Source organism: Streptomyces pratensis (assembly GCF_037137275.1).
GTDB classification, from domain to species: Bacteria; Actinomycetota; Actinomycetes; order Streptomycetales; family Streptomycetaceae; genus Streptomyces; species Streptomyces pratensis_B.
On record NZ_JBBBEN010000088.1, the window covers coordinates 98,970 to 155,465 of the forward strand.

Sequence of the window (56,496 nt, forward strand, 5' to 3'; positions counted from 1 at the left end):
CAGGTTCGAACTGGCGACCTCAACCTTGGCAAGGTTGCGCTCTACCAACTGAGCTACGTCCGCTTGTCATTCCCGGTCCGCTTGCGCGTCCCGGCGACGTGTTGAACTCTAGCGGATTCCTGGGCCAGCACAAAAACGCGTTTGTGCAGCGTGCTGCGGTGACCTCGCCCCGGCGCAGGTCACGGGGGCCGCCCTAGACTCAGCAGCGTGTCCGACCTCGCCCCCCTGGCCCGCTTCGGCGGCCTCGTCGCCTCCGGTCTGCTGGACGTCACCCACGATCCGGCAGCCCTCGACTCGTCCGGCTTCTGGGCCGTATGCGCCGATTTCGAAGGCGGCATCGTCTGCGCCCGCTTCTCCACCGTACGCGGGGAGCCGGTGCCCCCGCCCGTCCCCGGAGCCTGGCGGGGGCCCGCCCCCGGGGACTGGACGTCCTCACTGGACCGTGACGCCTACACGGCCGGTGTCCGGCGTATCCGTGAACACATCGCGGCGGGCGAGGTCTACCAGGCGAATCTCTGCCGGGTGCTGTCCGCGCCGCTGCCCGGCGGCGGGGCCGGCGCGGACGTCGACGCACTGACCGCCCTGCTGGCGCGCGACAACCCGGCTCCGTACGCAGGAACGATTCGGCTGCCCGGCCACGGTGTGGAGGTCGCCACCGCGTCCCCCGAGCTGTTCCTGCGGCGCGACGGGCGGACCGTCGAGTCCGGGCCGATCAAGGGGACCGGGCGGACCGAGGGCGATCTGCTGGAGAAGGACCACGCGGAGAACGTCATGATCGTGGACCTCGTCCGCAACGACCTGGGCCGCGTCTGCGCCACCGGAAGCGTCGGCGTCCCCGGCCTGTGCGTGGTGGAGAAGCACCCGGGGCTCGTCCACCTCGTCTCCACCGTCCGGGGCCGGATCGCCGAGGGCGCGGGCTGGCCGGAGCTGCTCGCGGCGGCGTTCCCGCCCGGCTCGGTCACCGGGGCCCCGAAATCCAGTGCGCTGCGGATCATCGACGAGCTGGAGCGGGCCCCCCGCGGGCCGTACTGCGGTGCGGTCGGCTGGGTCGACGCCGACCGGGGCGCCGCCTCGCTCGCCGTCGGCATACGGACGTTCTGGATCGACCGGACGGGCCCGGGACCGCTGCTGCGGTTCGGTACCGGCGCGGGGATCACCTGGGGGTCCGACCCGGAGCGCGAATGGGACGAGACCGAACTGAAGGCGTCCCGGCTGCTCGCGGTAGCGTCCGGTGCGTACGAGGAGACGGAAAGGACCGCGCTATGAGGATCTGGGTCAACGGCCGGCTGCGGGACGCCGACGACGCCCGGCTGTCGGTGCTCGACCACGGGCTGACCGTGGGCGACGGAGTCTTCGAGACGGTCCGCACCAGCCAGGGACGGCCCTTCGCCCTCACCCGGCACCTGGAGCGGCTCACCCGGTCCGCCCGCGGCCTGGGCCTGCCCGAGCCCGACCACGACGAGGTGCGGCGCGCCGTCGCCGAGGTCGTCGCGGCCAACCCCGTGCCCCTGGGCCGGCTGCGGATCACCTGTACCGGGGGGCTGTCCCCGCTCGGCTCCGACCGGGGCACCGGCGGCCCGAGCCTCGTCGTCGCCCTCGACGGGGTGAGCCGCCGCCCGGACGCCACCGCGGTGATCACCGTCCCCTGGACGCGCAACGAACGCGGCGCTCTCGTCGGCCTGAAGACCACCTCGTACGCCGAGAACGTCGTGGCCCTCGCGAGGGCCCGCGAGCGGGGCGCGTCCGAGGCGCTGTTCCCCAACACGGTCGGCCGCCTCTGCGAAGGCACCGGCTCCAACGTCTTCGTCGTCCTGGGCGGCCGCGTCCACACCCCGCCGGTGTCCTCCGGGTGCCTCGCCGGCATCACGCGGGCCCTGGCCGTGGAGTGGACCGGGGCGGAGGAGACCGATCTGCCCATGGAGGTGCTCGCCGAGGCCGACGAGGTGTTCCTGACCTCCACGCTCCGGGACGTCCAGGCGGTGCTCCGGATCGACGACCGCGAGCTGGCCCCGGAGCCCGGCCCGGTGACGTCCAAGGCCATGAGGGTCTTCGCCGAACGCTCCGAGGACGACCTGGACCCGTGACGGCCGCGCCCGTCGCGGGCCGAGGCCCGGCCCGCCTCGCCGTAAAACGCGTGACGGGCCGCCGCGCGGGGGATACAAAGCCTTGATGACCACCACACTCCGGCCGTCCGGGCCGCTCCGGCAAGGTTCCGACGGCGCGCGCGCAGGCCGCTACGAGGTGTGCGACAACGGGCGGCCGGTCGGCGCCGTCGAGATCCGTACCGACGCGGCGTTCGGCGCCACCGCCGGCGTGCTGGACTCACTGAGCGTCGACGCGGCGCACCGCAGGCGCGGCCGGGGCGCCGTCGCCGCGCTCGCCGCCGAGGAGGTGCTGCGGAGCTGGGGGTGCACCCGGGTGCGGGCGGACGTTCCCGCCGACGACGATCCCGCCCGGCGGCTGGCCGCGGCGCTCGGTTACGCCGAACGCAGCCGCACCATGGTCAAGCGGCTCGGCCCCCACGACGCCCGGCTGCCCGCAGGCCTCACCTCGCGGGCGATGGACGAGGAGGAGTTCGCCGTCTGGGAGCGCGGGGCGGTGCGGTCGTACGCACAGGACTGGATCGACCGCGGAGTGCCGCCCGAGCAGGCCCGGCACAAGTCCGAGACCGACCACGCCGCCCTCCTCCCGGACGGGCCGGCGACCGGGGGGACGAGCTTCCGGCTCCTGGAGCACGAGGGAGACGTCGTCGGCCATGTGTGGGTGGCCCAGCGGGAGCTGCCGCCTGGGGGCCCGGCGGGCTTCGTCTTCGACGTCGAGGTGAGCGAGCCGCACCGCGGCCGGGGTCACGGCCGGGCGCTGATGCTCCTGGCCGAGAACGTCACCCGGGGCTGGGGCGCGGACCGGATCGGCCTGCACGTCTTCGCCTCCAACACGCCGGCCCTGCGCCTGTACGAATCCCTCGGTTACGCGACGACGCGCTACCACCTGGCCAAGGCGCTGTAGGGGCCGTGGCCGGGGTCCCGGAGGGGGCCGTCAGCCTTGCCCGGCCAGGGTCCGGTCGAGGATCTCCTCGATTCGCTCGCGCAGCCCGTCCTGGCTCCGGCCTCCGTCCAGCCGCTCCTCGCCGATCACATACGTGGGCGTGCCGGTCACGCCGATCGCGCGCCCCTCGGCCTGGTCGGCGTCGACGATCAGCAGGTGCCGACCGTCGATGAGGGCGGTGTCGAACTCCTCGGCGTCCAGTCCCCGTGCGCGCGCCACCTCCAGGAGCAGCGGCTCGCCGGTCCGGGCGAGGTCGGCGGTCCTGGCCAGCACCGCCTCGGCGTACGGCCAGCCCTCGCCCTGGGCCGCGGCCTCCTCGGCGGCCTGGGCCGCGGCGTAGGCGTGCTTGTGCTTGTCCAGGGGGAAGTGCCGGAGCCGTACCTCGACACGGTCGCCGTACCGGGCGCGCAGGGCGCGCACATCGCTGAGGGCCCGGTGGCAGTCGGGGCATTCGAGATCGCACCAGAGGTCGAGGACGACCGGTGCCGCGGGGGTGGAATCGCTCATGGGCGCAGTCTTCCAGGCCGGGCGGGCACGTCCCAATCGGGACCTGGGGAGGAGCCGGGCCCTGAAATCTCCCTGAAGTGCACCGCGGGCCGTGGCCCCGGCGGCGGTCGCCGGTGCAGGATGGAAGGGACGTGTCCCCTGCGCCTGGAGGCCCTGATGCTTGCCGAGACCATCTGTTCCGCGGTGTCGGCGGCCGGGCTGGGCATCGCCGCGGTGACCGCGTACCGCAAGCGGTTCCTCACCGCGACGCGGATCGCCGCCTACTCCCTCGTCCCGGTGGGGCTCGTGCTGACGGGGGTCGTCGAGTGGGTGTCGGGGATCGCCTTCAAGCCGAGTGTCTGGATCGGCTTCGGGGTGCTCGGCCTCGCCTGGCTGCTGTTCATGACCACCCGCGCCATCGAGCGCCGCCGCGGCGGTACCCGTGCGGACCGCAAGGCGGCCAGGGCCGCCGGGCGGAACGAGGCCGTCGCTCCGGGCGCCTCCGCCCCGTCGCTCGGCGCCGGGGCGGGTCCCGCCGCCGCGTCGCCGAAGCCGGGCAAGAAGCAGGAGGCCGCCGGGCCCGGGGAGGACTTCAGCGACATCGAGGCGATTCTCAAGAAGCACGGCATCTGAGAGGAGCGGCGACAGGCCCAGGCGGGTGGTGGCGTACTGCTGCGTACCGCCCTGGTGTCGCACGCCTGATGCCAGTCCGTACACCGGAGCGATTACCGGTGGCCACGGGACGGTGAACTCCGGGCGCAATCATCGGCGTTGAACGCCACACCGGTCGCACGTGCGTCATGATCGCCCCGAGATGGTGGACACTTCCCGGGGCGAGGCCCCCGCCCCCCCTGCCGAAGAGCCCCGCGGCTGCCTCTTCGCGCTGTCCCAGCCGCCCCTGATGATCTTCCTGACGGTGGTCGGGGGCCTGCTGCTGATGGCCGCCCTGCACGATCTCTTCCTGCTGTGAAAGCGGACCGCCGCGGCGGGCGGGCCGTCAGCCCGCGGCTTGTCTCCGTCGGGCCCGGTACGCCGCTACGTGGAGCCGATTGCCGCAGGTGCGGCTGGAGCAGTAGCGGCGGGAGCGGTTGCGCGACAGATCGACGAAGGCGTGTCCGCAGTCCGGCGCCTCGCAGCGGCGCAGCCGTTCCCGCTCGCCCGCCACGAGGATGAAGGCCAGCGCCATTCCGCAGTCGGCCGCGAGGTGGTCCGCGAGGGAGGCGTCCGGCGCGAAGTAGTGCACATGCCAGTCGTAGCCGTCGTGATCGGTGAGCTGCGGAGTGGTTCCGGCCGCCGCGACCAGCCGGTTGACCAGGTCCGCCGCCGCGCGCGGGTCGCGTGCCGCGAAGACCTCGGCGAAGCTGCGCCGCACCGCGCGCACGGCGTCGAGGTCCCTCCCGTCGAGCCTGCCCACGCCGCTGATGCGGTGCCGCTCGGCGAAGGCGTGAAGCGCCGCGACGTCGGGCAGCCCGTCCGCGGCCGCGGCGCCGTCCTGCGGCGGCTCGCTCTCCGGGGCGGTGTTCACCAGATCGACCACCGTGTCGAGGGCGATCCGGGTGTCGTGAGGGATCAGCACGCTTCGCTCCCTGGCCTTCGGCGGGCGGACGCCTGCCGATGGCGGCTGACTCTACTGGCCCGCTGCGGCCCGCGTCCGGACCGGTGCGGGCACGGGCCACGGCGGAGCCCCGCCCTTCCGGTGCGGAGGGCGGCCGGGCGCGCCGACGCCGTCACCGCGGTGGCTTCCGCGGTGACGGCGTCGGTTCCAGCCGTATGTGGTTGTCCGCGCGACGCCGTCTCCCCGAGTCGGACGGCGTCGAGCAGCTCTCGGCCTGGCTCAGTTCTCGGCCAGGATGTGGGAGAGCTCCGTGTCGAGATCGAAGTGACGATGCTCGGTGCCGGGCGGAACCGCGGCGTCGGTCCTCTTGAGGAACGACTCCAGGGCTCGTGCCGGGGCTTCGAGCAGCGCTTCGCCCTCTGGGGAGCTCAGTGCGATGCATACGACGCCTTGGCCGTGACTACGTGATGGCCAGACGCGGACGTCTCCGGTGCCGGTGGGCCGGTGCAGCCCCTCGGCAAGGAGGTCGCGGGCGAATACCCATTCGACCGTCTCCTCCGCTCCGGTGTGGAAGGTGGCGTGCACGGCATAGGGATCGGCCGTGGCATACCGCAGGCCCGCGGGTACAGGCAGTGAGGACTCGCTCGACACAACGAGGCGCAGGTGCAGCTCGCAGCTGACCGTGGTGTTCATAAGCGCCAGGGCCTTTCGCTCAGTGTGCGCTCGGGGATTCGCACGTCGGCGAAATCGACATGCCACCTACAGTGCCGTTGTAAACCCCTCTGACCCTTTTGTGGTGCTTCGGGTCCCTCGCTCAGCGGCGTGTAACTTTGGGTTATGCGCCCATTCCAGTGACGAAAGCGGGTCGGGTAGGTTGGACGTCATGAGTGCGGAGAGTGACGAGCGGGGCAGAGTCGCCGAGCAGGCGGCTCCGGCGCCCGCTGCGGGGGAATCGGGCCCGGCGGAGCGTGAGCTGGGTTCGCGGGCGCCGGGCTTCATCAAGGCATCGAAGCCGCTTCATCTGAGCTGGCAGGTCGGCGTCTTCGTCGTCGGCCTCGGCGTGGTGGTGGCGGGCGTGCTCATGCTGGTGCTGCCCGGCCCCGGCTGGCTGGTGATCTTCGGTGGCATGGCGATCTGGGCGACCGAGTTCGTCTGGGCCCAGCTGGTGCTGCGCTGGACCAAGAGGAAGGTCACAGAGGCCGCGCAGCGGGCCATGGACCCCAAGGTCAGGCGGCGCAACATCATCCTCACCACGGTGGGGCTCGTGATCATGGCGGTGCTCGTCGCGCTCTACGTGTGGGAGTTCGGGCTCGCCATGCCGTGGAAGATCAGCGAGTGACCTGAGACCGGTCCGAGAGCACCGCTGACATGGGGTAATGTTTGCGGTGCGCCCGGGCGATTAGCTCAGTGGGAGAGCGCTTCGTTCACACCGAAGAGGTCACTGGTTCGAACCCAGTATCGCCCACCCGGACAGAGGGCCCGGGAGACGGAATCCGTCTCCCGGGCCCTCCGCGTTGCCCGCGCCCGGTCCGGGCCCCGTGGGGCGGGCCCCGGACCGACGGCGGGTCAGCGCATCCGCCCCAGCGTCTTCCTCAGCCGGCGGGCGTCACGCAGCCGCTGCTCGTACGTCGCTCCCACCCCGAGCAGCAGCAGCCCGGCCAGAGCCGGCGCCAGCCAGCGGGGGAGTGCCCCGGCGACTTGCACCACATAGGGCGCCAGCTCGTGCAGAGCGTCCAGCGCCAGCACCGTGCCGCCGATCAGCAGGGGCGCCTGGAGACGGTGGCGCGCCCCCAGCAGCGTGACGACCAGCGCCGCCACGCCCAGCAGCAGCGGCCGCTGCCCGTGCGGCTCGGTCCAGGCCGCGGCCAGGCTCGGCAGCAGCGTCGCCGCGAGGCCGGGCCCGTACGCAGTCCACGAGGACGCCTCCGGGTCCTCGCGCCGCCGCAGAGCCCCCACGGCCAGGGCACACACGGTCACCGGCAGGGTGTACGCCTCAGGCGCCGACACCTCCGAGGCGGCCAGCCGCACCCACGCGGCCAGGACGAACAGCGCCCCCGCCGCGTACCCGGCCACCGGCCGCCGCTCCGGCCGCACCGCCGCACCCGCCGCCAGCACCCCGGACAGCCCGAGCGACAGGGCCAGGAACGGCGCGTCGGACGCCGCGAACGCCACCGCGACCACCGCGCCCAGCGCCCCGGCCAGCTCCACCGGCAAGGCCGCCGGGTGGCGCCGCAGCCGGGCCCCCAGCGCCACCGTCAGCGCGGGGACCACGAGCATCAGCGGAGCCGTCCCGTAGGGGGCGAGCCCCAGCAGCCGCCCCGCGCACGCCGTCAGCACGGTGCCCCAGACCACCGCGGCTGCCCCGAACGCCGCCTGAGTCCTCCCGGGGCGCTCCCGGACCGCCGCCCCGGCGAAGAGGGCCGCCAGCGCCCCGGACACCGCGCACGAGGCCGCCCCGGACGGCAGCGACAGCAGCCCCACGCTCACCGACCCGGCCACCGAGCCCACCAGAGCGGTCACCCGAACCGCCGGCGAACCCTCGCGGCCGGCCCGCCCGCCCCGGAGCGCACACGCCAGCAGCCCCGCCACCAGGACCGTCTCACCGGCCACCGCGACCGCGTAGGGCGCATCGAGCACGGCCGCGGCCAGCACCAACGCGCCCCAGCCGAGCCCCAGGGCCGCCGCCCCCGCAGCGCCCCGCAACGCAGCCTCCGACGGCCTGCGCGCAGCGCCCGCCCGCGGCCCGCCGCCCGGCCCCCACACGCCGCGCGCCGCCCCCGCGGCACTGGTGCCGGCCGTCCCCCCTGCCGCCGGTGCGAGCAGTGGCGCGGCGACCCGCACCACCGCCGGCCACCAGCGGTGCACCGCTGCCAGCGCCCCGGCCACCAGAGCGAGCACCACCGGCGCGGCGGCCACCCGCGACCACGGCACCGACGCCCCGAGCGCGGCCCGGAAACTCTCCGGCGTCCCCGCCCACAGCTCGGACAGCAGCGACACCGGACCCAGCAGCACCGCCGCGACCGGCGGCGCCGCCCAGACCAGGGCTCCGGCGACCACCGCCCCGGACGCGGCCAGCAGCCCGCGCCCGACGTTCCGCGGCAGCCGCACCCGTACCGCGGTCGTCAGCGCGAGACCGCACAGCAGGTACGCGAGCACGCCCCACCCGTCGTGCGCCGCCGCATCCGGCACCCGGCCCACCGCGGCCACCGCCAGCAGACCGGCGACCACGCCGCCCGTCTGTGCGAAGCCGTCCGGCGCGCGCCACGCTCCGGCCAGCGCCGCCGCCGACGCCGTCAGCAGCAGCGCCCCCGGGGCCAGCGCGTCCAGCGGCCCAGAGGCGGTCATCGACCCCGCCAGCCCCACCAGCAGCGCCCCGGACCCGGCCGCCGCGCCCCCCGCGCACGCCGTGATCCGCACCGCGAGGCCCTTGCCGTACAGAGCGACCGTTCCGTCCAGCACCGCCGTCGCCAGCAGCGCCCACCCGACCATCAGCGCCGACGCTCCCGCGGCCCACGCCCAGAGCAGCAGCGGCCACTGGGCGAGGGCCACGGCGGCGGGCAGCGGCATGCGGAGCGGGCGGAGGGCCAGCCCGTAGGCGCTCCACAGCGCCGTGAGCACCGCCGCCGACGCGGCCGTGTAGGCGAGCCGTCCGGAGTCGGGCGCCACCACCCCGTGCAGGACGTAGACGTTCAGCAGCGTCAGCGGCAGCGCCAGTGCCGCCAAGGCCTCCGCGGTGGCCCGGAGCCTGCGCGGCAGCAGGACCGCCGGAGCGGCGAGCGCGCCCAGGGTCACCGTGCCGAGCACGGCCGCCCGTCCGCCGGTCCCCATCGAGCCCCAGCTCAGCGTGAAACCGATGGCCGCGACCGTCAGCAGCAGGCCGCCCAGCGCCAGCAGGACGTTCTGCGCACTGCGCGGGGTGGAGGCCGACGGTGACGGGGCGAAGCCCCAGGGCTGGACCGGATCGACAGGCCGGCCCGCGGAAGAAGTCCCCCAGGCGGCCGGATTCCAGCCCGGCGCCGGCGGGGCGGGGGGCCGCAGCGCGGCGACCAGCCAGGCGCGCCGGGTCAGCAGCCGGGCCCTGCGGGCGTCCAGCTCGGCCAGTTCTCGGTCGAGGAGGGCCAGTTCCTCGGCGGGCGGCGGCATGTGTTCCATGCAGGGGAGTGTGGCCGCCGCCACTGGCTCGTACATGCGCTCGGATACTCAGTTCCCGGTGCCGCAGCCCTGAGTAGGGCGCCGCCGCGCGCCGTCCGGCCGTAAGGAGTTTGAACGAAGCCCGTCGGCCCCTGTATGGTTCAACCCGTTCCCGGGCGATTAGCTCAGTGGGAGAGCGCTTCGTTCACACCGAAGAGGTCACTGGTTCGAACCCAGTATCGCCCACCGGGGAAAGCCGGTCCGCAGCATCGTGCGGGCCGGCTTTCGCATGGTCGGCCACCGGTGGGCTCAGGCCGCCGCGGACAGCGCCGGGCGCAGCGGCCAGGCCGAGCCCACCGCTCTCGCCGCCCCCTTGCCGGCGGACGGCGCCTCCGGGCCGGGCGTCCGGGCCGCGTGCCAGGCCGCCTGGAGGGTGTGCAGCTCGGCCGGGGACAGCCGCTCCAGCCGGGCCGAGAAGCGTCGGCCCACCGCGCGCACCAGTTCCAGCGAGGCGCTCGCGCCGTTCGCCGCCTCGTGGGCCCCCTCGAACGCCACCTCGTACCGCTCGCACAGGTCCGTGAGGGTGCGGCGGCCCTCGCGGTGGCGGTCCAGGTGTCCGTCCAGCACCCATGGGTCCAGTACCCGCAGCGGCGCTCCGTCCAGATAGCCGGCCAGCGAGGACGCCCGGTGCCGCCGCAGCTCGCGGTCGAGCAGCGTCAGGGCGAACGGTGCGTCCATCACGACCAGTGGGCGCCCCGTCGTGCAGTGCTCCACCAGCGCGCGGGCGATCTCGTCCATCACCGGCGCGGGCCAGCGGCCGTTGCGCTGGAGATGGTCCTCGGTCAGCCCGTGGAGCCGACTCGCCTCCTCGGGGACCGGCACCCCCGGGCTGACCAGCCAACGGGTGACGCGGACGCGCCCGTCCGCGGTGTCCTGCGCGACCAGAGCGGCCGCGACGATCCGGTCCTGCTCGACGTCCATACCCGTCGTCTCCGTGCAGAAAGCGGCCAGCGGCCCCTCGAACCAGTGCATCATCTCCGAACTCCTCGCACCCGCACGGCAGGGAGAGGATTCCCCTGCCCGATATCGGTGATACCCGGGCTGTTTGCCTGATAAGCCGCTTGCGGGCGGTGTGATGCGGTGACAACGCGGCGAGTACGCGGGGGAGTTGCCACCGACGCCTGTCGTCGCCTCTGACGAAGCGCCCCGGCCGCCCCGCGCTCCGCCGGGCCCGCCGCTCCCGCGAGGGGCGGGCCCGGCGGGCACGGTCCGGCCGGAGTCCCGCGGGCCGCTTGCGCGCGACCCTGCGAGGGCGGACGGGACCGGCCGAGGAAGAATGTCCCCCGGGGCCGTGGCATTCCTCGGGGGCGTGCGCGGGGTAGGCGGCCAGGAAGGCGTTCGCATCGGGGGCGCGCGGCTCGGTACGATTCATGTGGCCTTGCCGTACGAAGGCAGGCGACCCCCTCAGTCAGGAGAGACCGGTGTCAGACGTCCGTGTGATCATCCAACGCGATTCCGAGCGGGAAGAGCACGTGGTGACGACGGGCACGACGGCCGGCGAGCTCTTCCCCGGTCAGCGCACCGTCGTCGCCGCGCGTATCGGCGGAGAGCTGAAGGACCTCAGTCACGAGCTCCGGGACGGCGACAGCGTCGAGCCTGTGGAGATCTCCTCCGAGGACGGCCTGAACATCCTGCGCCACTCCACCGCGCACGTGATGGCCCAGGCCGTGCAGCAGCTCTTCCCCGAGGCCAAGCTCGGCATCGGCCCGCCGGTCAAGGACGGCTTCTACTACGACTTCGACGTCGAGAGGCCGTTCACCCCCGAAGACCTCAAGGCCATCGAGAAGAAGATGCAGGAGATCCAGAAGCGGGGCCAGAGGTTCTCCCGCCGCGTGGTCTCCGACGAGGCCGCCCGCGAGGAGCTGGCCGACGAGCCGTACAAACTGGAGCTCATCGGCATCAAGGGCGCGGCGTCCTCGGACGACGGCGCGGACGTCGAGGTGGGCGGCGGCGAGCTGACCGTCTACGACAACCTCGACGCCAAGACCGGCGACCTGTGCTGGAAGGACCTCTGCCGGGGCCCGCACCTGCCGACCACCCGGTTCATCCCGGCGTTCAAGCTGATGCGCAACGCCGCCGCGTACTGGCGCGGCAGCGAGAAGAACCCGATGCTCCAGCGCATCTACGGCACCGCCTGGCCGACGAAGGACGAGCTGAAGGCGCACCTGGAGTTCCTGGAGGAGGCCGCCAAGCGCGACCACCGCAAGCTCGGCAACGAGCTGGACCTCTTCTCCTTCCCCGACGAGATCGGCCCCGGCCTCGCGGTCTTCCACCCCAAGGGCGGCGTCATCCGCCGGGCCATGGAGGACTACTCGCGCCGCCGTCACGAGGAGGAGGGGTACGAGTTCGTCTACAGCCCGCACGCCACCAAGGGCAAGCTCTTCGAGAAGTCCGGCCACCTGGACTGGTACGCCGACGGCATGTACCCGCCCATGCAGCTCGACGACGGGGTGGACTACTACCTCAAGCCGATGAACTGCCCCATGCACAACCTGATCTTCGACGCGCGTGGCCGCTCCTACCGTGAACTGCCGCTGCGCCTCTTCGAGTTCGGGACGGTGTACCGCTACGAGAAGTCGGGCGTCGTGCACGGCCTGACCCGTTCACGCGGCTTCACGCAGGACGACGCGCACATCTACTGCACCAAGGAGCAGATGGCCGAGGAGCTGGACCGCACGCTCACCTTCGTGCTGAACCTGCTCCGCGACTACGGTCTCACCGACTTCTACCTGGAGCTGTCCACCAAGGACCCGGAGAAGTTCGTCGGCTCCGACGAGGTCTGGGACGAGGCCACCGAGACGCTGCGCCAGGTCGCGGAGAAGCAGGGTCTCCCCCTGGTCCCCGACCCGGGCGGCGCCGCGTTCTACGGCCCGAAGATCTCCGTGCAGTGCAAGGACGCCATCGGCCGCACCTGGCAGATGTCGACCGTGCAGCTCGACTTCAACCTCCCGGAGCGCTTCGATCTGGAGTACACCGGTCCGGACGGCTCCAAGCAGCGCCCGGTCATGATCCACCGCGCCCTGTTCGGCTCCATCGAGCGCTTCTTCGCCGTGCTCCTGGAGCACTACGCGGGCGCGTTCCCGGTCTGGCTGGCCCCGGTGCAGGCGGTCGGCATCCCGATCGGCGACGCCCACATCCCCTACCTCCAGGAGTTCGCCGCCAAGGCGCGCAAGCAGGGGCTGCGGGTGGACGTGGACGCTTCGTCGGACCGGATGCAGAAGAAGATCCGCAACCAGCAGAAGGCCAAGGTGCCGTTCATGATCATCGCTGGTGACGAGGACATGGCCAACGGTGCCGTCTCCTTCCGCTACCGCGACGGTTCGCAGGAGAACGGCATTCCGGTCGACGAGGCGCTCGCCAAGATCGCCAAGGCCGTCGAGGACCGCGTCCAGGTCTGATCCGGCAGTCAGAAGCGGCCCCCGCGGTGCTGTCCGCGCCCCGGGGGCCGCTTCTCGTCCTCCCGGGCGAACACCTGGATCAGCCAGGACGAGAAGGACCCGGTCACCGCGCCCAGCAGCGCCAGACCGCACGCCATCAGCCCCGCCGCGACCGTACGCCCCCAGAACGTCACCGGCGCGGCGTCCCCGTAGCCGACCGTCGTCAGCGTGGCGCACGCCCACCACACCGCGTCCCCGAACGTGCGGATCGAAGCGCCCGGGGCCGTGTGCTCCAGGTGGTAGACCGCGAGCGCGGCGGAGAAGCCGAGCAGCCCGGCCGCCAGCCCCGCATACGTCATCACCCGGGCGTACAGGTCACGGCGCGGCCGGCCGTAGCGCTGCTGCACGGCCGAGTAGACCTTGACCACGCGCAGCGGGCGCAGCAGCGGCAGCAGCAGAACCAGCGTGTCGAGCCAGTGGACGTGCACGAACCTGGCCCCGAGGCCGCTGAGCCGCACCCGCACCGCGTAGTCCGCGAGGAACACCGGCCAGGACGACCAGACCAGGAGCAGGGCGATGTCATGCCACGGCTGGGCGCTGTGCGGGGCCAGGACCCGCACCGCGTACCCCGTGAGGAAGAGCAGGGAGACGGCGAAGAGCGGAAGCTCCGTGCGCTGCTCCCAGCGGGTCAGCCGGACCGGCGGCTCGGGGGCGGGTCTCACGCTCATCGCCTCAGCATCGCGGGCGGCCGGGCGGGGCGGCCCCGACGACACGCTCCTTCGGGGTGACGCAATATGCTGACCGGTATGACGAGTGAGCCGGAGCAGCAGATCGGCGTGGGGACGCCCGACGCATTCCAGCGCCTGTGGACGCCCCATCGGATGGCGTACATCCAGGGCGAGAACAAGCCGAGCGGCCCGGGCGCGGAGGACGGCTGCCCCTTCTGCGTCATCCCGGCCAAATCCGACGAGGACGGACTCGTCGTGGCCCGCGGCGAGCACGTCTACGCGGTGCTGAACCTGTATCCGTACACCGGCGGCCACCTCATGGTGGTGCCCTACCGGCATGTGGCCGACTACACCGGGCTGGACGGTCCGGAGACGGTCGAGCTGGCGGAGTTCACCAAGCGGGCCATGGTCGCGCTGCGCACGGCCTCCGGGGCGCACGGGTTCAACATCGGGATGAACCAGGGCTCCGTGGCCGGGGCCGGAATCGCCGCACATCTGCACCAGCACCTGGTGCCGCGCTGGGGCGGCGACACCAACTTCATGCCGGTCGTCGGCCACACGAAGGTGCTGCCCCAGCTGCTGGGCGACACCCGGGCGCTGCTGGCGGAGGCCTGGCCGACGGGCGAACTCCCGGCCCACTGAGCCGACGGCCGTGCCGCACGCCCGCCGCCCCGGGCGAAGAGGGGCCGGCCGGTCCATTGCTCCGGCCGGCCCCTGTCGCGGCTAGGCCTCGTACACGTCGGCCTTGCGCGGGGCCGGGTCCTGGACGAGACCGCTCAGCACCATCGACCGGTTGTCGAACCGCTCGGTGTCCACGCCGTTCTCCGCCAGAACGCGCATCGCCGCCGTGTGGACGGCGCGCAGCACCGGGGTGGCGGCACGCATCGCGTCGTCCGCCATGAAGCGGTGGTTCCACGGTTTGGCCGCCCATGCGTGCCGCAGGCCGAACGGTTCGGGCAGCACGATCTTCCCGCCCAGGTAGTCCAGCAGCGGCGGATACCAGGTGAGCGGAGCCCGCAGGGCGAGCCGGACGACCTCCTTGGCCTCCACCAGCGGCAGCTGGACGTCCCGGGTCTCCCAGAACCGGACGGTCTTGTTGACCGTCTTCGTCCTGGCCTCCGGCTTGGAGAGGAACAGGCCGTGCACCGGCCCCAGCGCGTGGCCGGTGACCTCAATGCGCAGGGTCTCGTGGAGCACGGTGACGGTGATCATCATCGTGATCACCAGCTGGCCGTCCCACAGGGCGAACTGGACGCCGAGGTAGTGCCGGTCGCCGCTGCCGAACTGCTGGTGGTTGCAGATCCGCTGTATCTCGTGCGGCTTCACCTGGAAGGTGGCGACGTCCTCGCCCTGCGGGCGGGAGACGGAGTCGGCGTTCTCCCCGATGGGCGAGACGATCCAGTGCTTCACGGACGGCTTGGGAAAGCCGCCGGTGTTCAGCGGGCCGCGCTCCAGCATCTTCAGCTGGTCGTGGATGATCCGGATCAGGTCCCAGCTGCGGAACTGGTGGATCTCCTTCGTCGGGTCCTTGGGGACCAGCTCCTCGGCCAGCTGCCAGCTGCCCCAGCGGGTGCCCATGCCCAGGATGCCCTTGGGGCCGGCGTAGAACACGGCGTTGGACTGCTGCTCTGCGGAGAGTTTCTCCAGCCCCTGGCGCAGGGCCTCCCGCGCGGTCTCGTTCGGGTTCTTGGGGACCGCCTCGGGGATCTTCGCTATCACCCCCGTACCGGACAGCAGCCCCTCCCACCGCGCCCGCAGGTCCTTGGCCGAGGCCTCGGCGATCCGCTTGGCGATCAGCCAGCCGATCAGCGGGGCGATGAGCGCGCCCCGGACGTAGAGGCCCAGGAACCCGGTGAACGGGAGCTGGACCATCAGGACCAGCGCGCCGATCCCGAAGGCGGCCAACAACACGGCGCCGATCGCCCGGAAGGCCTTGTCCTTGGACTTGTCGAGCGCGTCCCGGACCCGGAAGGCGATCACCCAGGCCAGCAGACCGGGCAGGAAGAGGAGGCCGAACACCGCGGTCACCAGGGTGAGACGGGTGTCGCGGTCCTTGCGCAGGTTGTTCGCGGACAGGCAGTGCTCCACCACCGTCTGCGGGTCCATGCCGAAGGACTGGATGAGCGCCTTGCGCGCGCCGCCGAGCATCCGTTCCTGGACGGCACGGGCGAACGCCTCCCCCAGGTTCGGCTTGAAGTAGTCCGACTTGAAGAGCTTGGAGGACCCCGGTTTCACCACGGACTTGTGCCACTCGCCGTTGGCGTCGAGGATCTTCTCCACCGGGCTGTCCCGATACGCCGCCGAGGCCAGGGCGTTGGTCGCCACGGTCTGGCCGCCCGCCCCCTGGATCGGGACCTGGGCCCCGGGTGAGAAGTCGAATCCGTCGTTGGCCACTGTCTGTCGCCCCCACTCGCCGCACGGTCTGCTCCTGCGGTGTGCCCAACTACCGTACGCGGCATACCTTCTGAGCTGCGACCACAGCGTATCGTCCGGACCGGGGCACCGCCCGTCACCGGCGTGGACGGGGGCGGGGTGTGCGACAGTGCGCCGGTCACGCGCCGGGTCAGCCCTCCTCCCGCTCCGCGGGGAACCGGTCGCCCCGCCGGCGGACGCCTCGCGCGGCGCGGGTCGGTGGGGCTCCGCGTCCGCCTGTACGCCGTAGCGCTGAGGCGATCCGCTCCCGCGCGACCTCTTCGTGGACCGTGAACAAGCACCACAGGGCCTCCGGGCGGATCTCCGAAGTCTGTTCGAGCCCGTAGCGGCGCGCCGACCGCGCCCCGGCGGCTCCGGAGTACTGAGGCGACCGCGCACGGCGCGTGCGGGGCCTCAGCGCCCCGGCCGACCGGTGCGGGCGGAGCCTTTGGGCCCGCCCGGCCGCCCGGGGGCGCCGTGCGGGCGGGTGCCCGTCCGGTGAAGGGCGCCGTTGGTGACTACGATGGGCCAGCCGGTGGCCGAAGGGGCCGCTCGGCCAACCGAACCCTCGGGAAGGCCATGCTGAACAAGTACGCGCGTGCATTCTTCACGCGTGTCCTCACGCCGTTCGCCGCTCTGCTGCTCCGCCTCGGGGTCAGTCCCGACGCGGTCACTCTCGTCGGCACAGCGGGAGTGATGGCAGGTGCGCTGGTCTTTTTCCCGACGGGGGAGTTCTTCTGGGGCACGATCGTCATCACGCTCTTCGTCTTCTCCGACCTCGTCGACGGCAACATGGCCCGGCAGGCCGGCGTCTCCAGCCGGTGGGGCGCGTTCCTCGACTCGACGCTGGACCGGGTCGCCGACGGAGCGATCTTCGCCGGGTTCGCCCTGTGGTACGCGGGCGGCGGTGACGACAACGTCCTGTGCGCGGTCGCGATCTTCTGCCTGGCCAGCGGCCAGGTGGTCTCGTACACCAAGGCGCGCGGCGAGTCGATCGGTCTGCCGGTCGCCGTCAACGGCCTGGTGGAGCGCGCAGAGCGCCTGGTCATCTCGCTGGTCGCGGCCGGTCTCGCCGGGCTGCACGCCTTCGGCGTCCCCGGGGTCGACGTCCTGCTGCCGATCGCCCTGTGGGTTGTCGCCGCGGGCAGCCTCGTGACGCTGGTGCAGCGCGTGGTGACCGTGCGTCGGGAATCCGCGGAGGCGGACGCCGCCGCTCCCGCGGGCCCGGCCGGACAGGGGAGCGAGGCCGACCGGTGAGCCGAGCTTCCGACCTGAGGGACCGGCTCGCCGACGGGCTGTACGGCGCGGGCTGGGGCGCCGTGAAGAAGCTCCCGGAGCCCGCAGCCGAGAAGCTGTTCCGCACCATCGCCGACCAGACGTGGAAGCGGCGTGGCCCGAGCGTGCTGCGGCTGGAGTCGAATCTGGCACGGGTCGTCCCCGACGCCGGCCCGGAGCGGCTGGCCGAGCTGTCCCGCGCCGCGATGCGCTCGTACATGCGCTACTGGATGGAGTCGTTCCGGCTGCCGACCTGGAGCCCGCAGCGGATCAAGGACAGTATCGAGATCGTCGGCACCGACCGACTGGACGAGGGGCTGGCCGCCGGGCGCGGAGTCGTCGTGGCGCTGCCGCACCTGGCCAACTGGGATCTCGCCGGCGCCTGGGCCACCACCGACCTGAAGCTCCCCCTCACCACCGTCGCGGAACGGCTGAACCCGGCATCGCTCTACGACCGGTTCGTGGCCTACCGCGAGAGCCTGGGCATGGAGGTGCTGCCGCACAGCGGCGGGGCGGCCTTCGGGACGCTGGCCCGGCGGCTGCGCGCGGGCGGCCTGGTCTGCCTGGTCGCCGACCGGGACCTCTCCGCCTCCGGGGTGGAGGTGTCGTTCTTCGGCGCCGCCGCCCGGATGCCCACCGGCCCGGCCCTGCTCGCCCAGCACACGGGCGCGATGCTGCTGCCCGTGACCCTCTCGTACGACAGCACGCCGGTGATGAAGGGGGTCATCCACCCCGCGGTCGAGGTGCCGGGGGAGGGCTCCCGCGCCGAGAAGACGGCCGTCATGACCCAGGCGCTGGCCGACGCCTTCGCCACGGGCATCGCCGAGCACCCGGAGGACTGGCACATGCTCCAGCGGCTCTGGCTGGACGATCCGGACCCCCGGGGGGAGCCCGCGTGAAGATCGGCATCGTCTGCCCGTACTCCTGGGACGTGCCCGGCGGCGTGCAGTTCCACATCCGGGACCTGGCCGAGCATCTGATCGGACTCGGCCACGAGGTCTCCGTCCTGGCCCCCGCCGACGACGACACACCGCTGCCCCGGTACGTGGTCTCGGCGGGCCGGGCCGTCCCCGTCCCGTACAACGGCTCGGTGGCCCGGCTGAACTTCGGCTTCCTCTCGGCGGCCCGGGTGCGGCGCTGGCTGCACGACGGCACGTTCGACGTCATCCACATCCACGAGCCGACCTCCCCTTCGCTGGGCCTGCTGGCCTGCTGGGCGGCGCAGGGGCCGATCGTGGCCACCTTCCACACCTCCAACCCGCGCTCCCGGGCGATGATCGCCGCGTACCCGATCCTCCAGCCCGCGCTGGAGAAGATCAGCGCACGGATCGCGGTCAGCGAATACGCCCGGCGCACGCTGGTCGAGCACCTCGGCGGGGACGCCGTCGTCATCCCGAACGGCGTCGACGTCGGCTTCTTCGCACGGGCCGAGCCGAAGGCCGGGTGGCAGGGGCAGACCCTCGGCTTCATCGGCCGCATCGACGAACCCCGCAAGGGGCTTCCCGTCCTGATGAAGGCGCTGCCCGCGATCTTCGCCGCCCGCCCTGAGGCCCGGCTGCTGGTCGCGGGACGAGGGGACGAGGAGGAGGCGGTGGCCTCGCTGCCCAAGGAGCTGCGCGGACGCGTCGAGTTCCTCGGCATGGTCAGCGACGAGGACAAGGCCCGCCTGCTGCGCAGCGTCGACGTGTACGTGGCCCCCAACACCGGCGGCGAGAGCTTCGGCATCATCCTGGTCGAGGCGCTGTCGGCCGGCGCCCCGGTGCTGGCGAGCGACCTGGACGCCTTCGCCCAGGTGCTCGACCAGGGGGCCGCCGGCGACCTCTTCGCCAACGAGGACGCGGACGCGCTGGCCGCCGCCGCGATCCGCCTGCTGGGCGACCCGGAGCGCCGGGCCGGCCTGCGCGAGCGCGGCGCGGCCCACGTACGGCGCTTCGACTGGGCCACGGTGGGGGCCGACGTCCTCGCGGTGTACGAGACGGTCACGGACGGGGCCGCGTCGGTCGCGGAGGACGAACGCTCGGGGCTGCGTGCCCGGTTCGGCCTGGCCCGGGGCTGAGGCGGACGGGGCTCACCCGTTCGGGGGCCGAGCGGGCCCGGCCCGCCCGTGCACGGGAGCGGGGCCCTGGGCGCGGTCGCCGAGGAATGCCGCGCCGGGACTTAGGCCCCGCACCCCCCGGGCGTGCCGGGCTCGCCGCCCGGCCGCGGGCCGGCGCCGCGCCGGGCGACGGTAGCGTGGGGGCCCGTGACCGTAACTCTCATCGTCTGGATCGTCCTCGCCCTCATCGCGATCGGGGTGTACCTCAGCTGGACCGCCGGCCGGCTCGACCGTCTGCACGCCCGGATCGACGCCGCCCGCGCCGCCCTCGACGCCCAACTACTGCGTCGGGCCTCGGTCACCCAGGAGCTGGCCACCTCCGGCGTCCTGGACCCGGCCGCCTCGATCGTCCTGTACGAGGCCGCGCACGCCGCCCGGCAGGCGCGGGAGGACCACCGGGAGGTCGCCGAGAGCGAGCTGAGCGCCGCCCTGCGCGCCGTCTTCGGGGAGCCGGCCCAGGTCGACGCGGTGAAGGAGATCCCCGGCGGCGAGGAGACGGCCGCGGAACTGGCCGCCGCCGTACGCCGGGTGCCCATGGCCCGGCGCTTCCACAACGACTCCGTACGTGCCGCACGCGCGCTGCGGCGGCACCGCACGGTCCGGCTGTTCCGGCTGGCCGGACACGCGCCCTTCCCGCTCGCCTTCGAGATGGACGACACCCCGCCGGTGGCCCTCGCCGACCGCCCCGGCACCTGAGGGCCCCGGCGCGCGGGGGCCGAACGCGGGGGCCGGACCGGAGCGTGCGCCGCCGTGGGCAGCGGCCCGGACCGGCCGTATGACGCCAAAACGATCCACGGCCTGTCCATTGGCCCTTGCTGTGGACTGCTCCGGCAGCGTTTCCTCGGCGGTGCAGCATCCAGCGTCTTTCACCGAGTGAGGTCCCGTGTCCACGCTTCCCAGCACCCCGCAGTCCACCGAGTCCCCGGTCACCGGCACCGCCCGCGTCAAGCGGGGCATGGCCGAGCAGCTCAAGGGCGGCGTGATCATGGACGTCGTCGACGCCGAGCAGGCGAAGATCGCAGAGGACGCCGGCGCCGTGGCCGTCATGGCCCTGGAGCGGGTCCCGGCCGACATCCGCAAGGACGGCGGCGTGGCCCGGATGTCCGACCCCAACATGATCGAGGAGATCATCGGGGCCGTCTCCATCCCCGTGATGGCCAAGTCCCGCATCGGCCACTTCGTCGAGGCCCAGGTGCTCCAGTCGCTCGGCGTCGACTACATCGACGAGTCCGAGGTCCTCACCCCGGCCGACGAGGTCAACCACAGCGACAAGTTCGCGTTCACCACCCCCTTCGTCTGCGGCGCCACCAACCTCGGCGAGGCCCTGCGCCGCATCGCGGAGGGCGCGGCCATGATCCGGTCGAAGGGCGAGGCCGGCACCGGCAACGTGGTCGAGGCCGTCCGCCACCTGCGGCAGATCAAGAACGAGATCGCCCGCCTGCGCGGCTTCGACAACAATGAGCTGTACGCCGCGGCCAAGGACCTGCGCGCCCCCTACGAGCTGGTCAAGGAGGTCTCGGAGCTCGGAAGGCTGCCCGTGGTGCTCTTCTCCGCCGGCGGCGTGGCCACCCCGGCCGACGCGGCGCTGATGCGACAGCTCGGCGCGGAGGGCGTCTTCGTGGGCTCCGGCATCTTCAAGTCCGGCGACCCGGCCAAGCGCGCGGCCGCGATCGTGAAGGCCACCACCTTCTACGACGACCCCAAGGTCGTCGCGGACGCCTCCCGGAACCTGGGCGAGGCCATGGTCGGCATCGACTGCGACACGCTGCCCGAGTCCGAGCGCTACGCCAACCGCGGCTGGTAACCACTGATGAGCGACACCCCTGTGATCGGCGTCCTGGCTCTCCAGGGCGACGTGCGGGAGCACCTGATCGCCCTGGCCTCGGCAAACGCCCTGGCCAGGCCGGTCCGGCGCCCCGAGGAGCTCGCCGAGGTCGACGGCCTGGTCGTGCCGGGCGGCGAGTCCACCACCATGTCCAAACTGGCCGTCCTCTTCGGCATGATGGAACCGCTGCGGGAGCGGGTCCGGGCCGGGATGCCGGTCTACGGCACCTGCGCCGGGATGATCCTGCTGGCCGACGAGATCCTCGCCCCTTCCCCAAGCTCCCCACCCCCTTCGAGCGAGGGTCGCCCCGTGTCCGGCCAGGAGACCGTCGGCGGCATCGACATGGTCGTGCGGCGCAACGCCTTCGGCCGGCAGAACGAGTCGTTCGAGGCCGCGGTCGAGGTCGCGGGGATCGAAGGCGGCCCGGTGGAGGGCGTGTTCATCCGGGCGCCCTGGGTCGAGTCCGTCGGAGCCGGGGTCGAGGTCATCGCCGAGCACGGCGGCCACATCGTCGCCGTACGGCAGCGAAACGTCCTCGCCACGTCGTTCCATCCCGAACTGACCGGCGACCATCGCGTGCACGCTCTGTTCGTGGACATGGTGCGCGCGGTGAACTGAGCTGGCCCCGGTAGGATCTCTCGGGTTCGACTCGATTTTGGTGACGCGAAGGAGAAGGCAGATGTCCGGCCACTCTAAATGGGCTACGACGAAGCACAAGAAGGCCGTGATTGACGCCAAGCGCGGCAAGCTCTTCGCGAAGCTGATCAAGAACATCGAGGTCGCGGCGCGCTCCGGCGGCGTGGACCCCGACGGCAACCCGACGCTCGTCGACGCCATTCAGAAGGCGAAGAAGAGCTCCGTCCCGAACAAGAACATCGACTCCGCCGTCAAGCGCGGCGGCGGTCTCGAAGCGGGCGGCGCCGACTACGAGACGATCATGTACGAGGGATACGGCCCCAACGGCGTCGCGGTGCTCATCGAGTGCCTCACCGACAACCGCAACCGTGCCGCCTCCGACGTACGTGTGGCGATGACCCGGAACGGCGGCTCCATGGCCGACCCGGGCTCCGTCTCGTACCTGTTCAACCGCAAGGGCGTCGTGATCCTGCCCAAGGGCGAGCTGACCGAGGACGATGTCCTCGGCGCCGTCCTGGACGCGGGCGCGGAAGAGGTCAACGACCTCGGCGAGACCTTCGAGGTGGTCAGCGAGGCCACCGACATGGTCGCGGTGCGCACCGCGCTCCAGGAGGCGGGCATCGACTACGACTCCGCAGAGGCCAACTTCCTGCCGACCATGCAGGTCGAGCTGGACGAAGAGGGCGCCCGCAAGATCTTCAAGCTCATCGACGCACTGGAGGACAGCGACGACGTGCAGAACGTCTTCGCCAACTTCGACGTGTCCGACGAGGTCATGGAGAAGGTCGACGCCTGAGGGCACGGCCGGTACGGCAGCGCGCGACAGGACGACGGGCCGGCGGGGACTCCCCGCCGGCCCGTCGTCCTGTCGCCTCGTCGGACGGAACGCCTCGTCGGTGCGGGGCGATGTCGGTGCGAGCCGATAGCCTGCGGGAACAGATGAACGAGCGGACGCGGCGCGCGGCGAGGACGAGGGGGGCTCCATGCGGGTTCTGGGCATCGACCCGGGGCTGACCCGATGCGGTGTCGGGGTGGTCGAGGGCGTCGCCGGACGGCCGTTGACCATGCTCGGCGTCGGCGTCGTGCGGACCTCGTCCGACGCCGATCTCGGCGACCGGCTCGTCGCCGTCGAGCGGGGCATCGAACAGTGGCTCGACGAGCACTCCCCGGGGTTCGTCGCGGTGGAGCGCGTCTTCGCCCAGCACAACGTCCGCACCGTCATGGGCACCGCCCAGGCCAGCGCGGTCGCCATGCTCTGCGCCGCCCGCCGGGGCATCCCCGTGGCCCTGCACACCCCCAGCGAGGTCAAGGCGGCCGTCACCGGGTCCGGCCGCGCCGACAAGGACCAGGTCGGCGCGATGGTCACCCGGCTGCTGAGGCTCAACGCGCCCCCCAAGCCCGCCGACGCCGCGGACGCGCTGGCCCTCGCCATCTGCCACATCTGGCGCGCACCCGCGCAGAACCGGCTTCAGCAGGCCGTCGCCGCGCACCGCACGGCCGGCCCGCCGGGCGCGTCCCGGGCGCCCGGCACACTCCGCACGCCCCGCACGCTGAAAGGCCGCACCGCATGATCGCCTTCGTCTCCGGCCCGGTGGCCGCCCTCGCCCCGACCACGGCCGTCATCGAGGTCGGCGGCATCGGCATGGCCGTCCAGTGCACTCCGCACACCCTGGCCGACCTGCGCATCGGCAAGGAGGCCCGGCTCGCCACCTCACTGGTCGTCCGGGAGGACTCCCTCACCCTGTACGGCTTCGCGGACGACGACGAGCGGCAGGTCTTCGAGCTCCTCCAGACCGCCAGCGGCGTCGGCCCCCGGCTCGCCCAGGCGATGCTCGCCACCCACAGCCCCGACGCGCTGCGCCTCGCCGTCTCCACCGGCGACGAGAAGGCACTCACCGCCGTCTCCGGGATCGGCAAGAAGGGCGCCCAGAAGCTGCTGCTGGAGCTCAAGGACCGCCTCGGCGAACCGGCCGGCGCGCACATCGCCCCGCAGGGCGCTGGCCCCGCCGCCTCCGGCTGGCGCGACCAGCTCCAGGCCGCGCTGATCGGCCTCGGCTACGCGAGCCGCGAGGCCGACGAAGCGGTCAACGCCGTCGCCCCCCAGGCCGAGGCCGCCGTCGCCGAAGGCGCGGCGCCCCCGGTGCCCCACCTCCTGCGGGCCGCCCTGCAGACTCTCAACCGCGCACGCTGACCGGCACCGACCCCCCCGAAGAGGCCTCACATGAACTGGGACGAGACCGGCCCCGAAGCCGGCGAACCGACCGGGCCGGCTCTCGACGACCGCCTGGTCGACGCCGACGCGGACGGCGAGGACACCGCGGTGGAGGCGGCCCTGCGCCCCAAGGACCTGGGAGAGTTCGTCGGCCAGGAGAAGGTCCGCGAACAGCTCGACCTGGTCCTCAAGGCGGCTCGCGCCCGCGGCGCCACCGCCGACCACGTGCTGCTCTCCGGCGCCCCGGGCCTCGGCAAGACGACCCTCTCGATGATCATCGCCGCCGAGATGAACGCCCCGATCAGGATCACCTCGGGACCCGCCATCCAGCACGCGGGCGACCTCGCGGCGATCCTCTCCTCGCTCCAGGAGGGCGAGGTCCTCTTCCTGGACGAGATCCACCGCATGTCCCGGCCCGCGGAGGAGATGCTCTACATGGCGATGGAGGACTTCCGCGTCGACGTCATCGTCGGCAAGGGCCCCGGCGCCACCGCCATCCCCCTCGAACTGCCCCCCTTCACCCTGGTCGGGGCCACCACCAGGGCCGGGCTGCTGCCGCCCCCGCTGCGCGACCGCTTCGGCTTCACCGGGCACATGGAGTTCTACGCCCCCGCCGAGCTGGAGCGCGTCCTCCACCGCTCCGCCCGCCTCCTCGACGTGGCCATCGACGCGGAGGGCGCCGCCGAGATCGCCGGACGCTCCCGCGGCACCCCCCGTATCGCCAACCGCCTGCTGCGCCGGGTCCGCGACTACGCCCAGGTGAAGGCGGAGGGCGCGATCGACCGGGGCATCGCGGAGGCCGCCCTCAAGGTGTACGAGGTTGACGCCCGCGGTCTCGATCGGCTGGACCGGGCGGTGCTCGGCGCGCTGCTGAAACTGTTCGGTGGCGGACCCGTCGGCCTGTCGACCCTCGCGGTGGCCGTGGGGGAGGAGCGGGAGACCGTCGAGGAGGTCGCCGAGCCCTTCCTCGTACGGGAAGGGCTGCTGGCCAGGACGCCGCGGGGCCGGGTCGCCACCCCTGCTGCCTGGGCGCATCTGGAGCTGGTCCCGCCGCAGCACGCCGTAAAGGGACAACCGGGTCTGTTCGGGATGTAAGGGGACACAGGTTCGCGTCCACAGGAACCACGGTGCCATGCTGGGCGTTGTTCCAACGATGCGGACTCGCTTAGACTCCGCCGACGCCGCCCTTACCGGTCGGTGTACCCACCCCCGTATATACAGGCCGCATTCCAGCGCGGTCGTGCGAAGGAATTCCCGTCCCGTGGATATCTTGACTCTCCTCCCCTTCATCGTGCTCATCGGGGCCATGTTCCTGATGACCCGCTCCGCCAAGAAGAAGCAGGCGGCGGCCGCGCAGATGCGCAGCGACATGCAGCCCGGCACCGGCGTCCGGACGATCGGGGGCATGTACGCCACCGTCAAGGAAGTCCACGACGACACCGTCGTGCTCGAGGTCGCCCCCGGGGTGCACGCCGTCTACGCGAAGAACTCGATCGGCGCCGTTCTGGACGACGCGGAGTACAACCGCATCGTGCACGGCGACGACGAGGAGCTGGACGCGGACGGCGCCGTCGTCCCCGACGACGCCTCCTCGCTCACCGGCGAGCGCGACGCGGACGACGTGGAGGTCACCAAGATCGACCTGGGCAAGGACGAGACGGCCGACGACGCCGGGAGCGCCGCCGCCAAGGACGCCAAGGACGACGGCGAGTCCGGCACCAAGTAGTTCTCACGATCCCCGGGGACGTCGCGCGCCCACCGGCGCGCGGCGTCCCCGGGACCGTGCGGTCGTCTGCGGGGGCAGGTCCCCACAACACTTCGTGGCCGCTTCGGCGCGTACCCGGCGCGGGGCGGTTGGACAGGGAGAAACGAGAAGGTGGCAGCACCCAAGAAGGGCCGAGGACCATCCGGCGGTCAAGGCGGGCCGGGGCGTGCCCTGGCTCTGATCCTCATCGTCATGGTCGCGCTCGTCGGCGGAATGTTCCTGTCCGGGCACACCGCGCCGCGGCTGGGCATCGACCTGGCCGGCGGGACGTCGATCACGCTGGAGGCACAGAACCAGCCCGGCAAGCCGAACGCGATCAACCCGACCAACATGAACACCGCGGTCGGGATCATCGAGCGGCGCGTCAACGGGCTGGGCGTCTCCGAGGCAGAGGTTCAGACCCAGGGCGATCGCAACATCATCGTCAACATCCCCAAGGGGACGAATTCCAAGCAGGCACAGGAGCAGGTCGGCACCACCGCCCAGCTCTACTTCCGGCCTGTTCTGGCGGTTCAGGCGAGCGGTCCCGAGCAGCCCACGCCGTCCGGCTCCGCCTCTCCCTCGGGCGGTGCCACGCCCAGCGCCGGCGAGTCCGCCGCCGGTGAGGACAAGGCCACCGGCGGGGACGGGGCGAAGGAGGAGGAGGCCGGCGACGCGCAGGGCACCCCCTCGCCGAGCGCCACCACGCAGGGCCGCGCGGTCACCGGCGCCCTGACGAAGGACGACCCGACCCCCTCCGCGTCAGACGAGCCGAAGCCGTCCGACTCGCCCGAGGCCTCGCCCTCCGCGGACCCGGCGACGGCCGAGCTCCAGAAGCAGTTCGCCGAGCTCGACTGCACCGACCCCAAGCAGCGCTCCGAGGCGGGCGAGGACGCCAAGCCCAGCGACTCCATCGTCGCCTGCGGCTCGAACGTCCCCGGCAGCTACGAGAAGTACCTGCTCGGCCCCGCCGAGGTCTCCGGCCGGGACGTCGACGACGCCGAGGGCGCCATCGAGCAGCAGACCGGTGAGTGGATCGTGTCGATGGAGTTCACCTCCGCCGGCGCCAAGAAGTTCCAGAAGATCACCAGCCGGCTCTCGCAGCAGCAGCCGCCGATGAACCAGTTCGCGATCGTCCTCGACGGCGAGGTCGTCTCCGCTCCCTCGGTGCGGACGGCGCTCAGCAAGAACGCCCAGATCTCCGGCAGCTTCGACCAGCAGTCGGCCGAGGACCTCGGCAACATCCTGTCCTACGGCGCCCTGCCGCTCACCTTCGAGGAGGTGAGCGTCACCACGGTGACCGCCGCGCTCGGCGACGAGCAGCTCAAGGGCGGTCTGATCGCCGGCGCCATCGGTCTCGCGCTGGTCATCATCTACCTGCTCGTCTACTACCGGGGACTGGCGTTCATCGCCCTGCTGAGCCTCCTGGTCTCCGGCATCCTGACGTACACGATCATGTCCCTGCTGGGCCCTGCCATCGGGTTCGCGCTGAACCTGCCGGCGGTCTGCGGCGCCATCGTCGCCATCGGCATCACGGCGGACTCGTTCATCGTGTACTTCGAACGGGTGAGAGACGAGATCCGCGAGGGGCGCACGCTCCGTCCGGCCATCGAGCGCGCCTGGCCGCGGGCCCGGCGCACCATCCTGGTCTCCGACTTCGTGTCGTTCCTGGCCGCCGCCGTGCTCTTCGTCGTCACCGTCGGCAAGGTGCAGGGCTTCGCGTTCACGCTCGGCCTGACCACGCTGCTCGACGTCGTCGTGGTGTTCCTCTTCACCAAGCCCCTCATGACGCTCATGGGGCGGACGAAGTTCTTCTCCCAGGGCGGCCCCTGGTCCGGGCTGGACCCGAAGCGGCTCGGCGCCCAGCCGCCGCTGCGCCGCTCGCGCCGTGTCAACGCCCCCACCGAACCGAAGGAGGCGTGAGATGTCGCGACTCGGCAATCTCGGCGCCCGGCTCTACCGCGGCGAGGTCGGATACGACTTCATCCGCAACCGCAAGATCTGGTACGGCGTCTCGATCCTGATCACCATCACGGCCGTCATCGGTCTGGCGGTCGGCGGCCTGAACATGGGCATCGAGTTCAAGGGCGGCGCGGTCTTCACGACCAACACCAGCGCCAAGATCTCCACCGCGGAGGCCACGGACGTGGCGACCGAGGCCTCGGGCCACCAGGCCATCGTCCAGGAGCTCGGCAACGGCGGTCTGCGCATCCAGATCACCGAGGTCGACACGCCCACGGCGAACAAGATCAAGGAGACGCTCTCCGACGAGCTGGGCATCCCGGCCGAGAAGATCAACGCGGACCTGGTCGGCCCCAGCTGGGGTGAGCAGATCGCCAACAAGGCGTGGACCGGTCTGTGGGTCTTCATGATCCTGGTGGTGGTCTACCTGGCCATCGCCTTCGAGTGGCGGATGGCCGTCGCCGCCCTCATCGCGCTGATCCACGACATCACCATCACGGTCGGCGTCTACGCCCTGGTCGGCTTCGAGGTCACCCCCGGCACGGTGATCGGTCTGCTGACCATCCTCGGCTACTCCCTGTACGACACGGTGGTCGTCTTCGACAGCCTCAAGGAGGGCCAGAAGGACATCACCAAGCAGACCCGCTACACGTACAGCGAGATCGCCAACCGGTCGATCAACAGCACCCTGGTCCGCTCCATCAACACCACCGTGGTGGCGCTGCTGCCGGTGGCCGGGCTGCTCTTCATCGGCGGCGGCGTCCTCGGCGCCGGCATGCTGAACGACATCTCGCTGTCGCTGTTCGTCGGTCTCGCCGCCGGCGCGTACTCCTCGATCTTCATCGCCACGCCGCTCGTCGCCGACCTCAAGGAACGCGACCCGCAGATGAAGGCGCTGAAGAAGCGGGTCCTCGCCAAGCGGGCGGCCGCGGCCGCCAAGGGCGAGTTCCCCGACGACGGTCCGCAGGACCGGCGGGAGGGCTCCTCGCAGGACGCCGAGACGGCGGGCACGGCGATCGGCCGGCCGCGCTCGCCCGGCCACACCCCCGGGAAGCGCTGAGCGATGACGAGCACCACCGAATCCATCAGGGAGCTGCTGCTCAGCCGTATCCGCGATGTCGCGGACTACCCCAAGCCGGGCGTGGTGTTCAAGGACATCACCCCGCTGCTCGCGGACCCGGTGGCCTTCACGGCGCTGACCGACGCCCTCGCGGAGATGTGCGTCCGGCACGGCGCCACGAAGATCGTCGGCCTGGAGGCGCGCGGCTTCATCCTGGCCGCGCCCGCCGCGGTCCGCGCGGGCCTGGGCTTCGTACCGGTCCGCAAGGCCGGAAAGCTGCCCGGAGCCACGCTCGGCCAGTCCTACGAGCTGGAGTACGGCAGCGCGGAGATCGAGATCCACGCCGAGGACCTCGACCCGCGGGACCGGGTCATGGTCATCGACGACGTCCTCGCCACCGGCGGCACCGCGCAGGCCTCGCTGGAGCTCATCCGGCGGGCCGGGGCCCAGGTCGCGGGCGTCGCCGTGCTCATGGAGCTCGGTTTCCTCGCGGGCCGGGACCGTCTGGAGCCGGTGCTCCGGGGCGCCCCGCTGGAGGCGCTGATCACGGTCTGAGCCGTTGTCCGCCGCCCGGCGGCGGACACCGGACAGGAGGGACGGGCACCCGGGAACAACCGGGTGCCCGTCCTCGTTCCCCGGGTTCCGCCGTCCCCGGGCGAGGTCTCGCCGGAGGGTCGATACCATGGGTTCTCCGGGTCCCCCGGTTCCGCACGAGGAGCGCTCTTGCCAGACGAGGCCCAGTCAGCCGCCGCCCCGCAGCCCGACAAGCCCGTGGCGGCCCCCGCCACGCCTCGAAAGGCCGCGCCCTCGAACACGCCGAAGCCCGCGCCCCCGGAGCCCGTCCCCGGTGCCGTGCGCCCCTCGGCCGCCGCACAGCCCGTCGGCCGGGCCGACTCGCCCGTACCGCAGGCCCCGCCCGGGGGCCCCGCGCCGCAGCCCCCCGCCGAGCCGGCTGCCGCCGGGCCCAAGCCGCCGGCGCCCGCGCCCGTGAAGCCCGCCGTTCCGGTCGGCGCCGCGCCCCGCTCCGGCGGCTCCTCCAACCGGGTGCGGGCCCGCCTCGCCCGGCTGGGCGTGCAGCGCTCCAGCCCGTACAACCCGGTCCTGGAGCCCCTGCTGCGTACGGTCCGTGGCAACGACCCCAAGATCGAGACGGCCACGCTGCGCCAGATCGAGAAGGCCTACCAGGTCGCCGAGCGCTGGCACCGGGGCCAGAAGCGCAAGAGCGGCGACCCCTACATCACGCACCCGCTGGCCGTCACCACCATCCTCGCCGAGCTGGGCATGGACCCGGCGACGCTGATGGCGGGCCTGCTCCACGACACCGTCGAGGACACCGAGTACGGCCTGGACACCCTGCGCCGAGACTTCGGCGACCAGGTCGCCCTGCTCGTCGACGGCGTCACCAAGCTGGACAAGGTCAAGTTCGGCGAGGCCGCGCAGGCCGAGACCGTGCGCAAGATGGTCGTCGCCATGGCCAAGGACCCCAGGGTCCTGGTCATCAAGCTCGCCGACCGCCTGCACAACATGCGCACCATGCGCTACCTCAAGCGGGAGAAGCAGGAGAAGAAGGCCCGCGAGACGCTGGAGATCTACGCCCCGTTGGCGCACCGGCTGGGCATGAACACCATCAAGTGGGAGCTGGAGGACCTCGCCTTCGCGATCCTCTACCCCAAGATGTACGACGAGATCGTGCGGCTCGTCGCCGAGCGGGCCCCCAAGCGCGACGAATACCTCGCCATAGTGACCGACGAGGTCCAGTCCGACCTGCGCGCCGCCCGCATCAAGGCCACCGTCACCGGCCGCCCCAAGCACTACTACAGCGTCTACCAGAAGATGATCGTGCGGGGCCGCGACTTCGCCGAGATCTACGACCTGGTGGGCATCCGCGTCCTCGTCGACACCGTCCGCGACTGCTACGCGGCGCTCGGGACCGTCCACGCCCGGTGGAACCCGGTGCCGGGGCGGTTCAAGGACTACATCGCGATGCCCAAGTTCAACATGTACCAGTCACTGCACACCACGGTGATCGGCCCCAGCGGCAAGCCCGTCGAGCTGCAGATCCGCACCTTCGACATGCACCGCCGCGCCGAGTACGGCATCGCCGCACACTGGAAGTACAAGCAGGAGGCCGTGGCGGGCGCCTCCAAGGTGCGCACCGACGTCCCCAGGAACACCGGGCGCGGCCAGGACACCGTCAACGACATGGCGTGGCTGCGCCAGCTCCTGGACTGGCAGAAGGAGACCGAGGACCCCAGCGAGTTCCTGGAGTCCCTGCGCTTCGATCTCTCGCGCAACGAGGTCTTCGTCTTCACGCCGAAGGGCGACGTGATAGCGCTGCCCGCCGGAGCGACCCCCGTCGACTTCGCGTACGCCGTCCACACAGAGGTCGGCCACCGGACCATAGGAGCACGCGTCAACGGGCGGCTCGTCCCGCTGGAGTCGACGCTCGACAACGGCGACCTGGTGGAGGTCTTCACCTCCAAGGCGGCCGGCGCGGGGCCCTCCCGGGACTGGCTCGGCTTCGTCAAGTCGCCGCGTGCCCGCAACAAGATCCGTGCCTGGTTCTCCAAGGAGCGCCGCGACGAGGCCATCGAGCAGGGCAAGGACGCCATCGCGCGGGCCATGCGCAAGCAGAACCTGCCGATCCAGCGCATCCTGACCGGTGACTCCCTGGTGACCCTCGCCCACGAGATGCGCTACCCCGACATCTCCTCGCTCTACGCGGCGATCGGCGAGGGCCACGTCGCCGCCGCAGGCGTCGTGCAGAAGCTGGTGCAGGCGCTCGGCGGCCACGACGAGGCCAACGAGGACCTGGCGGAGTCCACCCCGCCCTCCCACGGCCGCAGCAAGCGCCGCGCCAACGCGGACCCCGGCGTCGTCGTCAAGGGCGTCGAGGACGTCTGGGTCAAACTGGCGCGCTGCTGCACGCCCGTGCCCGGCGACCCCATCATCGGCTTCGTCACCCGGGGCAGCGGCGTCTCCGTCCACCGGGCCGACTGCGTCAACGTCGACTCGCTCTCCCAGCAGCCCGAACGCATCCTCGACGTCGAATGGGCCCCCACCCAGTCCTCGGTCTTCCTGGTCGCCATCCAGGTGGAGGCGCTGGACCGCTCGCGACTGCTGTCCGACGTGACCCGGGTCCTGTCCGACCAGCACGTCAACATCCTGTCGGCGGCCGTCCAGACCTCCCGGGACCGGGTGGCCACCTCGCGCTTCACCTTCGAGATGGGCGACCCCAAGCACCTGGGCCACGTGCTGAAGGCCGTACGCGGTGTGGAGGGCGTCTACGACGTCTACCGGGTCACTTCGGCCCGCAGACCCTGACAGCACGAGGAGGGCCCCGGTACGCGCGTACCGGGGCCCTCCTCCGCGTGCGGCGCGAAGGCGTCAGCCGCCGAACTCCTCCAGGCCCTTGAGCGCCTGGTCCAGCAGCGCCTGGCGGCCCTCCAGTTCCCTGGCGAGCTTGTCCGCGCGGGCGTTGTCGCCCGCGGCCCGCGCGGTGTCGATCTGGCCGCGCAGCTTGTCCACGGCGGCCTGGAGCTGCCCGGTCAGACCTTCGGCGCGGGCCCGCGCCTCCGGGTTCGTCCGGCGCCACTCGGCCTCCTCGGCCTCCTTGAGCGCCCGCTCCACCGCCTGCATCCGGCCCTCGACCTTCGGGCGGGCGTCCCGCGGCACGTGGCCGATGGCCTCCCAGCGCTCGTTGACGCCCCGGAACGCCGCCCTGGCCGCCTTGAGGTCCTTGACCGGCACCAGCTTCTCGGCCTCCGCGGCGAGCTCCTCCTTCAGCTTGAGGTTCTCGCCCTGCTCGGCGTCCCGCTCCGCGAACACCTCGCTGCGGGCGGCGAAGAAGACGTCCTGGGCGCCGCGGAAGCGGTTCCACAGATCGTCCTCGGCCTCGCGCTGGGCGCGGCCCGCCGCCTTCCACTCGGTCATCAGATCGCGGTACCGCGCGGCCGTGGTCACCCAGTCCGTGGAGCCGGACAGCGCCTCCGCCTCGGTGACCAGCTTCTCCTTGGCCTTGCGGGCCTCCTCGCGCTGGGCGTCCAGCGCGGCGAAGTGGGCCTTGCGCCGCTTGGAGAACGCCGAGCGGGCGTGCGAGAAGCGGTGCCACAGTTCGTCGTCCGACGTGCGGTCGAGGCGGGGGAGACCCTTCCAGGTGTCCACCAGCGCCCGCAGCCGCTCACCCGCCGACCGCCACTGCTCGCTCTGCGCCAGCTCCTCCGCCTCCGCGACCAGCGCCTCCTTGGCGCTTTTTGCCTCGTCGGTCTGCTTGGCCTTGAGGAGTTTGCGCTCCTCGCGCCGCGCGTCCACCGTCGCGACGAGCGCGTCCAGCCGCTTGCGCAGCGCGTCGAGGTCGCCCACCGCGTGGTGCTCGTCGACCTGCTGCCGCAGATGGCCGATCGCCGCCGTCGCGTCCTTGGCCGACAGGTCGGTCGTCTTCACGCGCCGTTCGAGGAGGCCGATCTCGACCACCATGCCGTCGTACTTGCGCTCGAAATAGGCCAGAGCCTCCTCGGGGGAACCGGCCTGCCACGATCCGACGACCTTCTCGCCATCGGCTGTTCGCACGTACACGGTGCCCGTCTCGTCGACGCGGCCCCACGGGTCGCTGCTCACAGCGCCTCCTCCACCTGATGCCTGTGAGGGGGTTCGCCCCCCGGCATCGTCCACAGTTTCCTGGGGCGGGCATCGCCCGCCCTGCACTACGTCAATCTAGGCGACCGGCCGCCCGGCTGTCCGCACTCAGCACGGCCGGGATTCTCCGTTCCGGCGCGGGGGAGCCGGCCGGCCGGTTCACTCCTTCTCGACCGACGCCTTCTCGATCGTCACGGCCTTCTTCGGGGCGCCGTCGCCCGCTCCGCCCTCGACCCCGGCCTCGCCGACCTTCTGGACGGCCTTCAGGGAGGCGTCGTCCATCGTGCCGAACGGGGTGTAGGTGGGCGGGAGCTTCGTCTCCTTGTAGACCAGGAAGAACTGGCTGCCGCCGGAGCCCGGCTGGCCGGTGTTGGCCATCGCCACCGTGCCCGGCGGGTAGGACACCGTCCCGTCGGCGCCGGCCTTGCCGAGCGCGTCCAGGTTCTCGTCCGGGATGTTGTAGCCCGGGCCGCCCGTGCCGTCGCCCTTCGGGTCGCCGCACTGCAGGACGAAGATGCCCTGGGTGGTCAGCCGGTGGCACTTCGTGCCGTCGAAGTAGCCCTTGTCGGCGAGCGCCTTGAAGGAGTTCGTCGTGTGCGGTGTCTTGGACGCGTCCATGGAGAACGCGATGTCGCCCTGGCTCGTCTTGAGCGCCATCGTGTACGTGGCCTTCTCATCGATCTTCATCGGAGGCTCGGGAGCCTTGCTCTCGGTCTCCGAAGGCTCCGGAACGGGGCTCTCGCTCGACGCCTGCGACTTCTTGCCGTCGTCGTCCTCCTTCCCCGCCACCACGAACGCGCTCACGCCCGCCACCGCGGCCACGGCCACGGCCGACGCCACGATCAGGGTGATCCGCCTGGTCCTGCGGCGGGCCTCCTCCCGGCGCTTCTGCTGGCGCTCGAACTTCTCCCTGGCGAGCTGCCGCCGCCGCTGTTCGCTGCTGGACACCGGTTGGGCTCCTTGTTACGTCGTGAGATCGGGTCTGAGTTGCCCGTACCGTATATGGGTTACCTGTGTCATGAGGAGCGCCGGTAGGCTCTCATCCGCCGCATCCTTCGCTGCGGCCGCTCCCGCCGGACGAACATTAAGGACGATCGTGCTCATTGCCGGTTTCCCCGCCGGGGCCTGGGGGACCAACTGCTACCTGGTCGCCCCCGCCGCCGGCGAGGAGTGCGTCATCATCGACCCGGGCCACCAGGCCGCCCAGGGCGTCGAGGAGGCGCTGAGGAAGCATCGGCTCAAGCCCGTCGCCGTCGTCCTCACCCACGGCCACATCGACCACGTCGCCTCGGTCGTCCCCGTCTGCGGCGCCCACGACGTCCCCGCCTGGATTCACCCCGACGACCGTTACATGATGAGCGACCCGGAGAAGGCGCTCGGCCGCTCCATCGGGATGCCCCTCATGGGCGAGCTGACCGTCGGGGAGCCGGACGACGTCAAGGAGCTGTCCGACGGGTCCCGGCTGAAGCTGGCCGGTCTGGAGTTCGGCGTCTCGCACGCACCCGGCCATACCAAGGGGTCGGTGACGTTCCGGATGCCCGAGGCGGCGGACGTTCCGCCGGTCCTCTTCTCGGGCGACCTGCTCTTCGCCGGCTCCGTCGGACGCACCGACCTGCCCGGCGGCGACCACGCCGAGCTCCTCCGGTCGCTGGCACGCGTGTGCCTGCCGCTGGACGACTCGACCGTGGTGCTGTCCGGCCACGGCCCCCAGACGACCATCGGCCGCGAGCGCGCCTCCAACCCGTTTCTGAACGGCCTGGACGCGCCGCCGCGCCGAGGAATGTAGACGAGAGACCTTCGTGAGCACCTTTCAGGCCCCCAAGGGCACGTACGACCTGACCCCGCCGGACTCCGCGACGTACCTCGCGGTGCGCGAGGCCATCTCCGCGCCGCTGCGCGACTCCGGATACGGCTACATCGAGACGCCCGGCTTCGAGGACGTGAACCTCTTCGCGCGCGGTGTCGGCGAGTCCACCGACATCGTCACCAAGGAGATGTACACCCTCACCACCAAGGGCGGCTCGCAGCTGGCCCTGCGCCCCGAGGGCACCGCGTCCGTGCTGCGCGCCGCCCTGGAGGCCAACCTCCACAAGGCCGGCAACCTCCCCGTCAAGCTCTGGTACTCCGGCTCCTACTACCGCTACGAGCGCCCGCAGAAGGGCCGCTACCGCCACTTCTCCCAGGTCGGCGCCGAGGCCATCGGCACAGAGGACCCGGTCCTGGACGCCGAGCTGATCATCCTCGCCGACCAGGCGTACCGCTCACTGGGCCTGCGCCGGTTCCGCATCCTGTTGAACTCGCTCGGCGACAAGGAGTGCCGTCCGGTCTACCGCGAGGCGCTCCAGGGCTTCCTGCGCGACCTCGATCTCGACGAGGAGACCCGTCGCCGCATCGAGATCAACCCGCTGCGCGTCCTGGACGACAAGCGGGCCGAGGTGCAGAAGCAGCTCACCGGCGCGCCCAAGCTCCGCGACCACCTCTGCGACGCCTGCAAGGCGTACCACGAGGAGGTCCGCGCCCTGCTGACGTCGGCCGGCGTCGCCTTCGAGGACGACGAGAAGCTGGTGCGCGGCCTCGACTACTACACCCGCACCACCTTCGAGTTCGTCCACGACGGTCTCGGCGCGCAGTCCGCGGTGGGCGGCGGCGGCCGCTACGACGGCCTCTCCGAGATGATCGGCGGCCCCGCGCTGCCGTCCGTCGGCTGGGCCCTCGGTGTGGACCGCACGGTCCTCGCGCTGGAGGCGGAAGGCGTCGAGCTGGACCTTCCCGCCACCACCAGCGTGTACGCGGTTCCGCTCGGCGAGGAGGCCCGCCGGTTCCTGTTCGGCATCGTCACCGAACTGCGCCGCTCCGGCGTCGCCGCCGACTTCGCGTTCGGCGGCCGGGGCCTGAAGGGCGCCATGAAGAGCGCCAACCGCTCGGGCGCGCGCTACACCCTGGTGGCGGGCGAACGAGATCTGGCCGAGGGCGTCGTCCAGCTCAAGGACATGGAGTCCGGCGAGCAGACGGCGGTGCCGTCCGCCGAGGTCGTCGCGGAGCTCGCGAAGCGGCTCGGCTGACGGAGCCCCGAGAGGCGGGCCGGGGCTTACGCCCCGCCCGCCTCCGTACGGTCAACCCGGCAGGCGCGGATTCATCCTGCCGACGGGCGTCGGCCCGCAGACGCCGACGAGCGGGGCGGAGTCCGAGATCGGCGCCCTCCATCGGGCCGTCCCGCCACCACGCCCGCCCAGGTCACGCCCGCCGGCCACATCTCCCCGCCGGCCCCCGACCGTCCGCGGCGCCCACAGGTTCCCGCCCGGCGGCCGTACGCCTTTATGTCCGTCGAACGGATGGCCGGTACAGGGGTGCGGCACAATGAGCGTGCCCGGCTGACCACTCCGTGATGGAACGGCGATATGACGACTGCAGCGGTAGACCACGGCCTCTCCTCCGGCCAGGACGAGGGCGGCAGCAAGCGAACCTTCGGGGCCGGGCGCGGTCTGGCTCTGCTCCTCGTGATCACCGGTGCGGCCGGTCTCCTGGCCTCCTGGGTCATCACGCTCGACAAGTTCAAGCTGCTGGAGGACCCCTCCTTCACCCCCGGCTGCAGCCTCAACCCGGTCGTCGCGTGCGGCAACATCATGAAGAGCGAGCAGGCCTCCGCGTTCGGGTTCCCCAACCCGATGCTGGGTCTGGTCACCTACGGCATGGTCATCGCCATCGGGGTGGGACTGCTCGCGGGGGCCCGCTACCGCAGCTGGTTCTGGCTCGGGCTGAACGCCGGGACGCTGTTCGGCGTCGGCTTCTGCACCTGGCTCCAGTACCAGTCGCTCTACGAGATCAGCTCGCTGTGCCTGTGGTGCTGCCTGGCCTGGGTCGCCACCATCGTCATGTTCTGCTACGTGACCACCCACAACGTGAAGAACCGCGTCCTCCCCGCCCCGGCGTGGCTGCGCAACGGACTGACCGAGTTCCCCTGGGCGCCCCCGGTCCTGTGGATCGGGATCATCGGCATGCTGATCCTGACCCGCTGGTGGGACTTCTGGACCGGCTGAGCATCCGCGCGGACGCTCCCGGCGGCGCTGTCAGCGGGGTGGCATAGGCTTCACGACGTGGAGCCCGACCTCTTTACCGCAGCCGCGGAAGACCGCCAGGAGAAGGACCCGTCCAGCAGCCCCCTCGCTGTGCGGCTGCGTCCGCGCGTCCTCGACGAGGTCGTCGGCCAGCAGCACCTCCTAAAGCCCGGTTCGCCGCTGCGCCGGCTCGTCGGCGAGGGAGGCGGCGGTCCGGCCGGGGCGTCCTCCGTGATCCTCTGGGGCCCGCCCGGCACGGGCAAGACGACCCTGGCGTACGTGGTCAGCAAGGCCACCGACAAGCGCTTCGTCGAGCTCTCCGCGATCACCGCCGGCGTCAAGGAGGTCCGGGCCGTCATCGAGAGCGCCCGCCGCGCCACCGGCGGCTTCGGCAAGGAGACCGTCCTCTTCCTCGACGAGATCCACCGCTTCTCCAAGGCCCAGCAGGACTCCCTGCTGCCCGCCGTGGAGAACCGCTGGGTGACCCTGATCGCCGCCACCACGGAGAATCCGTACTTCTCGATCATCTCCCCGCTGCTCTCGCGCTCCCTGCTCCTCACCCTGGAACCGCTGACCGACGAGGACCTGCGCGCGCTGCTGCGACGGGCGCTGACCGACGAGCGGGGGATGGCCGGCGCGCTCACCCTGCCGGAGGACGCCGAGGCGCACCTGCTGCGCATCGCGGGCGGCGACGCGCGCCGGGCGCTGACGGCGCTGGAGGCGGCGGCGGGCGCGGCGCTCGCCACCCACGAGGCGCAGATCACCCTGGAGACGGTCGAGGCGACCGTCGACCGCGCCGCCGTGAAGTACGACCGCGACGGCGACCAGCACTACGACGTCGCCAGCGCGCTGATCAAGTCCATCCGCGGGTCCGACGTGGACGCCGCACTGCACTATCTGGCCCGGATGATCGAGGCGGGGGAGGACCCGCGCTTCATCGCCCGGCGGCTGATGATCTCCGCCAGCGAGGACATCGGCCTGGCCGACTCCACGGCGCTGCCGACAGCGGTGGCGGCGGCGCAGGCCGTCGCCATGATCGGTTTCCCCGAGGCGGCGCTCACCCTCAGCCACGCCACCATCGCGCTCGCGCTCGCGCCCAAGTCCAACGCGGCGACGCTCGCGATCTCCGCCGCGCGGGACGACGTCCGCAAGGGGCTCGCGGGGCCGGTCCCGGCCCATCTGCGCGACGGGCACTACCAGGGCGCCGCCAAGCTCGGCCACGCCCAGGGCTATGTCTACCCGCACGACGTCCAAGGCGGCATCGCCTCCCAGCAGTACGCCCCGGACGCGGTCCGCGACCGGCGGTACTACACCCCCACCCGCTACGGCGCCGAGGCACGGTACGCCGATGTGGTCGAGAGGGTCCGCGAGCGGCTGGGGCGCACCGGCGGCGAGGCCCCGGCCGAAGGCGCGTCCTGAGCGGAGCCCGCCGGGCCGCCCCCGTCGCAGGTGGCGCCGGGGGAGCGGAGGTCAGTGGGAGGCCGCCTCGAAGAGGGTGTGCATGGCGCGGCGCAGCCCGGTGACGTCCCGCACCGGCTCGGGGAACTCGAAGCGGGCGTCGAAGCACGCGTCGCGGCGCTCGACGAAGCGGACCCGCAGCCCGAAGCGGTCCAGCGCGACCGGGACGGCCGTGCCGGCGGTGCGCTCGCCGAGGAGGCCGCACAGAGTGCGCATCCGGTCCTCGTGGGCGGAGTGCAGATGCTGGAGCAGTTCCACCTCGTGGAGGGCCAGCGGGTCGGGGGCCGCGTCCCGGAAGTCGTCCGGATCGACCTCCTCCGCGCCCCAGAGGTCGTCCACGTACGCCTCGTCGAGCTCCAGACGCAGCATCATGCGGCCCGCTTCCGCGAGGCCCGGCACGGAGGTGAGCCAGCCGGAGACCCGGGCGCGCCCGCGAATCCGGTGCGGTACCGAGACCGGAGCGACGTCGGTGAGCTCCAGCAAGGCGGTGAGGTCGTCGCCCTGCGCGTGCGTCGCGGCCCGTACGGCGGGGGAGTCCGCCGGGAAGGAGAGGAACAGATCGCCCTCGGGGCCCACGCTCCTGCTCTCCGGGATCAAGGGCTCGGCGCGGGCCAGATCGAGCCCCGGTACGACGAGCCGTGCGGAGCAGGTACTCTGTACGAGAGTTCGTGTGCGTTCGGCTGCTGACGGCATCCGAGTGTTTTCAAGCCCGCTGGGACGCGGCTGACCACGATCAGATCGGCCTTCCGTCGTAGCAGCACCTTCAAGTGTGCTGCCGCTGTCTGTGCTGTCCGTGACGTGAGTGGTGTTCCCAGGGCGAGACATGCGATCTCCTTGAGTAAGGTAAACCTAACCTAACCCACAACGGAGGTCTGGAGAACGTGCCTAACCAGTCGCGTCCCAAGGTCAAGAAGTCGCGTGCCCTCGGCATCGCCCTGACGCCCAAGGCTGTCAAGTACTTCGAGGCTCGTCCGTACCCGCCGGGCGAGCACGGCCGTGGGCGCAAGCAGAACTCGGACTACAAGGTCCGTCTGCTGGAGAAGCAGCGCCTGCGCGCCCAGTACGACATCAGCGAGCGCCAGATGGCGCGTGCCTACGACCGCGCCCGCAAGGCCGAGGGCAAGACGGGCGAGGCGCTGGTCGTCGAGCTCGAGCGCCGTCTCGACGCCCTGGTCCTGCGTTCGGGCATCGCCCGCACCATCTACCAGGCCCGTCAGATGGTCGTCCACGGCCACATCGAGGTCAACGGCGGCAAGGTCGACAAGCCGTCCTTCCGCGTGCGCCCGGACGACGTCGTCCAGGTCCGCGAGCGCAGCCGCTCCAAGGTCCCCTTCCAGGTGGCCCGCGAGGGTGGCTACGACACCGACGGTGAGACCCCGCGCTACCTCCAGGTGAACCTGAAGGCCCTGGCCTTCCGCCTGGACCGGGACCCGAACCGCAAGGAGATCCCGGTGATCTGCGACGAGCAGCTCGTCGTCGAGTACTACGCCCGCTGATCCAGGCGCAGTCGCTCTCACCAGCGCTCCGGCCCGCCCCTCCCTGTCGTCCGGGAGGCGGCGGGCCTTCGCGTTCCCCCGGCCCCGCCCTCGTGCGTGCTCCGGCCGCACCGCCGACGACCGCCCTGTCGCCGCTCGTCCCCCACCGGCCAGGCCCGGCCGACTGCGCCGGTGCGACTCCCGCCCCGTCCGCCGGGAATGCGGTAGGGGAGGCGATGCGCGGCGCGATAGGCTCGTGGGACGACGATCGGACGCGCGGGGAAGAACCGGCGCGTCCATGACGGAGACAAGCCCTGCCAGGGGCGAAGTGATGAGCAGAGGGCGGTGCATCGTGTCCGGTGGAGAGGTGGCCGGAATTTTCGTGGCCGTCTTCTGGGCGATCCTGGTCTCGTTCCTCGCCGTCGTGCTGGTGAGGCTCGCCCAGACGCTCAGGGCGACCACCAAGCTCGTGGCGGACGTGACCGAACAGGCCGTCCCGCTGCTCACCGACGCCTCGGCGACGGTGCGGTCCGCGCAGACCCAGCTCGACAAGGTCGACGCCATCGCGAGCGACGTCCAGGAGGTCACCTCCAACGCCTCCGCGCTCTCCACCACCGTCGCCTCCACCTTCGGCGGCCCGCTCGTCAAGGTCGCCGCGTTCGGCTACGGCGTGCGGCAGGCCCTCGGCCGCCGCCCCGCACCCGCGTCGGAAGCGGAACCGGTGCGCAGCCGCTCCTCCGCCCGGCGCACGGTGGTCGTCGGCCGGACCGTGCCCTCCGCCCGCGGACGCGGGCGCGACCGCCGAAGCTCCCGCGGACAGAAGGACTGATCGAGCGATGTTCCGCCGCACGTTCTGGTTCACCGCCGGCGCAGCCGCCGGTGTCTGGGCCACTGCCAAGGTCAACCGCAAGCTCAAGCGGCTGACGCCCGAGAGTCTCGCCGCGCAGGCCGCGGACAAGGCGATCGAGACCGGCCACAAGCTCAAGGACTTCGCCCTCGACGTCCGTGAGGGCATGGTCCGGCGTGAAGCCGAACTGGGCGGCGCCCTGGGCCTGGAGGCGCCGGTCGACCCCGAACTCCCCGTACGGCGGCACTTCGCCGTCGAAGCGGCCGAGCCCGCCCCGGGCAGCCACTCGTACCGCACGCTCCCCTACAACCCGAACAACCGGAATGAGGACCACTGATGGAGTCGGCTGAAATCCGCCGCCGCTGGCTGAGCTTCTTCGAGGAGCGCGGCCACACCGTCGTTCCTTCGGCGTCGCTCATCGCGGACGACCCGACTCTGCTGCTGGTTCCCGCGGGCATGGTCCCCTTCAAGCCGTACTTCCTCGGCGAGGTCAAGCCGCCCGCCCCGCGCGTCACCAGCGTGCAGAAGTGCGTCCGCACGCCGGACATCGAAGAGGTCGGCAAGACCACCCGGCACGGCACGTTCTTCCAGATGTGCGGCAACTTCTCCTTCGGGGACTACTTCAAGGAAGGGGCCATCCAGTACGCCTGGGAGGCCCTGACCAGCTCCGTCGCCGACGGCGGGTTCGGTCTCGACCCCGAGCGCCTGTGGATCACCGTCTACCTCGACGACGACGAGGCCGAGCGGATCTGGCGCGAGAGGATCGGCGTCCCGGCCGAGCGCATCCAGCGCCTGGGCAAGAAGGACAACTTCTGGTCCATGGGCGTCCCCGGCCCCTGCGGCCCCTGCTCCGAGATCAACTACGACCGGGGCCCCGAGTTCGGCGCCGAGGGCGGCCCCGCCGTCAACGACGAGCGCTACGTGGAGATCTGGAACCTGGTCTTCATGCAGTACGAGCGGGGCGCCGGCGACGGCAAGGAGGACTTCCCGATCCTCGGTGACCTGCCGTCGCAGAACATCGACACGGGCCTCGGCCTCGAACGCCTCGCCATGATCCTGCAGGGCGTGCAGAACATGTACGAGACCGACACCCTGCGCGTCGTCATGGACAAGGCCACCGAGCTGACGGGCGTCCGCTACGGAGCCGAACAGGGCAGCGACGTCTCGCTGCGCGTCGTCGCCGACCACATCCGCACCTCGGTGATGCTCATCGGCGACGGCGTCACCCCCGGCAACGAGGGCCGCGGGTACGTGCTGCGCCGCATCATGCGCCGCGCCATCCGCAACATGCGTCTGATGGGCGCCACCGGCTCGGTCGTCAAGGACCTCGTCGGCGTCGTGATCGACACGATGGGCCTCCAGTACCCGGAGCTGATCACCGACCGGGGGCGCGTCGAGACCGTCGCGCTCGCGGAGGAGGCCGCCTTCCTCAAGGCCCTCAAGGGCGGCACCAACATCCTGGAGACCGCGGTCACCGAGACCAAGGCCGCCGGAGGCAAGGTCCTCGCCGGCGACAAGGCGTTCCTGCTCCACGACACCTGGGGCTTCCCGATCGACCTGACCCTGGAGATGGCCGCCGAGCAGGGGCTGGCCGTGGACGAGGACGGCTTCCGCCGTCTGATGCAGGAGCAGCGCGACAAGGCCAAGGCCGACGCCCGCGCCAAGAAGACCGGCCACGCCGACCTGTCCGCCTACCGGGAGGTCGCCGACACCTCCGGCGCCACCGCGTTCACCGGTTACACCAGCACCGCCGGAGAGTCCACCATCGTCGGGCTCCTGGTCGACGGCGTGCCCTCGCCCGCCGCCACCGAGGGCGACGAGATCGAGGTGGTCCTCGACCGGACCCCCTTCTACGCCGAAGGCGGCGGCCAGCTCGCCGACACCGGCCGCATCCGGCTCGACACCGGCGCGGTGATCGAGGTCCGCGACGTGCAGAAGCCCGTCCCCGGCGTCCACGTGCACAAGGGCGTCGTCCAGGTGGGCGAGGTGACGGTCGGGGCCCCCGTCTTCGCCTCCATCGACGCCACCCGCCGCCGCGCCATCGCCCGCGCCCACAGCGCCACGCACCTCACGCACCAGGCGCTGCGCGACGCGCTCGGACCTACGGCCGCCCAGGCCGGATCGGAGAACTCGCCCGGTCGCTTCCGCTTCGACTTCGGCTCGCCCGCCGCCGTCCCCGGCACGGTCCTCACCGACGTCGAGCAGCGGATCAACGAGGTCCTCTCGCGCGATCTCGACGTCCAGGCCGAGGTCATGTCCATCGACGACGCCAAGAAGCAGGGCGCCATCGCCGAGTTCGGCGAGAAGTACGGCGAGCGGGTCCGCGTCGTCACCATCGGCGACTTCTCCAAGGAGCTGTGCGGCGGCACCCACGTCCACAACACCGCCCAGCTGGGCCTGGTCAAGCTGCTCGGCGAGTCCTCCATCGGCTCCGGCGTACGCCGCATCGAAGCCTTGGTCGGCGTGGACGCGTACAACTTCCTCGCCAAGGAGCACACGGTCCTGGCCCAGCTCCAGGAGCTGGTCAAGGGCCGCTCCGAGGAACTGCCCGAGAAGATCGCGGGCATGCTCGGCAAGCTGAAGGACGCCGAGAAGGAGATCGAAAAGTTCCGTGCGGAGAAGGTCCTGCGGGCCGCCGCCGGACTCGTCGACTCCGCCCAGGACGTCCGGGGCGTCGCCCTGGTCACCGGTCAGGTCCCGGACGGCACGTCCGCGGACGACCTGCGCAAGCTGGTCCTGGACGTGCGAGGGCGCATCCAGGGCGGCCGTCCGGCCGTCGTGGCGCTGTTCACCACGGTCAACGGCCGGCCCCTCACCGTCATCGCCACCAACGAGGCCGCCCGCGAGCGCGGTCTCAAGGCCGGTGACCTCGTCCGCACCGCCGCGAAGACCCTCGGCGGAGGCGGCGGCGGCAAGCCCGACGTCGCCCAGGGCGGCGGCACGGACGCTGCCGCGATCGGCGACGCCGTGGCCGCGGTCGAACGCCTCGTCACCGAGACGGCGTGAGCGGCGCGATGACGCCTATGCGCCGCGGCCGACGGCTGGCCGTCGACGTCGGGGACGCCCGGATCGGGGTCGCCTCGTGCGACCCCGACGGCATCCTGGCCACGCCGGTGGAGACCGTGCCGGGACGCGACGTCCCGGCCGCCCACCGGCGGCTCCGCCGGCTCGTCGAGGAGTACGAACCGATCGAGGTCGTCCTCGGCCTGCCGCGCTCGCTCGGCGGCGGAGAGGGCCCCGCGGCCGCCAAGGTCCGGGAGTTCGCCCAGGTCTTCGCCCGGTCGATCGCCCCCGTTCCGGTGCGGCTCGTGGACGAGAGGATGACCACGGTGACGGCCACTCAGGGCTTGCGCGCCTCGGGCGTGAAGTCCAGGAAGGGCCGGTCTGTCATCGACCAGGCTGCCGCTGTGGTGATCCTTCAGAACGCTCTGGAGTCCGAACGGGCGTCAGGCAACCCCCCCGGCGAGGGCGTCGAAGTGGTGGCCTGATCGCGATACGGTAACGTTCCGCGCGATGCGGCGGTGGGTCGAACAGACACCGCACAGCGAAGCGAAGAGACGGAACCTCGTCTCGCGGCTCTAGGGGATCGATGACTGAGTATGGCCGGGGCCCCGGCTCCGAACCGTGGCACCCCGAAGACCCCTTGTACGGGGACCAGGGGTGGGGCGGCCAGCAGGCCGCCCACGGCCAGAGCCAGTACGGCGACCAGCAGCAGTCCTATCCGCAGGACCCGTACGCCCAGCAGCACTACCAGCAGCACCCGGACCAGCAGGACCATCAGCAGTACGAGCAGCAGTACGACCAGCACCAGCAGTACGCCCAGCAGCAGCACCAGCAGTACGGCACGCCCCGGCAGGACCCGTACGGCCAGCAGCCCCCCGCCCAGCCGCCGCCGCAGTACGACGGCGGCTGGGACACCGGCGGGCAGACCGCCGTGCCGTACGGGACCGAGCCCCCGGGCCCGTATCCGGAGCCGCCCGCCGGGTACGCGGAAGCGCCCGACTACTACGGCACCGCGGACTCCTACCCGCCGCCCCGGCCGCCGGGCCGCCGCGAAACCGAACCCGAACGCGAACCCGAGCAGCGGCGGCAGCAGCCGTCGACGGACTGGGACCCGGACGAGCCGCAGGAGGAGAAGCATCCCTTCTTCACCGGTGCGGACGAGCCCGCCGACCGGGAGCCGCGCGACGACGACGAGCCGGAAGAGGACGCATCGCGCGCCTCGCGCCAGGGCCGCCGCGGCGGCGACCGCCGAGGCGGCAAGGGCAAGAAGAAGAGCCGCAACGGATATGCCTGCCTGGTGGTCTCCGTCGTCCTGCTCGGCGGCCTGGGAGGCGTGACGTACGTCGGCTACTCCTTCTGGAACAACCAGTTCGGGGCCCCCGCCGACTACGCGGGTGAGGGGACCGGGCCCCAGGTCGAGGTCGAGATCCCCGAGGGAGCGTTCGGCTACGACATCGCGAACATCCTGCGCAAGAAGGGCGTCATCAAGTCCTCGGAAGCCTTCGTCTCGGCGCAGAACGGCAACCCCAAGGGCAAGTCGATCCAGGCGGGCGTCTATCTGCTGAACCAGGAGATGTCGGCGGCCAACGCGCTGGAGCTGATGCTCGACTCCAAGAGCCAGAACCTCCTCGTGATCCCCGAGGGAACCCGCAACGCCACGATCTACGCGAAGATCGACGAGCGGATCGGCGTGGAGAAGGGCACCACGGCGAAGATCGCCAAGACCAAGGCGAAGTCCTTCGGCCTGCCCGACTGGGCCGACGACGACCCGGACGTCAAGGACCCGCTGGAGGGCTTCCTGTATCCGGCGGCCTACCCGGTCGCCAAGGGTTCCAAGCCGGAGGACGCGCTCAAGCGCATGGTGGTGCGGGCGAACAAGGAGTACGACAAGCTCGACCTGGAGGCCAGTGCGGCCAAGCTCGGCCTGGAGAACCCGTGGGAGCTCATCACGGTCGCGAGCCTCGTGCAGGTCGAGGGCAAGTACAAGCACGACTTCGACAAGGTCGCGCGGGTCGTCTACAACCGCCTCAAGCCGGGCAACACCCAGACGGTGGGCCGGCTGGAGTTCGACTCGACGGTCAACTACCTCAAGGGCGAGAGCACCCTGGACATCGGCTCCGTCGACGACCTCCGCAAGATCGACGACCCCTACAACACGTACCGGATCATCGGCATCCCCCCGGGCCCGATCAGCAACCCGGGCGCTGAGGCACTGCACTCGGCGATGAACCCCACCCCGGGCCCCTGGTACTACTTCGTCTCGATCAACGAGGACAAGACGGTCTTCGCGGAGACCAACGACGAGCACGAGAAGAACCGGCGGAAGTACCAAGAGGAGCAGGCGAACCAGTGAGCGTCCTCCACCGGGCCGCCGTCCTCGGCTCGCCCATCGCCCATTCGCTCTCCCCGGTGCTGCACCGCGCGGCCTACGCCGAACTTGGCCTCGACGACTGGTCCTACGACCGCTTCGAGGTCGACGAGGCGGCGCTGCCCGGCTTCGTCGAGAAGCTGGACGCCACCTGGGCCGGGCTGTCCCTGACCATGCCGCTCAAGCGGGCGGTCATCCCGCTGCTGGACGACATCAGCGCGACGGCCGCCTCCGTCGAGGCCGTCAACACCGTCGTGTTCACCGAGGACGGCCGACGGGTCGGCGACAACACGGACATCCCCGGAATGGTCGCCGCCCTGCGTGAACGCGGGGTCGACCGGGTCGAGTCCGCCGCGGTCCTCGGAGCCGGCGCCACCGCCTCCTCCGCCCTCGCGGCGCTCGCCGTGGTCTGCGCCGGACCGGTCACCGCCTACGTGCGCAGCCCGGAGCGGGGCGACGAGATGCGGGGCTGGGGCGAGCGGCTCGGCGTCGACGTCCTGGTCGCCGACTGGGCGCGGGCCGAGCAGGCGCTCGGCGCCCCGCTCGTCATCGCCACCACCCCGGCGGGCAGCACCGACACGCTGGCCGGAGCGGTGCCCGGTGCCCCGGGCATCCTCTTCGACGTGCTCTACGAGCCGTGGCCCACCCCCCTCGCCGCCGCCTGGTCGGTGCGCGGCGGAGCGGTGGTCGGCGGCCTCGACCTCCTCGTGCACCAGGCCCTGTTGCAGGTGGAGCAGATGACCGGCCGGACCCTGGCCCCGCTGGCCGCCATGCGCAGGGCCGGGGAGAGCGCGCTCGCGGCCCGCTGAGGAGCGTGGCGGGCGACCGTCGGCGTCCGTCAGTTGGACCGGCGGCCGGGCCGCGCCGCCGGGCGTGGGAGGATCGGGGCGGCGGGCCAGGGCCGCGCACCCGGTCGCGCCGTCGGATTCCAGGCGCGAGCATAGGAGACCAGTTGAGCAGGTTGCGCTGGCTGACCGCGGGCGAGTCGCACGGCCCCGCACTGGTGGCGACGCTGGAGGGGCTTCCCGCCGGCGTCCCGGTGACCACGGAGATGGTGGCGGAGGCCCTCGCCCGGCGACGGCTCGGCTACGGCCGGGGCGCCCGCATGAAGTTCGAGCAGGACGAGGTGACCTTCCTCGGCGGCGTACGGCACGGCCTCACCATGGGGTCCCCCGTCGCCGTGATGGTCGGCAACACCGAGTGGCCCAAGTGGGAGCAGGTCATGTCGGCCGACCCGGTCGACCCCGAAGAGCTGGCCCAACTGGCCCGCAACGCGCCCTTGACCCGGCCCCGCCCCGGCCACGCCGATCTCGCGGGGATGCAGAAGTACGGCTTCGAGGAGGCCCGGCCGGTCCTGGAGCGCGCCAGCGCCCGGGAGACCGCCGCACGCGTCGCGCTGGGGGCCGTCGCCCGCTCCTACCTCAAGGAGACCGCGGGCATCGAGATCGTCAGCCATGTCGTCGAACTGGCAGCCGCCAAGGCGCCGTACGGCGTCTACCCCGTCCCCGCCGACGTGGACAAGCTGGACGCCGACCCGGTGCGCTGCCTGGACGCCGACGCCTCCAAGGCGATGGTGGCCGAGATCGACCAGGCCCACAAGGACGGCGACACCCTCGGCGGAGTCGTCGAGGTGCTGGCGTACGGCGTGCCCGTCGGGCTGGGCTCGCACGTCCACTGGGACCGGCGTCTGGACGCCCGGCTCGCCGCCGCGCTGATGGGCATCCAGGCGATCAAGGGCGTCGAGGTCGGCGACGGCTTCGACCTGGCCCGGGTCCCCGGCTCGAAGGCGCACGACGAGATCGTCGCCACCGACGAGGGCATCCGGCGCTCCTCTGGCCGGTCCGGCGGCACCGAGGGCGGCCTCACCACCGGTGAGCTGCTGCGCGTCCGCGCCGCGATGAAGCCCATCGCGACCGTGCCGCGCGCCCTGGCCACCGTGGACGTCGTCACCGGCGAGGCTGCCAAGGCCCACCACCAGCGCTCCGACGTCTGCGCCGTTCCGGCCGCGGGCATCGTCGCGGAGGCGATGGTCGCCCTGGTCCTGGCCGACGCGGTCGCGGAGAAGTTCGGCGGCGACAGCGTCCCCGAGACCCACCGCAACGTCCAGTCGTACCTCGACCACCTCCAGATCCGATGAGCGGCCCCCTGGTCGTCCTCGTCGGCCCGATGGGCGTCGGCAAGTCCACCGTCGGCGAGCTGCTCGCCGACCGGCTGGGCACTGCCTACCGGGACACCGACGCGGACGTCGTCGCGGAGGCGGGCAAGCCCATCTCGGAGATCTTCTACGACGAGGGCGAGGAGCACTTCCGCGCCCTGGAACGCCGGGCCGTCGAGGCGGCGATCGCCGGGCACGCGGGAGTCCTCTCCCTCGGCGGCGGCGCCGTCCTGGACGGGGCGACCAGGGAGCTGCTGGCGGGCCGACCGGTGGTCTACCTCTCCATGGACGTGGACGAGGCCGTCCGCCGGGTCGGGCTGAACGCCGCCCGCCCGCTGCTCGCGGTCAACCCGCGCCGGCAGTGGCGCGAGCTGATGGACGCACGCCGCCACCTCTACGAAGAGGTGGCCCGTACGGTCGTCGCCACCGACGACCGGACCCCGGAAGAGGTCGCCCAGGCGATCATCGACGCACTCGAACTGCCGGTGGGCGGCTCAGCCCCCGGCGTGGAGAACACAGGAATGACGCAGCAGGGCACCACCCGCATCCAGGTCGCCGGGTCGGCGGGCTCGGAACCGTACGAGGTCCTCGTCGGCCACCGGCTGCTGGGCGAACTGCCCCGGCTGATCGGCGAGCGCGCCCGGCGCGTCGCCGTGCTGCACCCCGAGGCCCTCGCGGAGACCGGTGAGGCGGTCCGCCAGGACCTCGCCGACCAGGGATACGAGGCCATCGCGATCCAGCTGCCCAACGCCGAGGAGGCCAAGACCGTCGAGGTCGCCGCCTACTGCTGGAAAGCGCTCGGACAGACCGGCTTCACCCGCACCGACGTCATCGTCGGCGTCGGCGGCGGGGCCACCACGGACGTCGCCGGCTTCGTCGCGGCCAGCTGGCTGCGCGGCGTGCGGTGGATCGCGGTGCCCACCACCGTGCTCGGCATGGTCGACGCGGCCGTCGGCGGCAAGACCGGCATCAACACCGCGGAGGGCAAGAACCTCGTCGGCGCCTTCCACCCCCCGGCCGGGGTCCTCTGCGACCTCGCCGCGCTCGAATCGCTGCCGGTCAACGACTACGTCTCCGGAATGGCGGAGATCATCAAGGCCGGTTTCATCGCCGACCCGGTCATCCTCGACCTGATCGAGGCCGACCCCGAGGGCGCCCGCTCGCCGGCCGGACCGCACACCGCCGAGTTGATCGAGCGGTCCATCCGGGTCAAGGCCGAGGTCGTCTCCAGCGACCTCAAGGAGTCCGGGCTCCGCGAGATCCTCAACTACGGCCACACCCTGGGCCACGCGATCGAGAAGAACGAGCGCTACACGTGGCGCCACGGCGCGGCCGTCTCCATCGGCATGGTCTTCGCCGCCGAGCTGGGCCGGCTCGCCGGACGCCTGGACGACGCCACCGCCGACCGGCACCGCAGCGTCCTCGCCTCCGTCGGCCTGCCGCTGGCCTACCGCGGAGACCAGTGGCCGAGGCTTCTGGAGAACATGAAGGTCGACAAGAAGTCGCGCGGCGACCTGCTGCGCTTCATCGTCCTGGACGGCCTCGGCAAGCCCACCGTCCTGGAGGCCCCCGACCCTGCCGTGCTGCTCGCCGCCTACGGGGAGGTCTCCGCGTGACCCGCAGGGTCCTCGTCCTGAACGGGCCCAACCTCGGCCGGCTCGGCTCCCGGGAGCCCGACGTCTACGGGGCCACCTCCTACGCCGGGCTCGTCGAGTCCTGCACGGTCCTCGGCAAGGAGCTCGGCTTCGACGTCGAGGTGCGCGAGACCAACGACGAGGGTGAGCTGATCCGCTGGCTCCACGAGGCTGCGGACGGCTCCCTCCCGGTCGTCATCAACCCGGGCGCCTTCACGCACTACTCCTACGGCATGCGGGACGCGGCCGCCCAGCGCACCGCCCCGCTGATCGAGGTGCACATCTCCAACCCCTACGCCCGCGAGGAGTTCCGGCACACCTCCGTGGTCGCCGCGGTGGCCACCGGCACGGTGGCCGGGTTCGGCATCGGCTCCTACCGGCTCGCCCTGCGCGCCCTGGCCGACGAACTGACGGGCTGACACCGGCAGGGCCGCCCCTCGCGCGGCGGGCACTTCGTACCCTCCCGGGCCGTTCACCCCGAGACGGCCCGGGAAGGTACGGTAGCCCTCCCAACAGCGCCAGTTGCAGTGACGAGACGGAGTGGCACCGGATGCAGCACGCAGTGGGGGCTCCGCTGCCGCCGCCCCACGGACCCGGGAACGGGCCCGTCGGCCGGCCGTACCAGGCCCAGCACCCCGGCCACCCCGGGCCGCCCCCGATACCCCCGCCGCCCCCGGCCACGAGCCGGGCCCCGCAGCCCGGCTGGAGCCCCCCGGCCGCACAGCACGGCGCCACGCCGCCCGCCCGGGAGAACACCGGCCACGTCCAGCTTCCGCCGGGCGGGCCCGTGCCGCTGCCCGCGCCCCCCGCAGAGCCCGGCACCGGCAGCGCGACGCTCGCCGTGCTCCTGATCGGCCCGGCGGGCGCGGGCAAGACCACCGTCGCCAGACTCTGGGCGGCCCGCCGCCGGGCGCCCACCGCCCACGTCTCCCTCGACGACGTCCGCGAGTGGGTGTGCTCCGGCTTCGCCGACCCGCAGGCCGGGTGGAACGACCACTCGGAGGCGCAGTACCGCCTGGCCCGCCGTACCTGCGGCTTCGCCGCCCGCAACTTCCTCGCCAACGGCATCTCCTGCATCCTGGACGACGCGGTCTTCCCCGACCGGCCGGTCGTCGGCCTCGGCGGCTGGAAGCGCCATGTGGGCCCCGGCCTGCTGCCCGTGGTGCTGCTGCCCGGCCTGGAGATCGTCCTGGAGCGCAACGCCGCGCGCAGCGGCAACCGCAGGCTCTCCGACGAGGAGGTGGCCCGCATCCACGGCCGGATGGCCGGCTGGTACGGCTCCGGCCTCCCGATCATCGACAACTCGACCTACGACGTCGAGACGACCGCCCGGGTCCTGGACGACGTGCTCGCCCGCTCCATCGCGAGTCCGCCGGCCTGGTAGCCGGAAGGGGCTCGCACCGCCCCGGCCGGCCGGCGGGCCCCCGGTCGGATGCGCAGACCGGGCGGGCCGCCGCCCCCGCTCGTACGCTCGGACCATGTCAGAGGTGCACGCCGTCCGACGCGGGCTGCTCCGCGACCGCTGCGCCGCCGCGGGTTCCGCGGCCGCCCTGGTCTCCCGTCCCGCCAACGTCCGCTATCTCGCGGGCGGAGCGCCTCCCGGCGCCGTGCTGTTGCTCGGCCCCGGCGAGGACGTTCTGCTCTGCCCCCGCGCCCCGGCCGGTGAGCCCGGCCACGGGCGGCCGGACGAGGCGCTCCGCATCGTCCCTCCGGTCGCCCCCGGCGTCGATCCGGTGGTCGCCGCCGCCGATCTCGCCGCCGCGTCGGGCGCCGGTTCCCTGGCCGTCGAGGAGCACGACCTCACCGTGGTCCGGCACCGCGCCATCGGCAGGACCGCCCCGCGCCTGAGGCTGGCGGACCTCGGCCGCCTCGTGGAGCAGCACCGGATCGTGAAGGACGAGGAGGAGATCGGCTGCCTGCGGATCGCCGCAGAGATCACCGACCAGGCCCTGGGCGAGCTCCTCGAATCGATCCTGGTCGGCCGCACCGAGCGGCACCTGGCGCTGGAACTGGAACGCCGCCTGGTCGACCACGGGGCGGACGGGCCCGCCTTCGCCACCTCCGTGGCCACCGGCCCCCACGCGGGCCAGGCCCGCCACCTGCCCTCGGACCGCAGGGTGGAGGAGGGAGATTTCCTCTCCGTCCGGCTGGGCGCCGACTACCACGGCTACCGTTGCCAGATCGGCCGGACCTTCGTCATCGGGACGGCTCCCGCCGAGTGGCAGATCGAGCTATACGACCTTGTCTTCGCCGCTCAGAGGGCCGGCCGGGAAGCCCTGGCCCCGGGGGCCGGCTACCGGGACGTGGACCACGCGGCCCGCCATCCGCTGGACGCCGCGGGGTACGGAGAGAGCCTCCCGCCCCGCACCGGGCACGGTGTGGGACTGGAAATCGAGGAGGACCCGCAACTGGCGCCGACGGCCATGGGTAAACTGGACGCTTGTGTGCCGGTCACCGTCGGACCGGGGGTCCACCTCCCGGGCCGGGGCGGTGTCCGGATCGATGACACGCTCGTCGTGCGCCCCGAGGCGGACGGCGGACCCGAGCTACTCACCATGACGACCAAGGAGCTGCTCGCGCTCTAGCGCGCGTCCGCGGTCGTTCCACCAGCTTCAGTCCAGGAGATTCCGCAACCGTGGCTTCCACGAACGACCTCAAGAACGGCCTGGTGCTCAAGCTCGACGGAGGCCAGCTCTGGTCCGTCGTCGAGTTCCAGCACGTCAAGCCCGGCAAGGGCCCCGCCTTCGTGCGCACCAAGCTCAAGAACGTGCTTTCCGGCAAGGTCGTCGACAAGACGTTCAACGCCGGTGTGAAGGTCGAGACGGCCACCATCGACCGCCGCGACATGCAGTTCTCGTACATGGACGGCGAGTACTTCGTCTTCATGGACATGGACACCTACGACCAGCTCATGGTCGACCGCAAGGCCGTCGGCGACGCCGCCAACTTCCTGATCGAGGGCTTCACCGCCTCCGTCGCGCAGTACGAGGGCGAGGTGCTCTACGTCGAGCTGCCCGCCGCCGTCGAGCTGACGATCCAGCACACCGACCCGGGCGTGCAGGGCGACCGTTCCACCGGCGGCACCAAGCCCGCCACCCTGGAGACCGGTTACGAGATCGGCGTGCCGCTCTTCATCTCCACCGGCGAGAAGATCAAGGTCGACACCCGCTCGGGCGACTACCTCGGCCGGGTGAACAGCTAACCGTGGCTGCCCGCAACAAGGCCCGCAAGCGTGCCTTCCAGATCCTCTTCGAGGCCGACCAGCGCGGTGAGTCCGTGCAGAGCGTGCTCGCGGACTGGGTCCGGCACTCGCGGACCGACGACCGTCAGCCGCCGGTCGGTGAATTCACGATGGAGCTCGTCGAGGGGTACGCGCAGTACGCGGACCGGATCGACGACCTCATCGTCACCTACGCCGTGGACTGGGAGATCGACCGCATGCCGGTCGTCGACCGGAGCATCCTGCGGCTCGGTGCGTACGAGCTGATCTGGATGGACGAGACCCCGGACGCCGTGGTCATCGACGAGGCCGTCCAGCTCGCCAAGGAGTTCTCCACCGACGACTCCCCGTCCTTCGTCAACGGCATGCTGGCCCGTTTCAAGGACCTCAAGCCGAACCTCCGCCGGGAGCAGTAGCCCGGGCGCGACGGTCGGGCCGCGCACACGCCACGAAGGGCCCACGGTCACCTGACCGTGGGCCCTTCGGCGTGCTGTGAGCGGGGGACGGGCCGCAGGGCGGCCGATCGGGGGGAGAGACGCGGACGCCGGGCCGGCGGGACCCGAAGACCCCGCCGCCCCGGCGACGTGTTCCGCTGCGGCGGGGGCCGGCTCAGGGCCGGGGTCCGACCGCCGCGGACTCAGCCCTCGTCGTGGGAGACGGCGCGGCGCGCGTCCGCGTCCAGCACACCCCAGTTGATGAGCTGCTCCGTGAGCACGGACGGCGACTGGTCGTAGATCACGGCCAGGGTGCGCAGGTCGTCCTGGCGGATCGAGAGCACCTTGCCGTTGTAGTCGCCCCGCTGGCTCTGGATCGTCGCCGCGTAACGCTGCAGGGGGCCGGCCTTCTCCGGCGGGACGTGGGCGAGGCGCTCCAGGTCCAGGACGAGCTTCGGCGGCGGCTCCGCCGCCCCGCCCGGAGTCGTGCCGGGCAGCAGCTCCTGCACGGGGACCCCGTAGAAGTCCGCCAGCTCGGCGAGGCGCTGCACGGTCACGGCGCGGTCACCGCGCTCGTACGAACCGACCACGACCGCCTTCCAGCGACCCTGCGACTTCTCCTCCACGCCGTGGAGGGAGAGGCCCTGCTGGGTGCGGATGGCACGGAGTTTGGCCCCGAGCTGTTTTGCGTATTCGCTGGACATATGGCTCCCCGGACGCTGGAACAGTGTGCGGCTCCGCCGCGTGGCTGGTAACTCACTGTGAGGTTACGCAGCGTTACTTGGCTGCGTCAAGCCGAACGAGTCGGACCGGCGCCTCCTGGGGGCGGTACCGGGACCCGGCGCAAGCCCTGGTAACGTGGTTGACGCAATTTCGACGTCCTTTAAGGTCCGTCCCGTGAGGCGGAGAAGGAGGTCCGTTTCTTATGGACGCACAGCACGACGACACCGGCAACGCGGCACGCCCCGTTCTCGAGGCGCCCGACATCGCCCGTGTTCTGACCCGTATCGCCCACGAGATCGTCGAACGCGCCAAGGGCGCCGACGACGTGGTGCTGCTCGGCATCCCGACCCGGGGCGTCTTCCTCGCCCGTCGGCTCGCCGACAAACTCCAGGAGATCACCGGCCGGAAGATGCCGGTCGGCTCCCTCGACATCACCATGTACCGCGACGACCTGCGGCTGCGTCCGGCGCGCACGCTGGCGCGCACCGACATCCCCGGCGAGGGGATCGAGGGCAGCCTGGTCGTCCTGGTCGACGACGTGCTCTTCTCCGGCCGCACGATCCGTGCCGCACTCGACGCGCTCGGCGACATCGGCCGTCCCCGCGCGGTGCAGCTCGCCGTCCTCGTCGACCGCGGTCACCGGGAACTCCCGATCCGCGCCGACTACGTCGGCAAGAACCTCCCCACGTCGCTGCGGGAGACGGTCAAGGTCCAGCTCGACGAGGAGGACGGCCGCGACGCCGTGCTGCTCGGCGTCCAGCAGGCCGCCCCGGCGGACCCGCAGTAGCCCGCACCCTCCCGTACGTCCCGCGCACCCCGTGGCGGGCCGTACGGCGGCTCCTGCGCGCCCGCATGCCTGAAACCCCCTCCAGCACCCCGGAGAACCCCAGATGAAGCGTCACCTCATCTCGGCCGCCGACCTCACCCGCGACGACGCCGTCCTGATCCTCGACACCGCCGAGGAGATGGCCCGGGTCGCGGACCGGCCGATCAAGAAGCTCCCGACCCTGCGCGGCCGGACCGTCGTCAACCTCTTCTTCGAGGACTCGACCCGGACCCGCATCTCCTTCGAGGCGGCGGCCAAGCGGCTGTCCGCCGACGTCATCAACTTCTCCGCCAAGGGCTCCTCCGTCTCCAAGGGGGAGTCCCTGAAGGACACCGCGCTCACCCTGGAGGCGATGGGCGCCGACGCCGTCGTCATCCGGCACGGCGCCTCCGGCGCCCCCTACCGGCTCGCGACCTCCGGCTGGATCGACGGGGCCGTGGTCAACGCCGGGGACGGCACCCACGAGCACCCCACCCAGGCCCTCCTGGACGCCTTCACCCTGCGGCGCCGGCTCGTCGGCGCCGACCAGGGCCTCGGCCGTGACCTGGAGGGGCGCCGCGTCACGATCGTCGGCGACATCCTGCACAGCCGCGTCGCCCGCTCCAACGTCCATCTGCTGACTGCCCTAGGGGCGCACGTCACCCTGGTGGCGCCACCCACGCTCGTCCCCGTGGGCGTCGAGAAGTGGCCCTGCGACGTCAACTACAGCCTCGACGAGGTGCTGGCCGCCTCCGACGCGGTGATGATGCTGCGTGTGCAGCGAGAGCGGATGAACGCCGCGTACTTCCCGACCGAGCGCGAGTACTCCCGCCGCTACGGCCTGGGCGGCGAGCGGATGGCGAAGATGCCCGAACACGCGATCGTCATGCACCCGGGCCCGATGGTCCGGGGCATGGAGATCACCGCCGAGGTCGCCGACTCCGACCGCTGCACGGTCGTGGAACAGGTCACCAACGGCGTCTCCGTCCGCATGGCCGTGCTCTACCTGCTGCTCGGCGGCTCCGACACCGCGCTGTCCGCCGCCCCCGCCCGTACCGAGGAGAACAAGTGACCATGAGCA

55 protein-coding genes and 2 tRNA genes (1 of these 57 cut by a window edge) are annotated in these 56,496 nt (G+C 72.0%); 46 read left to right on the top strand and 11 right to left on the bottom strand.

Annotated elements, in window-relative coordinates; translation table 11 throughout:
* Positions 1 to 207 precede the first annotated feature (207 nt).
* The 3 genes from V9U70_RS14055 (at position 208) to V9U70_RS14065 (ending at position 3,006) form a co-directional block, all read left to right on the top strand.
* A complete protein-coding gene (locus V9U70_RS14055; RefSeq protein ID WP_336675247.1) occupies positions 208 to 1,266 on the top strand; it encodes a chorismate-binding protein in 1,059 nt (352 codons plus the stop codon).
* Positions 1,263 to 2,084: an aminotransferase class IV gene (locus V9U70_RS14060; RefSeq protein WP_336675248.1), complete on the top strand. Its 822-nt coding sequence runs from the start codon at positions 1,263 to 1,265 to the stop codon at positions 2,082 to 2,084. Before V9U70_RS14055 ends, V9U70_RS14060 begins: the two co-directional genes overlap by 4 nt.
* 85 nt (positions 2,085 to 2,169) lie before the next feature.
* On the top strand, positions 2,170 to 3,006 hold the full coding sequence (locus V9U70_RS14065; protein ID WP_336675249.1) for a GNAT family N-acetyltransferase: 837 nt from the start codon (positions 2,170 to 2,172) through the stop codon (positions 3,004 to 3,006).
* Positions 3,007 to 3,036: 30 nt separating this feature from the next.
* Here V9U70_RS14065 and V9U70_RS14070 read toward each other — a convergent pair whose 3' ends face one another.
* Positions 3,037 to 3,552 (bottom strand): DsbA family protein, encoded by a 516-nt coding sequence (locus tag V9U70_RS14070; RefSeq protein ID WP_336675250.1) that lies wholly within the window; start codon positions 3,550 to 3,552, stop codon positions 3,037 to 3,039.
* Positions 3,553 to 3,708: 156 nt separating this feature from the next.
* Here V9U70_RS14070 and V9U70_RS14075 point away from each other — a divergent pair, with 156 nt between their 5' ends.
* Together V9U70_RS14075 and V9U70_RS14080 are read left to right on the top strand one after the other, a co-directional pair.
* Positions 3,709 to 4,164, top strand: a complete 456-nt coding sequence (locus V9U70_RS14075; RefSeq protein ID WP_336675252.1) for a hypothetical protein — start codon at positions 3,709 to 3,711, stop codon at positions 4,162 to 4,164.
* A gap of 181 nt (positions 4,165 to 4,345) precedes the next feature.
* Positions 4,346 to 4,501: a hypothetical protein gene (locus V9U70_RS14080; protein WP_167526178.1), complete on the top strand. Its 156-nt coding sequence runs from the start codon at positions 4,346 to 4,348 to the stop codon at positions 4,499 to 4,501.
* A 27-nt stretch (positions 4,502 to 4,528) separates the two neighbouring features.
* Here the strand turns inward: V9U70_RS14080 and V9U70_RS14085 are convergent, their stop codons facing one another.
* Both V9U70_RS14085 and V9U70_RS14090 read right to left on the bottom strand, forming a co-directional pair.
* Positions 4,529 to 5,107, bottom strand: a complete 579-nt coding sequence (locus tag V9U70_RS14085; RefSeq protein WP_336675254.1) for a CGNR zinc finger domain-containing protein — start codon at positions 5,105 to 5,107, stop codon at positions 4,529 to 4,531.
* A gap of 258 nt (positions 5,108 to 5,365) precedes the next feature.
* Positions 5,366 to 5,779 (bottom strand): SsgA family sporulation/cell division regulator, encoded by a 414-nt coding sequence (locus tag V9U70_RS14090; protein WP_336675256.1) that lies wholly within the window; start codon positions 5,777 to 5,779, stop codon positions 5,366 to 5,368.
* A 190-nt stretch (positions 5,780 to 5,969) separates the two neighbouring features.
* On the opposite strand from V9U70_RS14090, the gene V9U70_RS14095 reads away from it, so the two are divergent.
* Entirely contained in the window at positions 5,970 to 6,425 is a 456-nt protein-coding gene (locus V9U70_RS14095; protein ID WP_336675258.1) for a TIGR02611 family protein, read from the top strand.
* A 54-nt stretch (positions 6,426 to 6,479) separates the two neighbouring features.
* Positions 6,480 to 6,551: transfer RNA gene (locus V9U70_RS14100), tRNA-Val, on the top strand.
* A 101-nt stretch (positions 6,552 to 6,652) separates the two neighbouring features.
* Here V9U70_RS14100 and V9U70_RS14105 read toward each other — a convergent pair.
* Positions 6,653 to 9,238 (bottom strand): SCO7613 C-terminal domain-containing membrane protein, encoded by a 2,586-nt coding sequence (locus tag V9U70_RS14105; protein WP_336675260.1) that lies wholly within the window; start codon positions 9,236 to 9,238, stop codon positions 6,653 to 6,655.
* Between the two features lie 153 nt (positions 9,239 to 9,391).
* On the opposite strand from V9U70_RS14105, the gene V9U70_RS14110 reads away from it, so the two are divergent.
* Positions 9,392 to 9,463, top strand: a tRNA-Val gene (locus V9U70_RS14110).
* Positions 9,464 to 9,526: 63 nt separating this feature from the next.
* Here the strand turns inward: V9U70_RS14110 and V9U70_RS14115 are convergent.
* A complete protein-coding gene (locus tag V9U70_RS14115; RefSeq protein ID WP_336675261.1) occupies positions 9,527 to 10,252 on the bottom strand; it encodes an exonuclease domain-containing protein in 726 nt (241 codons plus the stop codon).
* Positions 10,253 to 10,698: 446 nt separating this feature from the next.
* On the opposite strand from V9U70_RS14115, the gene thrS reads away from it, so the two are divergent.
* Positions 10,699 to 12,675, top strand: a complete 1,977-nt coding sequence (gene thrS / locus V9U70_RS14120; protein ID WP_336675262.1) for a threonine--tRNA ligase — start codon at positions 10,699 to 10,701, stop codon at positions 12,673 to 12,675.
* 8 nt (positions 12,676 to 12,683) lie between these two features.
* Here the strand turns inward: thrS and V9U70_RS14125 are convergent, their stop codons facing one another.
* A complete protein-coding gene (locus V9U70_RS14125; protein WP_336675263.1) occupies positions 12,684 to 13,382 on the bottom strand; it encodes a potassium channel family protein in 699 nt (232 codons plus the stop codon).
* Positions 13,383 to 13,448: 66 nt separating this feature from the next.
* On the opposite strand from V9U70_RS14125, the gene V9U70_RS14130 reads away from it, so the two are divergent.
* Positions 13,449 to 14,024, top strand: a complete 576-nt coding sequence (locus V9U70_RS14130; protein WP_336675265.1) for an HIT family protein — start codon at positions 13,449 to 13,451, stop codon at positions 14,022 to 14,024.
* An 81-nt stretch (positions 14,025 to 14,105) separates the two neighbouring features.
* On the opposite strand, the gene V9U70_RS14135 is transcribed toward V9U70_RS14130, so the two are convergent.
* Positions 14,106 to 15,776, bottom strand: coding sequence for a hypothetical protein (locus V9U70_RS14135; protein ID WP_336675266.1), 1,671 nt, complete (start codon positions 15,774 to 15,776; stop codon positions 14,106 to 14,108).
* 597 nt (positions 15,777 to 16,373) lie between these two features.
* On the opposite strand from V9U70_RS14135, the gene pgsA reads away from it, so the two are divergent.
* The 15 genes from pgsA to V9U70_RS14210 all read left to right on the top strand — a co-directional run bounded on the left by pgsA (position 16,374) and on the right by V9U70_RS14210 (position 31,927).
* On the top strand, positions 16,374 to 17,051 hold the full coding sequence (pgsA, locus tag V9U70_RS14140; RefSeq protein ID WP_336675268.1) for a phosphatidylinositol phosphate synthase: 678 nt from the start codon (positions 16,374 to 16,376) through the stop codon (positions 17,049 to 17,051).
* Positions 17,048 to 17,968 carry a phosphatidylinositol mannoside acyltransferase gene (locus tag V9U70_RS14145; protein WP_336675269.1) on the top strand — a complete coding sequence of 307 codons (921 nt, stop codon included), beginning with the start codon at positions 17,048 to 17,050 and terminating at the stop codon, positions 17,966 to 17,968. Before pgsA ends, V9U70_RS14145 begins: the two co-directional genes overlap by 4 nt.
* Positions 17,965 to 19,125 carry a glycosyltransferase family 4 protein gene (locus V9U70_RS14150; protein ID WP_336675271.1) on the top strand — a complete coding sequence of 387 codons (1,161 nt, stop codon included), beginning with the start codon at positions 17,965 to 17,967 and terminating at the stop codon, positions 19,123 to 19,125. Before V9U70_RS14145 ends, V9U70_RS14150 begins: the two co-directional genes overlap by 4 nt.
* A gap of 186 nt (positions 19,126 to 19,311) precedes the next feature.
* The gene (locus tag V9U70_RS14155; protein WP_336675273.1) at positions 19,312 to 19,860 is read left to right on the top strand and encodes a hypothetical protein; all 549 of its coding nucleotides are present in this window, start codon (positions 19,312 to 19,314) and stop codon (positions 19,858 to 19,860) included.
* Between the two features lie 187 nt (positions 19,861 to 20,047).
* Positions 20,048 to 20,968 (top strand): pyridoxal 5'-phosphate synthase lyase subunit PdxS, encoded by a 921-nt coding sequence (pdxS, locus tag V9U70_RS14160; protein ID WP_336675274.1) that lies wholly within the window; start codon positions 20,048 to 20,050, stop codon positions 20,966 to 20,968.
* A gap of 6 nt (positions 20,969 to 20,974) precedes the next feature.
* Positions 20,975 to 21,607: a pyridoxal 5'-phosphate synthase glutaminase subunit PdxT gene (gene pdxT, locus V9U70_RS14165; RefSeq protein WP_336675276.1), complete on the top strand. Its 633-nt coding sequence runs from the start codon at positions 20,975 to 20,977 to the stop codon at positions 21,605 to 21,607.
* Between the two features lie 61 nt (positions 21,608 to 21,668).
* A complete protein-coding gene (locus V9U70_RS14170) occupies positions 21,669 to 22,421 on the top strand; it encodes a YebC/PmpR family DNA-binding transcriptional regulator (protein ID WP_205083000.1) in 753 nt (250 codons plus the stop codon).
* Positions 22,422 to 22,608: 187 nt separating this feature from the next.
* Positions 22,609 to 23,196 (top strand): crossover junction endodeoxyribonuclease RuvC, encoded by a 588-nt coding sequence (gene ruvC / locus V9U70_RS14175; RefSeq protein WP_336675280.1) that lies wholly within the window; start codon positions 22,609 to 22,611, stop codon positions 23,194 to 23,196.
* Entirely contained in the window at positions 23,193 to 23,816 is a 624-nt protein-coding gene (ruvA, locus tag V9U70_RS14180) for a Holliday junction branch migration protein RuvA (protein WP_336675281.1), read from the top strand. Before ruvC ends, ruvA begins: the two co-directional genes overlap by 4 nt.
* A 30-nt stretch (positions 23,817 to 23,846) precedes the next feature.
* A complete protein-coding gene (gene ruvB, locus V9U70_RS14185; RefSeq protein ID WP_336675282.1) occupies positions 23,847 to 24,932 on the top strand; it encodes a Holliday junction branch migration DNA helicase RuvB in 1,086 nt (361 codons plus the stop codon).
* Between the two features lie 166 nt (positions 24,933 to 25,098).
* A complete protein-coding gene (yajC, locus tag V9U70_RS14190; protein WP_336675283.1) occupies positions 25,099 to 25,563 on the top strand; it encodes a preprotein translocase subunit YajC in 465 nt (154 codons plus the stop codon).
* A gap of 150 nt (positions 25,564 to 25,713) precedes the next feature.
* Positions 25,714 to 27,504: a protein translocase subunit SecD gene (secD, locus tag V9U70_RS14195; protein WP_336675285.1), complete on the top strand. Its 1,791-nt coding sequence runs from the start codon at positions 25,714 to 25,716 to the stop codon at positions 27,502 to 27,504.
* 1 nt (position 27,505) lies between these two features.
* Entirely contained in the window at positions 27,506 to 28,603 is a 1,098-nt protein-coding gene (secF, locus tag V9U70_RS14200; protein ID WP_336675286.1) for a protein translocase subunit SecF, read from the top strand.
* A 3-nt stretch (positions 28,604 to 28,606) separates the two neighbouring features.
* Entirely contained in the window at positions 28,607 to 29,158 is a 552-nt protein-coding gene (locus tag V9U70_RS14205; protein ID WP_336675288.1) for an adenine phosphoribosyltransferase, read from the top strand.
* 168 nt (positions 29,159 to 29,326) lie between these two features.
* Positions 29,327 to 31,927 (top strand): RelA/SpoT family protein, encoded by a 2,601-nt coding sequence (locus V9U70_RS14210; protein ID WP_336675290.1) that lies wholly within the window; start codon positions 29,327 to 29,329, stop codon positions 31,925 to 31,927.
* Positions 31,928 to 31,990: 63 nt separating this feature from the next.
* On the opposite strand, the gene V9U70_RS14215 is transcribed toward V9U70_RS14210, so the two are convergent.
* Complete coding sequence (locus V9U70_RS14215) at positions 31,991 to 33,220, bottom strand: DUF349 domain-containing protein (protein WP_336675291.1); 1,230 nt, start codon at positions 33,218 to 33,220, stop codon at positions 31,991 to 31,993.
* A 177-nt stretch (positions 33,221 to 33,397) separates the two neighbouring features.
* A complete protein-coding gene (locus V9U70_RS14220) occupies positions 33,398 to 34,186 on the bottom strand; it encodes a peptidylprolyl isomerase (RefSeq protein ID WP_336675293.1) in 789 nt (262 codons plus the stop codon).
* Positions 34,187 to 34,334: 148 nt separating this feature from the next.
* Here V9U70_RS14220 and V9U70_RS14225 point away from each other — a divergent pair, with 148 nt between their 5' ends.
* The 4 genes from V9U70_RS14225 to V9U70_RS14240 all read left to right on the top strand — a co-directional run bounded on the left by V9U70_RS14225 (position 34,335) and on the right by V9U70_RS14240 (position 38,712).
* Positions 34,335 to 35,024 (top strand): MBL fold metallo-hydrolase, encoded by a 690-nt coding sequence (locus V9U70_RS14225; protein WP_336675295.1) that lies wholly within the window; start codon positions 34,335 to 34,337, stop codon positions 35,022 to 35,024.
* 13 nt (positions 35,025 to 35,037) lie between these two features.
* Positions 35,038 to 36,300, top strand: a complete 1,263-nt coding sequence (gene hisS, locus V9U70_RS14230) for a histidine--tRNA ligase (RefSeq protein ID WP_336675297.1) — start codon at positions 35,038 to 35,040, stop codon at positions 36,298 to 36,300.
* Between the two features lie 336 nt (positions 36,301 to 36,636).
* Positions 36,637 to 37,275 carry a vitamin K epoxide reductase family protein gene (locus V9U70_RS14235; protein WP_336675299.1) on the top strand — a complete coding sequence of 213 codons (639 nt, stop codon included), beginning with the start codon at positions 36,637 to 36,639 and terminating at the stop codon, positions 37,273 to 37,275.
* Positions 37,276 to 37,332: 57 nt separating this feature from the next.
* A complete protein-coding gene (locus tag V9U70_RS14240; RefSeq protein WP_336675301.1) occupies positions 37,333 to 38,712 on the top strand; it encodes a replication-associated recombination protein A in 1,380 nt (459 codons plus the stop codon).
* 51 nt (positions 38,713 to 38,763) lie between these two features.
* Here the strand turns inward: V9U70_RS14240 and V9U70_RS14245 are convergent, their stop codons facing one another.
* Positions 38,764 to 39,444 (bottom strand): DUF2470 domain-containing protein, encoded by a 681-nt coding sequence (locus V9U70_RS14245; RefSeq protein ID WP_336675303.1) that lies wholly within the window; start codon positions 39,442 to 39,444, stop codon positions 38,764 to 38,766.
* A 188-nt stretch (positions 39,445 to 39,632) separates the two neighbouring features.
* Between V9U70_RS14245 and rpsD the strand changes: the two genes are divergently transcribed.
* From rpsD to nusB, 14 genes are all read left to right on the top strand, one after another.
* Positions 39,633 to 40,247 carry a 30S ribosomal protein S4 gene (rpsD, locus tag V9U70_RS14250; protein WP_014157362.1) on the top strand — a complete coding sequence of 205 codons (615 nt, stop codon included), beginning with the start codon at positions 39,633 to 39,635 and terminating at the stop codon, positions 40,245 to 40,247.
* A 346-nt stretch (positions 40,248 to 40,593) separates the two neighbouring features.
* Positions 40,594 to 41,055, top strand: a complete 462-nt coding sequence (locus V9U70_RS14255) for a DUF948 domain-containing protein (RefSeq protein ID WP_336675447.1) — start codon at positions 40,594 to 40,596, stop codon at positions 41,053 to 41,055.
* A gap of 7 nt (positions 41,056 to 41,062) precedes the next feature.
* Entirely contained in the window at positions 41,063 to 41,410 is a 348-nt protein-coding gene (locus V9U70_RS14260) for a DUF6167 family protein (protein ID WP_336675304.1), read from the top strand.
* Complete coding sequence (alaS, locus tag V9U70_RS14265; RefSeq protein ID WP_336675305.1) at positions 41,410 to 44,079, top strand: alanine--tRNA ligase; 2,670 nt, start codon at positions 41,410 to 41,412, stop codon at positions 44,077 to 44,079. Before V9U70_RS14260 ends, alaS begins: the two co-directional genes overlap by 1 nt.
* Before the next feature lie 8 nt (positions 44,080 to 44,087).
* A complete protein-coding gene (ruvX, locus tag V9U70_RS14270) occupies positions 44,088 to 44,561 on the top strand; it encodes a Holliday junction resolvase RuvX (protein WP_336675449.1) in 474 nt (157 codons plus the stop codon).
* Positions 44,562 to 44,662: 101 nt separating this feature from the next.
* Positions 44,663 to 46,429, top strand: a complete 1,767-nt coding sequence (mltG, locus tag V9U70_RS14275; RefSeq protein ID WP_336675306.1) for an endolytic transglycosylase MltG — start codon at positions 44,663 to 44,665, stop codon at positions 46,427 to 46,429.
* Positions 46,426 to 47,253: a shikimate dehydrogenase gene (locus V9U70_RS14280; RefSeq protein WP_336675308.1), complete on the top strand. Its 828-nt coding sequence runs from the start codon at positions 46,426 to 46,428 to the stop codon at positions 47,251 to 47,253. The genes mltG and V9U70_RS14280 overlap by 4 nt, the downstream gene beginning before the upstream one ends.
* 143 nt (positions 47,254 to 47,396) lie before the next feature.
* Positions 47,397 to 48,581, top strand: coding sequence for a chorismate synthase (aroC, locus tag V9U70_RS14285; protein ID WP_336675309.1), 1,185 nt, complete (start codon positions 47,397 to 47,399; stop codon positions 48,579 to 48,581).
* Positions 48,578 to 50,215, top strand: a complete 1,638-nt coding sequence (gene aroB / locus V9U70_RS14290) for a 3-dehydroquinate synthase (RefSeq protein WP_336675311.1) — start codon at positions 48,578 to 48,580, stop codon at positions 50,213 to 50,215. The genes aroC and aroB overlap by 4 nt, the downstream gene beginning before the upstream one ends.
* Complete coding sequence (gene aroQ, locus V9U70_RS14295; RefSeq protein ID WP_336675312.1) at positions 50,212 to 50,652, top strand: type II 3-dehydroquinate dehydratase; 441 nt, start codon at positions 50,212 to 50,214, stop codon at positions 50,650 to 50,652. The genes aroB and aroQ overlap by 4 nt, the downstream gene beginning before the upstream one ends.
* 131 nt (positions 50,653 to 50,783) lie before the next feature.
* Entirely contained in the window at positions 50,784 to 51,617 is an 834-nt protein-coding gene (locus V9U70_RS14300; RefSeq protein ID WP_336675313.1) for a Pro-rich N-terminal domain-containing protein, read from the top strand.
* Positions 51,618 to 51,711: 94 nt separating this feature from the next.
* Positions 51,712 to 52,818, top strand: a complete 1,107-nt coding sequence (locus V9U70_RS14305) for a M24 family metallopeptidase (protein WP_336675314.1) — start codon at positions 51,712 to 51,714, stop codon at positions 52,816 to 52,818.
* A 50-nt stretch (positions 52,819 to 52,868) separates the two neighbouring features.
* Positions 52,869 to 53,435 carry an elongation factor P gene (efp, locus tag V9U70_RS14310; RefSeq protein WP_336675315.1) on the top strand — a complete coding sequence of 189 codons (567 nt, stop codon included), beginning with the start codon at positions 52,869 to 52,871 and terminating at the stop codon, positions 53,433 to 53,435.
* A 2-nt stretch (positions 53,436 to 53,437) separates the two neighbouring features.
* Positions 53,438 to 53,869 carry a transcription antitermination factor NusB gene (nusB, locus tag V9U70_RS14315; protein WP_164610107.1) on the top strand — a complete coding sequence of 144 codons (432 nt, stop codon included), beginning with the start codon at positions 53,438 to 53,440 and terminating at the stop codon, positions 53,867 to 53,869.
* A gap of 221 nt (positions 53,870 to 54,090) precedes the next feature.
* Here the strand turns inward: nusB and bldD are convergent, their stop codons facing one another.
* A complete protein-coding gene (gene bldD / locus V9U70_RS14320; protein WP_336675318.1) occupies positions 54,091 to 54,591 on the bottom strand; it encodes a transcriptional regulator BldD in 501 nt (166 codons plus the stop codon).
* A gap of 221 nt (positions 54,592 to 54,812) precedes the next feature.
* On the opposite strand from bldD, the gene pyrR reads away from it, so the two are divergent.
* The 3 genes from pyrR to V9U70_RS14335 all read left to right on the top strand — a co-directional run.
* Positions 54,813 to 55,397, top strand: a complete 585-nt coding sequence (pyrR, locus tag V9U70_RS14325; protein WP_336675319.1) for a bifunctional pyr operon transcriptional regulator/uracil phosphoribosyltransferase PyrR — start codon at positions 54,813 to 54,815, stop codon at positions 55,395 to 55,397.
* A 103-nt stretch (positions 55,398 to 55,500) separates the two neighbouring features.
* Positions 55,501 to 56,487, top strand: coding sequence for an aspartate carbamoyltransferase catalytic subunit (locus V9U70_RS14330; RefSeq protein WP_336675320.1), 987 nt, complete (start codon positions 55,501 to 55,503; stop codon positions 56,485 to 56,487).
* 2 nt (positions 56,488 to 56,489) lie between these two features.
* Positions 56,490 to 56,496 carry the 5' end (the start) of a dihydroorotase gene (locus V9U70_RS14335; RefSeq protein WP_336675322.1) on the top strand. The gene runs 1,280 nt beyond the window's last position, so 7 of the gene's 1,287 nt are visible here — the first part of the coding sequence; the start codon lies at positions 56,490 to 56,492; the stop codon falls past the right edge of the window.

Excerpts from the sequence above, each read along its gene's own strand:
- V9U70_RS14060 (WP_336675248.1), top strand. The coding sequence starts at position 1,263 with ATGAGGATCTGGGTCAACGGCCGGCTGCGGGACGCCGACGACGCCCGG.
- V9U70_RS14065 (WP_336675249.1), top strand. The coding sequence starts at position 2,170 with ATGACCACCACACTCCGGCCGTCCGGGCCGCTCCGGCAAGGTTCCGAC.
- V9U70_RS14070 (WP_336675250.1), bottom strand. The coding sequence starts at position 3,552 with ATGAGCGATTCCACCCCCGCGGCACCGGTCGTCCTCGACCTCTGGTGC.
- V9U70_RS14075 (WP_336675252.1), top strand. The coding sequence starts at position 3,709 with ATGCTTGCCGAGACCATCTGTTCCGCGGTGTCGGCGGCCGGGCTGGGC.
- V9U70_RS14080 (WP_167526178.1), top strand. The coding sequence starts at position 4,346 with ATGGTGGACACTTCCCGGGGCGAGGCCCCCGCCCCCCCTGCCGAAGAG.
- V9U70_RS14090 (WP_336675256.1), bottom strand. The coding sequence starts at position 5,779 with ATGAACACCACGGTCAGCTGCGAGCTGCACCTGCGCCTCGTTGTGTCG.
- V9U70_RS14095 (WP_336675258.1), top strand. The coding sequence starts at position 5,970 with ATGAGTGCGGAGAGTGACGAGCGGGGCAGAGTCGCCGAGCAGGCGGCT.
- V9U70_RS14105 (WP_336675260.1), bottom strand. The coding sequence starts at position 9,238 with ATGGAACACATGCCGCCGCCCGCCGAGGAACTGGCCCTCCTCGACCGA.
- V9U70_RS14115 (WP_336675261.1), bottom strand. The coding sequence starts at position 10,252 with ATGATGCACTGGTTCGAGGGGCCGCTGGCCGCTTTCTGCACGGAGACG.
- V9U70_RS14125 (WP_336675263.1), bottom strand. The coding sequence starts at position 13,382 with ATGAGCGTGAGACCCGCCCCCGAGCCGCCGGTCCGGCTGACCCGCTGG.
- V9U70_RS14130 (WP_336675265.1), top strand. The coding sequence starts at position 13,449 with ATGCTGACCGGTATGACGAGTGAGCCGGAGCAGCAGATCGGCGTGGGG.
- pgsA (WP_336675268.1), top strand. The coding sequence starts at position 16,374 with ATGCTGAACAAGTACGCGCGTGCATTCTTCACGCGTGTCCTCACGCCG.
- pdxT (WP_336675276.1), top strand. The coding sequence starts at position 20,975 with ATGAGCGACACCCCTGTGATCGGCGTCCTGGCTCTCCAGGGCGACGTG.
- V9U70_RS14170 (WP_205083000.1), top strand. The coding sequence starts at position 21,669 with ATGTCCGGCCACTCTAAATGGGCTACGACGAAGCACAAGAAGGCCGTG.
- ruvC (WP_336675280.1), top strand. The coding sequence starts at position 22,609 with ATGCGGGTTCTGGGCATCGACCCGGGGCTGACCCGATGCGGTGTCGGG.
- ruvA (WP_336675281.1), top strand. The coding sequence starts at position 23,193 with ATGATCGCCTTCGTCTCCGGCCCGGTGGCCGCCCTCGCCCCGACCACG.
- ruvB (WP_336675282.1), top strand. The coding sequence starts at position 23,847 with ATGAACTGGGACGAGACCGGCCCCGAAGCCGGCGAACCGACCGGGCCG.
- secF (WP_336675286.1), top strand. The coding sequence starts at position 27,506 with ATGTCGCGACTCGGCAATCTCGGCGCCCGGCTCTACCGCGGCGAGGTC.
- V9U70_RS14205 (WP_336675288.1), top strand. The coding sequence starts at position 28,607 with ATGACGAGCACCACCGAATCCATCAGGGAGCTGCTGCTCAGCCGTATC.
- V9U70_RS14235 (WP_336675299.1), top strand. The coding sequence starts at position 36,637 with ATGACGACTGCAGCGGTAGACCACGGCCTCTCCTCCGGCCAGGACGAG.
- V9U70_RS14245 (WP_336675303.1), bottom strand. The coding sequence starts at position 39,444 with ATGCCGTCAGCAGCCGAACGCACACGAACTCTCGTACAGAGTACCTGC.
- V9U70_RS14260 (WP_336675304.1), top strand. The coding sequence starts at position 41,063 with ATGTTCCGCCGCACGTTCTGGTTCACCGCCGGCGCAGCCGCCGGTGTC.
- alaS (WP_336675305.1), top strand. The coding sequence starts at position 41,410 with ATGGAGTCGGCTGAAATCCGCCGCCGCTGGCTGAGCTTCTTCGAGGAG.
- ruvX (WP_336675449.1), top strand. The coding sequence starts at position 44,088 with ATGACGCCTATGCGCCGCGGCCGACGGCTGGCCGTCGACGTCGGGGAC.
- mltG (WP_336675306.1), top strand. The coding sequence starts at position 44,663 with ATGACTGAGTATGGCCGGGGCCCCGGCTCCGAACCGTGGCACCCCGAA.
- aroB (WP_336675311.1), top strand. The coding sequence starts at position 48,578 with ATGAGCGGCCCCCTGGTCGTCCTCGTCGGCCCGATGGGCGTCGGCAAG.
- V9U70_RS14300 (WP_336675313.1), top strand. The coding sequence starts at position 50,784 with ATGCAGCACGCAGTGGGGGCTCCGCTGCCGCCGCCCCACGGACCCGGG.
- V9U70_RS14305 (WP_336675314.1), top strand. The coding sequence starts at position 51,712 with ATGTCAGAGGTGCACGCCGTCCGACGCGGGCTGCTCCGCGACCGCTGC.
- bldD (WP_336675318.1), bottom strand. The coding sequence starts at position 54,591 with ATGTCCAGCGAATACGCAAAACAGCTCGGGGCCAAACTCCGTGCCATC.
- pyrR (WP_336675319.1), top strand. The coding sequence starts at position 54,813 with ATGGACGCACAGCACGACGACACCGGCAACGCGGCACGCCCCGTTCTC.
- V9U70_RS14330 (WP_336675320.1), top strand. The coding sequence starts at position 55,501 with ATGAAGCGTCACCTCATCTCGGCCGCCGACCTCACCCGCGACGACGCC.